General features: G+C 45.0%; 48 protein-coding genes, 6 pseudogenes, 1 riboswitch and 1 other annotated feature (1 of these 56 running past the window's edge). Of the genes and pseudogenes, 43 read left to right on the top strand and 11 right to left on the bottom strand.

All coding sequences use genetic code 11. The features are described from left to right. Positions 1 to 385 carry the 3' end of a replication-associated recombination protein A gene (locus tag CK1_RS09760; protein WP_015526083.1) on the top strand. The gene continues 938 nt to the left of window position 1, outside the view, so only the last 385 of its 1,323 coding nucleotides appear in the window; its start codon lies off the left edge, out of view; its stop codon occupies positions 383 to 385. A gap of 28 nt (positions 386 to 413) precedes the next feature. Here CK1_RS09760 and CK1_RS09755 read toward each other — a convergent pair. The 3 genes and pseudogenes from CK1_RS09755 to CK1_RS09745 form a co-directional block, all read right to left on the bottom strand. Next, positions 414 to 883, bottom strand: a pseudogene (locus tag CK1_RS09755) (DUF4364 family protein). Positions 884 to 939: 56 nt separating this feature from the next. Beyond that, positions 940 to 1,881 (bottom strand): tRNA modification radical SAM protein MnmL/YtqA, encoded by a 942-nt coding sequence (mnmL, locus tag CK1_RS09750; RefSeq protein WP_015526081.1) that lies wholly within the window; start codon positions 1,879 to 1,881, stop codon positions 940 to 942. Then, positions 1,881 to 2,570: a YesL family protein gene (locus CK1_RS09745; protein ID WP_015526080.1), complete on the bottom strand. Its 690-nt coding sequence runs from the start codon at positions 2,568 to 2,570 to the stop codon at positions 1,881 to 1,883. The genes mnmL and CK1_RS09745 overlap by 1 nt, the downstream gene beginning before the upstream one ends. A 239-nt stretch (positions 2,571 to 2,809) precedes the next feature. On the opposite strand from CK1_RS09745, the gene CK1_RS09740 reads away from it, so the two are divergent. Next, positions 2,810 to 3,127, top strand: coding sequence for a YerC/YecD family TrpR-related protein (locus tag CK1_RS09740; protein WP_015526079.1), 318 nt, complete (start codon positions 2,810 to 2,812; stop codon positions 3,125 to 3,127). 129 nt (positions 3,128 to 3,256) lie between these two features. On the opposite strand, the gene CK1_RS09735 is transcribed toward CK1_RS09740, so the two are convergent. Further along, complete coding sequence (locus CK1_RS09735) at positions 3,257 to 3,877, bottom strand: DUF1836 domain-containing protein (RefSeq protein ID WP_015526078.1); 621 nt, start codon at positions 3,875 to 3,877, stop codon at positions 3,257 to 3,259. Positions 3,878 to 4,022: 145 nt separating this feature from the next. Here CK1_RS09735 and pcrA point away from each other — a divergent pair. The 13 genes and pseudogenes from pcrA to CK1_RS09665 all read left to right on the top strand — a co-directional run bounded on the left by pcrA (position 4,023) and on the right by CK1_RS09665 (position 17,375). Beyond that, positions 4,023 to 6,265: pseudogene (gene pcrA / locus CK1_RS09730) on the top strand (DNA helicase PcrA). 101 nt (positions 6,266 to 6,366) lie between these two features. Continuing rightward, positions 6,367 to 6,657: riboswitch (cobalamin riboswitch) on the top strand. A gap of 101 nt (positions 6,658 to 6,758) precedes the next feature. Beyond that, complete coding sequence (locus CK1_RS09725; RefSeq protein ID WP_015526076.1) at positions 6,759 to 7,853, top strand: ABC transporter substrate-binding protein; 1,095 nt, start codon at positions 6,759 to 6,761, stop codon at positions 7,851 to 7,853. A gap of 14 nt (positions 7,854 to 7,867) precedes the next feature. Next, positions 7,868 to 8,953, top strand: coding sequence for a FecCD family ABC transporter permease (locus CK1_RS09720; protein ID WP_227574163.1), 1,086 nt, complete (start codon positions 7,868 to 7,870; stop codon positions 8,951 to 8,953). Then, a pseudogene (locus CK1_RS09715) lies at positions 8,953 to 9,707 on the top strand (ABC transporter ATP-binding protein). The gene CK1_RS09720 and the pseudogene CK1_RS09715 overlap by 1 nt, the downstream one beginning before the upstream one ends. A 95-nt stretch (positions 9,708 to 9,802) precedes the next feature. Continuing rightward, positions 9,803 to 10,030 carry a CGGC domain-containing protein gene (locus CK1_RS09705; RefSeq protein ID WP_015526074.1) on the top strand — a complete coding sequence of 76 codons (228 nt, stop codon included), beginning with the start codon at positions 9,803 to 9,805 and terminating at the stop codon, positions 10,028 to 10,030. A 283-nt stretch (positions 10,031 to 10,313) separates the two neighbouring features. Further along, entirely contained in the window at positions 10,314 to 10,544 is a 231-nt protein-coding gene (locus tag CK1_RS09700) for a hypothetical protein (protein ID WP_015526073.1), read from the top strand. Positions 10,545 to 10,708: 164 nt separating this feature from the next. Then, entirely contained in the window at positions 10,709 to 10,882 is a 174-nt protein-coding gene (locus CK1_RS18290) for a hypothetical protein (protein WP_015526072.1), read from the top strand. Continuing rightward, positions 10,879 to 12,333 (top strand): 23S rRNA (uracil(1939)-C(5))-methyltransferase RlmD, encoded by a 1,455-nt coding sequence (rlmD, locus tag CK1_RS09695; RefSeq protein ID WP_015526071.1) that lies wholly within the window; start codon positions 10,879 to 10,881, stop codon positions 12,331 to 12,333. The genes CK1_RS18290 and rlmD overlap by 4 nt, the downstream gene beginning before the upstream one ends. Positions 12,334 to 12,656: 323 nt before the next feature. Next, positions 12,657 to 13,651, top strand: a pseudogene (locus CK1_RS09685) (ROK family protein). Positions 13,652 to 14,075: 424 nt separating this feature from the next. Next, complete coding sequence (locus CK1_RS09680) at positions 14,076 to 15,104, top strand: zinc-dependent alcohol dehydrogenase (protein ID WP_044962122.1); 1,029 nt, start codon at positions 14,076 to 14,078, stop codon at positions 15,102 to 15,104. Between the two features lie 9 nt (positions 15,105 to 15,113). Continuing rightward, on the top strand, positions 15,114 to 15,506 hold the full coding sequence (locus tag CK1_RS09675; protein ID WP_008369413.1) for a VOC family protein: 393 nt from the start codon (positions 15,114 to 15,116) through the stop codon (positions 15,504 to 15,506). A gap of 18 nt (positions 15,507 to 15,524) precedes the next feature. Next, a complete protein-coding gene (locus CK1_RS09670; protein WP_015526067.1) occupies positions 15,525 to 16,889 on the top strand; it encodes an MFS transporter in 1,365 nt (454 codons plus the stop codon). A 9-nt stretch (positions 16,890 to 16,898) separates the two neighbouring features. Then, positions 16,899 to 17,375 (top strand): PfkB family carbohydrate kinase, encoded by a 477-nt coding sequence (locus tag CK1_RS09665; protein WP_353611239.1) that lies wholly within the window; start codon positions 16,899 to 16,901, stop codon positions 17,373 to 17,375. A 113-nt stretch (positions 17,376 to 17,488) separates the two neighbouring features. Here the strand turns inward: CK1_RS09665 and ilvN are convergent, their stop codons facing one another. From ilvN to CK1_RS09650, 3 genes are all read right to left on the bottom strand, one after another. Continuing rightward, entirely contained in the window at positions 17,489 to 18,001 is a 513-nt protein-coding gene (gene ilvN / locus CK1_RS09660; RefSeq protein ID WP_021652505.1) for an acetolactate synthase small subunit, read from the bottom strand. Between the two features lie 9 nt (positions 18,002 to 18,010). Further along, positions 18,011 to 19,729 (bottom strand): biosynthetic-type acetolactate synthase large subunit, encoded by a 1,719-nt coding sequence (gene ilvB / locus CK1_RS09655; protein ID WP_015526064.1) that lies wholly within the window; start codon positions 19,727 to 19,729, stop codon positions 18,011 to 18,013. A 100-nt stretch (positions 19,730 to 19,829) separates the two neighbouring features. Further along, positions 19,830 to 20,071 (bottom strand) — a binding site (T-box leader). 183 nt (positions 20,072 to 20,254) lie between these two features. Beyond that, the gene (locus tag CK1_RS09650) at positions 20,255 to 21,541 is read right to left on the bottom strand and encodes an HlyC/CorC family transporter (RefSeq protein WP_021652503.1); all 1,287 of its coding nucleotides are present in this window, start codon (positions 21,539 to 21,541) and stop codon (positions 20,255 to 20,257) included. Between the two features lie 232 nt (positions 21,542 to 21,773). Between CK1_RS09650 and CK1_RS09645 the strand changes: the two genes are divergently transcribed. The 6 genes from CK1_RS09645 to CK1_RS09625 all read left to right on the top strand — a co-directional run bounded on the left by CK1_RS09645 (position 21,774) and on the right by CK1_RS09625 (position 27,751). Next, positions 21,774 to 22,472: an ABC transporter ATP-binding protein gene (locus tag CK1_RS09645; RefSeq protein ID WP_015526062.1), complete on the top strand. Its 699-nt coding sequence runs from the start codon at positions 21,774 to 21,776 to the stop codon at positions 22,470 to 22,472. A gap of 9 nt (positions 22,473 to 22,481) precedes the next feature. After that, positions 22,482 to 23,678: an ABC transporter permease gene (locus CK1_RS18285; protein WP_015526061.1), complete on the top strand. Its 1,197-nt coding sequence runs from the start codon at positions 22,482 to 22,484 to the stop codon at positions 23,676 to 23,678. 38 nt (positions 23,679 to 23,716) lie between these two features. Next, on the top strand, positions 23,717 to 24,796 hold the full coding sequence (locus CK1_RS18280) for an ABC transporter permease family protein (protein ID WP_353611159.1): 1,080 nt from the start codon (positions 23,717 to 23,719) through the stop codon (positions 24,794 to 24,796). 265 nt (positions 24,797 to 25,061) lie between these two features. Next, positions 25,062 to 25,439 carry a diacylglycerol kinase family protein gene (locus CK1_RS09635; protein ID WP_015526060.1) on the top strand — a complete coding sequence of 126 codons (378 nt, stop codon included), beginning with the start codon at positions 25,062 to 25,064 and terminating at the stop codon, positions 25,437 to 25,439. 95 nt (positions 25,440 to 25,534) lie between these two features. Beyond that, positions 25,535 to 25,960 carry a hypothetical protein gene (locus tag CK1_RS09630; RefSeq protein WP_287082343.1) on the top strand — a complete coding sequence of 142 codons (426 nt, stop codon included), beginning with the start codon at positions 25,535 to 25,537 and terminating at the stop codon, positions 25,958 to 25,960. 69 nt (positions 25,961 to 26,029) lie between these two features. Continuing rightward, positions 26,030 to 27,751 carry an ABC1 kinase family protein gene (locus CK1_RS09625; RefSeq protein WP_306288859.1) on the top strand — a complete coding sequence of 574 codons (1,722 nt, stop codon included), beginning with the start codon at positions 26,030 to 26,032 and terminating at the stop codon, positions 27,749 to 27,751. Positions 27,752 to 27,773: 22 nt separating this feature from the next. On the opposite strand, the gene CK1_RS09620 is transcribed toward CK1_RS09625, so the two are convergent. After that, positions 27,774 to 28,601: an AraC family transcriptional regulator gene (locus CK1_RS09620; RefSeq protein ID WP_287082345.1), complete on the bottom strand. Its 828-nt coding sequence runs from the start codon at positions 28,599 to 28,601 to the stop codon at positions 27,774 to 27,776. A 707-nt stretch (positions 28,602 to 29,308) separates the two neighbouring features. On the opposite strand from CK1_RS09620, the gene CK1_RS09615 reads away from it, so the two are divergent. After that, the gene (locus CK1_RS09615; RefSeq protein WP_015526056.1) at positions 29,309 to 30,835 is read left to right on the top strand and encodes a glycoside hydrolase family 31 protein; all 1,527 of its coding nucleotides are present in this window, start codon (positions 29,309 to 29,311) and stop codon (positions 30,833 to 30,835) included. Positions 30,836 to 31,018: 183 nt separating this feature from the next. On the opposite strand, the gene CK1_RS09610 is transcribed toward CK1_RS09615, so the two are convergent. Next, complete coding sequence (locus tag CK1_RS09610; RefSeq protein WP_015526055.1) at positions 31,019 to 31,663, bottom strand: YesL family protein; 645 nt, start codon at positions 31,661 to 31,663, stop codon at positions 31,019 to 31,021. Between the two features lie 592 nt (positions 31,664 to 32,255). Here CK1_RS09610 and CK1_RS09605 point away from each other — a divergent pair. From CK1_RS09605 to larE, 13 genes and pseudogenes are all read left to right on the top strand, one after another. Next, complete coding sequence (locus CK1_RS09605; RefSeq protein ID WP_015526054.1) at positions 32,256 to 33,509, top strand: ABC transporter substrate-binding protein; 1,254 nt, start codon at positions 32,256 to 32,258, stop codon at positions 33,507 to 33,509. Between the two features lie 99 nt (positions 33,510 to 33,608). After that, entirely contained in the window at positions 33,609 to 34,511 is a 903-nt protein-coding gene (locus CK1_RS09600; protein WP_015526053.1) for a carbohydrate ABC transporter permease, read from the top strand. Positions 34,512 to 34,535: 24 nt separating this feature from the next. Further along, a complete protein-coding gene (locus tag CK1_RS09595) occupies positions 34,536 to 35,366 on the top strand; it encodes a carbohydrate ABC transporter permease (protein ID WP_353611238.1) in 831 nt (276 codons plus the stop codon). Between the two features lie 180 nt (positions 35,367 to 35,546). Continuing rightward, positions 35,547 to 37,766, top strand: coding sequence for an alpha-galactosidase (locus CK1_RS09590; RefSeq protein WP_015526050.1), 2,220 nt, complete (start codon positions 35,547 to 35,549; stop codon positions 37,764 to 37,766). Positions 37,767 to 37,915: 149 nt separating this feature from the next. Continuing rightward, complete coding sequence (locus tag CK1_RS09585; RefSeq protein ID WP_306288858.1) at positions 37,916 to 38,626, top strand: AraC family ligand binding domain-containing protein; 711 nt, start codon at positions 37,916 to 37,918, stop codon at positions 38,624 to 38,626. Beyond that, positions 38,623 to 38,835 carry a helix-turn-helix domain-containing protein gene (locus CK1_RS09580; protein WP_015526049.1) on the top strand — a complete coding sequence of 71 codons (213 nt, stop codon included), beginning with the start codon at positions 38,623 to 38,625 and terminating at the stop codon, positions 38,833 to 38,835. The genes CK1_RS09585 and CK1_RS09580 overlap by 4 nt, the downstream gene beginning before the upstream one ends. Before the next feature lie 310 nt (positions 38,836 to 39,145). Further along, complete coding sequence (locus CK1_RS09575; RefSeq protein ID WP_015526048.1) at positions 39,146 to 40,471, top strand: alpha-glucosidase/alpha-galactosidase; 1,326 nt, start codon at positions 39,146 to 39,148, stop codon at positions 40,469 to 40,471. A 152-nt stretch (positions 40,472 to 40,623) separates the two neighbouring features. Next, entirely contained in the window at positions 40,624 to 40,773 is a 150-nt protein-coding gene (locus tag CK1_RS09570; RefSeq protein ID WP_147603272.1) for a substrate-binding domain-containing protein, read from the top strand. Continuing rightward, on the top strand, positions 40,733 to 41,170 hold the full coding sequence (locus CK1_RS09565; RefSeq protein WP_502685131.1) for an L-arabinose isomerase family protein: 438 nt from the start codon (positions 40,733 to 40,735) through the stop codon (positions 41,168 to 41,170). Before CK1_RS09570 ends, CK1_RS09565 begins: the two co-directional genes overlap by 41 nt. Before the next feature lie 18 nt (positions 41,171 to 41,188). Then, positions 41,189 to 42,793: a xylulokinase gene (locus tag CK1_RS09560; protein ID WP_015526046.1), complete on the top strand. Its 1,605-nt coding sequence runs from the start codon at positions 41,189 to 41,191 to the stop codon at positions 42,791 to 42,793. A 105-nt stretch (positions 42,794 to 42,898) separates the two neighbouring features. After that, a complete protein-coding gene (locus CK1_RS09555; protein WP_015526045.1) occupies positions 42,899 to 43,204 on the top strand; it encodes an inorganic diphosphatase in 306 nt (101 codons plus the stop codon). A 390-nt stretch (positions 43,205 to 43,594) separates the two neighbouring features. Then, positions 43,595 to 44,394, top strand: a pseudogene (locus tag CK1_RS09550) (MBL fold metallo-hydrolase). Between the two features lie 301 nt (positions 44,395 to 44,695). Continuing rightward, a pseudogene (gene larE / locus CK1_RS09545) lies at positions 44,696 to 45,478 on the top strand (ATP-dependent sacrificial sulfur transferase LarE); the annotation flags it as partial. Positions 45,479 to 45,623: 145 nt separating this feature from the next. On the opposite strand, the gene CK1_RS09540 reads toward larE, so the two are convergent. Both CK1_RS09540 and CK1_RS09535 read right to left on the bottom strand, forming a co-directional pair. Next, a complete protein-coding gene (locus CK1_RS09540) occupies positions 45,624 to 47,588 on the bottom strand; it encodes an oleate hydratase (protein ID WP_015526041.1) in 1,965 nt (654 codons plus the stop codon). Between the two features lie 157 nt (positions 47,589 to 47,745). Further along, positions 47,746 to 48,330 carry a TetR/AcrR family transcriptional regulator gene (locus CK1_RS09535; RefSeq protein WP_015526040.1) on the bottom strand — a complete coding sequence of 195 codons (585 nt, stop codon included), beginning with the start codon at positions 48,328 to 48,330 and terminating at the stop codon, positions 47,746 to 47,748. Between the two features lie 141 nt (positions 48,331 to 48,471). Between CK1_RS09535 and CK1_RS09530 the strand changes: the two genes are divergently transcribed. The 8 genes from CK1_RS09530 to CK1_RS09500 all read left to right on the top strand — a co-directional run. After that, entirely contained in the window at positions 48,472 to 49,500 is a 1,029-nt protein-coding gene (locus CK1_RS09530) for a sugar ABC transporter substrate-binding protein (protein ID WP_015526039.1), read from the top strand. Further along, on the top strand, positions 49,478 to 50,386 hold the full coding sequence (locus CK1_RS18275) for a sensor histidine kinase (RefSeq protein ID WP_015526038.1): 909 nt from the start codon (positions 49,478 to 49,480) through the stop codon (positions 50,384 to 50,386). The genes CK1_RS09530 and CK1_RS18275 overlap by 23 nt, the downstream gene beginning before the upstream one ends. A gap of 61 nt (positions 50,387 to 50,447) precedes the next feature. Next, the gene (locus CK1_RS18270; RefSeq protein WP_353611158.1) at positions 50,448 to 50,984 is read left to right on the top strand and encodes a sensor histidine kinase; all 537 of its coding nucleotides are present in this window, start codon (positions 50,448 to 50,450) and stop codon (positions 50,982 to 50,984) included. Further along, positions 50,962 to 52,560: a response regulator transcription factor gene (locus CK1_RS09520; protein WP_015526037.1), complete on the top strand. Its 1,599-nt coding sequence runs from the start codon at positions 50,962 to 50,964 to the stop codon at positions 52,558 to 52,560. Before CK1_RS18270 ends, CK1_RS09520 begins: the two co-directional genes overlap by 23 nt. A gap of 41 nt (positions 52,561 to 52,601) precedes the next feature. After that, positions 52,602 to 53,645, top strand: a complete 1,044-nt coding sequence (locus CK1_RS09515; protein ID WP_242826998.1) for a sugar ABC transporter substrate-binding protein — start codon at positions 52,602 to 52,604, stop codon at positions 53,643 to 53,645. A 269-nt stretch (positions 53,646 to 53,914) separates the two neighbouring features. Continuing rightward, positions 53,915 to 54,982: a multiple monosaccharide ABC transporter substrate-binding protein gene (gene chvE / locus CK1_RS09510; protein ID WP_021976666.1), complete on the top strand. Its 1,068-nt coding sequence runs from the start codon at positions 53,915 to 53,917 to the stop codon at positions 54,980 to 54,982. Positions 54,983 to 55,067: 85 nt separating this feature from the next. Continuing rightward, positions 55,068 to 56,606 (top strand): multiple monosaccharide ABC transporter ATP-binding protein, encoded by a 1,539-nt coding sequence (mmsA, locus tag CK1_RS09505; RefSeq protein ID WP_044960730.1) that lies wholly within the window; start codon positions 55,068 to 55,070, stop codon positions 56,604 to 56,606. 48 nt (positions 56,607 to 56,654) lie between these two features. Beyond that, positions 56,655 to 57,671: ABC transporter permease subunit (locus CK1_RS09500; RefSeq protein ID WP_306288857.1), on the top strand; the 1,017-nt coding region annotated here is incomplete at its 3' end.

Raw genomic sequence — 57,671 nt, 5'->3', positions numbered from 1 at the left:
CCTCTGCGTGGCAACGGCAGCAGCACAGGCAGTGGAACGTGTGGGAATGCCGGAGTCCCAGATCATTCTTTCCCAGGCAGTTACATACATGGCCTGTGCACCCAAGAGCAATTCCGCAGTAAATGCCATACAGGAAGCCATGCGCTGCGTGAAGGCGAAGAAGACAACCGTTCCGGTGCATCTGCAGGATGCCCATTATGGTGGCCACGAAAGTCTGGGTCATGGTATCGGATATAAATATGCCCATGATTATCCGAACCATTATGTAAACCAACAGTATCTGCCATCAGAAATCGAAGGAGAACATTTTTACGAGCTCAGTGATATGGGATATGAAAAGAAACTGAAAGAGCATATGAAGAAGATCCACGAAGAAGCGAAATAAATGAATATAAGTAAAACGGAGGAGCTTCTCAGAGAAGCTCCTCCATTATTTTGTCATAAACATTCTGGTATTTATAAGGCCAGCTTTCACATACAGACTGTGCAGCAGCAAGATTTGGCACATTGATGCTGAGATCAACGATGCTGACGTCGCTTTCGATGATCCGCAGACGTACGGAGTAGCTGCCCTCTTTGGTGGGATAGTAATCTGCAGGAGTCAGGAGATGTTCTTCGATCTTGCAGTGGAGGGAATTGAGATATTCTTCCACTTCTTTCTTGATGTCAGAGGAAAGTTCTTTGGAAAAATATTTCAGAGTGTTTTTCCCTCGGAGGTCAGTCGATAGTAACTGCGGTTGGACTGTGAAGACATTTCCACCAGATCTGCCTCCACAAGTTCGGAAACTGCCTGCTGGAGCTGAAAATAATTGGTGTATTTCCGGTCCAGGATAAAATCGGTGATCTGGGAATTTGTGAGATCCCCATCGGAATTCTGCAGCATATATAAAATAATAAGCTTATAGGTTGTAAAAGGTGATGCCATAAGAATCCTCCTTTTTACTGGCTGCGGGAAAGGGCTTCGAGAGCTTTTCCCTGAAAACTTGCTCTTTCTTTCATCCGGTGATGAAGAAGGTTTAAAACTTCTCGTTTGCGGCTGGCCCATAAAGGTGCGATCAGCAGATCCTTCGGTCCGTCGCCGGTGACCCGGTGGATCACGATATCCGGTCTGAGATGTTCCAGACAGTCAATGACAAGGTTCAGATACTCGTCCCGTTCATAAGTGCGGAAAAGACCGGCTTCATGATCAGCGGCAAGATCTGTACCACGCAGTACATGAAGAAGCTGCAGCTTGATCCCCTGGATATCCATGGCGTTCAGATAAGCCATTGTTTCCAGGATATCCTTCCGGCTTTCGCCGGGAAGCCCCAGGATGGTGTGGACGATCACTTCGATGCCGCCTGCGCGGAGATTTTTTACTGCGGTATCAAAACAGGACAGTGGATAGCCGCGCCGTATATATCTGGCGGTATCTTCATGGATAGTCTGGAGTCCCAGCTCCACCCACACCGGTTTGATCTGGTTCAGGGAATAAAGAAGATCCAGTACATCATCTCCCAGACAGTCCGGTCTGGTACCAATGGACAGTGCCACGATATCCGGATGGGAGATGGCTTCTGTGAAGATCTTACGCAGGTGTTCCACAGGAGCGTATGTGTTTGTATATGCCTGAAAATAGGCGATATATTTATGAATCGGGCGTTTGGAAGAGAGACTTTTAATCTGTGTGTTGATCTGCTCTGTAATGGAAAGAGCGGCGTTTGCTGCAAAATCTCCGCTTCCGCCCTGGCTGCAGAAGATGCAGCCTTTTTTGCCCAGGGTGCCGTCACGGTTGGGACAGGACATGCCGCCGTTTAATGCAACCCGGTAGACCTTTTCGCCGTACCGTTCCCGGAGCATATAGTCCAGAGAGTGATAAGGCTTGTCGTTCCAGCGCTTCATTATGCCTCTTTCGGTTCGTTTTTCTCTTCGCCGTTTTCTTCGTTTTCATCTTTCGGTATATAGTTATCGAAGATCTTTACAAAGATCTTTGATTTCCAGTACGCCAGCGTGGAAAATCCCATCAGAATAAAAAGCATGATCAGGATGGATGTAAACCGTGCGTAGCTCACATAAGCAAAAAGCCACATCAGTAGGAGTGGGGACGCAGAGATCACAAGCATCAAAAGTGTCAGCGGAAGATGGCGGACGGACATCAGGAATGCATTTACAAAGGTATTCTTGACGGAATTAAAAAATTTGGAAAGGATCGGATAAATGTACAGAAGGATCATCGCATAGATCAGTGCAAATGCAATGAACAGACTGAAAAGTCCTTTGTACATAGCTCCGCTTCCGGCTCTGGCGATCCGAAGATCGATAAACAGAACAGCAGCGGTGAGGAGCATGATGATATTGATGATGGTCGCCTGTTTGAAGTTCTGTTTGAAGGAGTGGAAAAAGCTGCGGGCAATATAGGATTCCTCGTCTCTTGCCATCTTTAGTGTGACATAGTAGAGAGCTGTTATGGAGGCGCCTGCGGTGACAACCGGAATGCAGCAGAGGATGCACAGAAAATTCAGAAGAAGCAGGTCTGCTACGCGTCCCATGAACACGAAGAATTTGTTGTCCATGTTGAAAAAACGATTCATTTGATAAGTCTCCTTTTCTTTTGGATATTATTTTAAGTATACCCAATCACAGCAGAAAAAGCAAATCCCAAATGTTTTCCGGGGCAGTGGAAATGGGAAAATCATGTGTCCGCTATAGAAAGACAAAATAGCGAAATAGTTTATTAAATTTCCTTAAAAGGCTTGCTTATCACGATTTAGAGTGTTAAAATATCAGTATTGTATTAGACGAAATTTATGTATTTTAAAGGAGCGTAACAATGAGCAAAAAAATCAGGACGGAGGCTGTGGATCATCTTTTTGAAGCGATCCTGTGCCTGAAGGATAAGGAAGAGTGTTATACATTTTTTGAGGATGTGTGCACCATCAATGAGCTGCTTTCTTTATCTCAGCGCTTCGAGGTAGCCAAGATGCTTACTGATAAGCGTACATACCTTGATATTTCCGAGAAAACAGGAGCTTCCACAGCTACGATCAGCCGTGTGAACCGTTCCCTGAACTATGGAAATGATGGTTATGAGATGGTATTTGCACGTATGAAGAAGGATAACGGGGAGCAGGGCGGCGAAGCAGAATAAGGCTTACGTCCATACCGTGATGATAACGGATAATGCTGTAACGAAAAAGAGACAGGCGATCGTGCGTCTGTCTCTTTTTTTCGGTGCGCCCGGCGACGCACGTTTATGACCGGATGTGAGCTCCGGATATTATTTGTCTTTTTTTGAGGAATCCGTATCTTTTGAGGAATTCATGTGGTCGATCATGTTTTCGATGATCATTTTTTTCATGTATACGTCGAAGCTAAGAAGACAGATAAAGGAAAACTGGTGAAGGAATTCCTTATCCTCCGGGTCGGCGTCCTCAAAAATTTCTCCGGCACTTTTGAAACGGCGCATAAGATCCTTTTCCAGGTAACGGATCTGTGACTGCTCCATACTGAAAACCTCCTGGTAGATGTAAGTCATGTCCTTTTCTGTAACGGACTTGAAGTATTTCTCGGTGATCGGTCCCAGAAGGGTCTGGATATCACTGATGGAGAGGATATTCTTAAAATAGTAGATAAAGATCAGCATCAGCAGATGCTCCCGGGAATAGCGCTTCTTTTCCGGCGGGGGAAGGAGCTTGTTCTTTGCGTAATTGTTGATCATGGTCTTGGTCAGGATCTTGTCATCATGATGACGCTTGGTGGAAGCGAGATTATCTTCCATAAAGGTTGTGACCTGATCCATGTAAAGAGCAATATTGGGAATTTCATCGGGTTTTATATAATCAAGCTCAGCAATTTTTGCAAAAATGCTGTTCATCATTTCTTTTTCGTTTTCTGTCATCGCATTATCACCTCTGCTCCTTATTATATAGTTTTAAATACTACTTGTAAAGAAACTTTTTTTCAGAGAGGTGGGTTTACCGGAAAGTAAAGTCATGATAGTATATAAAGATACTGTTCATATGGAAAAAGAAATGGAGATCAAAATGAGTATACATGATGCTTTGGACACATTGAATCCTATGCAGCGGGAAGCTGCCGTACATACAGAGGGACCACTTCTGATCCTTGCAGGAGCCGGTTCCGGAAAAACAAGAGTGCTGACCCACAGGATCGCCTATTTAATGGAAGAAAAGGGTGTAAACCCATGGAATATCCTGGCGATCACCTTTACCAACAAGGCCGCCAGTGAGATGCGGGAACGTGTGAATAAAATTGCGGGAATGGGTGCGGAGAGCGTATGGGTCTCCACCTTCCATTCCGCCTGCGTGAGGATTCTGCGCAGACATATTGAGGTGCTGGGCTTTGGCAGTAATTTTACCATCTATGATGCCGACGACCAAAAAACAGTCATGAAGGAAATCTTCCGGAAGTTTGATATCAATACCAAGATTTACAAGGAACGAGGCGTTCTTGCTGAGATTTCCCATGCCAAGGATGAACTGATCACACCGGAAGAGATGGAGCTGAATGCAGGCGGCGATCCGGATGCACGGAAGATTGCCGGTATGTATAAGGAATATCAGTCTATCCTCAGGGGAAACAATGCGCTGGATTTTGATGACCTGATCGTGAAGACTGTGGAGCTTTTTCAGCATAATCCGGATATCCTGGACTATTATCAGGAACGTTTCAAATATATTATGGTGGATGAGTATCAGGATACCAATACTGCCCAGTTTAAATTCGTAAGTCTTCTTGCTGAGAAATACAAGAATCTCTGTGTGGTTGGTGATGATGATCAGTCCATCTATCGTTTTCGTGGAGCAAATATCGGGAACATCTTAGGATTTGAGAAGGTTTTTCCTGAGGCTAAGGTGGTGCGCCTGGAACAGAATTACCGTTCTACCCAGAACATCCTCAATGCAGCCAATGAGGTGATCGTCAACAACACAGAGCGTAAGGAAAAACGCCTCTGGACAGAAAATGAAGAGGGCGATAAAGTACATTTCCGTCAGTTCAACAACGGATTTGAGGAAGCGGAGTATGTTGCAGGAGAGATCATCCAGGGGCGCCGCAACGGGAAATTCCAGTACAAGGACTGTGCAGTACTTTATCGGACCAATGCCCAGTCACGTCTCTTTGAGGAGAAATTCCTCCTGGCAAATGTTCCTTATAAGATTGTCGGCGGCGTGAATTTTTATGCCCGCAAAGAGATCAAGGATCTGTTAAGCTATCTAAAGACCATTGACAATGCCAGTGATGATCTGGCTGTGCGTAGGATCTTAAATGTGCCAAAAAGAGGGATCGGACTCACCAGCATCGGCCGCGTCCAGGACTATGCGGATATGATGAACCTGAGCTTTTACGATGCGCTCCGCGTGGTGGAGGAAGTACCGTCCATTGGCAGGGCAGCAGGAAAGATCAATGATTTTGTATCCTTTATCCAAGGACTGAAAAGTAAGGCAGAGGCCTATACAGTCCGTGAAACCCTGGAAGAGGTCATTGAACTTACCGGTTATGTGAAGGAACTGGAGGCAGAGAAAACGGAGGAGGCTCAGGCGAGGATCGAAAATATCGACGAGCTGATCTCCAAGACAGAATCCTTCCAGGAAGCCATGGAGGAGGCCGGACAGCCGGCAACACTTTCTGCATTTCTGGAGGAGATCGCACTGGTGGCAGATATCGATTCTGTTGATCCGGATCAGGATTATGTGCTGCTGATGACTCTTCACAGTGCCAAGGGACTGGAGTTCCCAAATGTATTTATCGTGGGAATGGAGGACGGTGTTTTTCCGGGATATGCTTCCATCTGGTCCGGTGATCCGTCGGATATCGAGGAGGAGCGAAGGCTCTGTTATGTGGGGATCACCCGTGCCATGAAGGAACTGACTTTAACCTGTGCAAAACAGCGGATGATCCGTGGGGAGACTCAGTATAACCGTGTGTCACGTTTTGTAAGGGAGGTTCCACGGGAGCTGGTAGATCTTGGACATACCATTCAGGAGAAAAAGCCCAGAGTAGATGATATCGTATCTCCGAAAAGCGCCTATGCCCAGATGAAAATGAATTTCCAGGCAAAGAGCACCCTGCAGAAAAAAGATTTCACAGTGAAGAAGGCGGACAGCCTGGACTATGGTGAGGGAGACACGGTCCGTCATGTGAAATTCGGAGTCGGTATCGTAAAAAATATCGCAGACGGCGGCAGAGACTACGAAGTGACGGTAGACTTTGACAAAGTCGGCGTGAAAAAATGTTCGCCGGTTTTGCCAAGCTGAAAAAGATCTGAGAGGGATCTCTCCGGGCAGACTATTTCTGCAAAAAACTGTAAAAATCCGGCCTCAAGGTTGTAATTGGAAAACCGGTATGTTAGAATCAGTATCAGCGTAATTGAATTGCTGTGAAGTGAACAGTATCACCGGCACATATGCTGCCGGATACTGTGAGGAGGGAATCGGGTAAAAAGCCTGAGCGGTTGCGGCCACTGTATACAGAAGAAGGGATTTCACATGCCATTGCAGAAACTCATGTGAGAAGGCGAAATCCCGATGTCAGAGAGATTCTGGAGAAAATTCTGATACATCATTCATGATCGGCTAAAAGATGAATGGTGTATCAGTTTTTATTTTGCGGAGTTTTTTCTGAGTCTGTAAGTCAGGAAACCTGCTTGACAGTATGTAAGTGGGAGCTTCCGTACAAAGTGTTCCGTGCAGATTTTATGAAGCCCCATCTTTTCGGTTACCCATAGGCAACAGGAGATAAAACAGGCGAAAAGAGAGGAAATGAAAAACAAGTATGTATCCACAAGAATCATGGCAATGGTAATGGCAGCGGCAATGACCGTATCAGCAGCTCCGGCTGTTTATGCCGCAGAGAGAGCAGACTCCGAGACCATCAAGGAAGACAACCAGCCGGCAGCAGAAGACAGTACAGAGTCTGCAGACATCGAAGATTCTTCCGCAGAGGCAACCAAGACAGAATATCCTCTGACCATCACAACCTATGATTACGATGGAAACGAAATCGAAACCACTTATGAAAAAGCACCGGAAAAAGTCCTTGCTGTATATCAGGGAAGCATTGAGACTATGCTCGCACTTGGTCTGGAAGACCACCTGGTAGCTACCGCAGGTCTTGATAATGAAGTTCCGGAAGATCTCAAAGAAGCATTCTCAAAAACAAATTATCTTGACGAATTTACCCCATCCCTTGAAACTGTAACAATGCTGGAGCCGGACATGATCTTATCCTGGAGCTCTCTTTTCTCTGATAAGAATCTGGGAAATGTAACAGACTGGATCGACAAAGGCTGCAACACCTACTACAACACCAATACTCGTCCGGACGGCGACAGAACACTGGAAAATGAATTCACAGATATCTTAAATATCGGAAAGATCTTCGATGTACAGGACAAAGCACAGGCTATCGTTGATGATGCAAAAGCAGTGATCGACAAAACTCTTACTGCAACTGCAGATGTAAAAGACAAACCAAGCGTAATGGTATTGGAGCCTCTTGGAGATGACATCACAAACTATGGCGTAAAGAGCCTTGGCGGAGATATGGTAACACAGTTAGGCGCAACTCTTGCAAACCCGGATGCTTCCACCGTTGGAAAAGAGGATATCATCGCAGCCAACCCTGACGTGATCTTTGTGGTTTACATGCCATATGCAGGAGATGATCCGGAAACTGTTAAGAACAGCCAGCTTGCAGTGATCCAGGATGATGAGTCCCTGAAGAGCCTTGACGCAGTAAAGAACGGACGTGTTTACCCGATCATGCTCAGTGAGATGTATGCAAGTGCAACACGTACCCAGGACGGAATCGAAACTTTTGCAAAGGGATTATATCCGGACGTAAATCTTGACTGATCGGAGAAAATGCAGTGAAAGAAACAGCTTCACAGAGAAAAAAAGATAAGGTGCTCAGAACATCCATGTATGTGGCAGTTCTCATCGGACTTGCAGGATTCCTTATTTTTTCCATACTTGCAGCCATCACTTTTGGAAATGCGGATCTGTCACTGAAGGATGTATACAGCGTTATCGCTTATAAATTGTTTCATATAAAAAGTCTGTCCGCCTATGCGGAAGGCGCAGTTCATGATGTTGTGTGGCTGATCCGGCTGCCTAGAGTCCTTCTGGCTCTGGCAGTTGGAATGGCTCTTTCCGTGTGCGGCGTGGTGATGCAGGCTATCGTGCAGAACCCGCTGGCAGACCCGTATGTGCTGGGTATCTCATCTGGTGCATCTCTGGGTGCCACACTGGCCATCATGCTTGGAATCGGAAGCTTTCTTGGTGGAAACTCTGTGGGAATCACAGCTTTCATTGGCGCGATGATCACTTCTTTTGCGGTGATCGCCATTGCAAACATGGGTGGAAAGGCAACTTCCGCAAAACTGATCCTTGCGGGAATGGCGGTCAGCGCAGTCTGTTCTGCTTTTTCCAATTTTGTCATTTATATTACCAATGACAAAAATGCGGCAACAGAAGTTATGAAGTGGAGCATGGGAAGTCTTGCCGGAGCAAGCTGGACCAGAGTGGGTGTAATGCTTCCGGTCACGCTGGTGTGCGTGGCTGTTTTCTGGACGCAGTACCGGAACCTGAATCTGATGCTTCTGGGAGATGACGTATCCATTACCCTTGGAACAGATCTGCACAGACTGCGGACTTTTTATCTGATCGTTGCTTCTGTTATGATCGGATTTGCCGTGTACTGTGCCGGTGTGATCGGATTTGTGGGACTGGTGATCCCTCATGTGGTCCGGATCCTTTTTGGAACAGATCACAGAAAACTGCTCCCCTTAAGTGCGCTTCTTGGTGCATCGTTTCTGATCTGGTGCGATGTGGCATGTCGTGTGATCCTTAAAAATTCCGAGATGCCCATCGGTGTGCTGGTATCCATTATCGGTGCTCCCTGCTTTATTTATCTGCTTGTGCGGAAATCCTATGGATTCGGAGGTGCCCGGTAATGAAGATCACCACAGAAAATATTCAGGTTGGCTTTCACGCCAGACAGATCCTGAAGGGAATCTCCATGGAATCCCAGGATAAGGAACTGGTAGGAATCATCGGACCAAACGGAAGCGGAAAATCCACTTTGCTGAAATGCATTTACCGTATTCTGAAACCAGACGCAGGAGCCGTGTATCTGGACGGCGAGGAGCTTCATTCCATGAGTGTTCGAAGTTCTGCGAAAAAATGGCCGTGGTGGCACAGCACAATTATTATAATTTTGATTTTACGGTCCGCGAGGTGGTTCTTATGGGGCGTGCGCCTCATAAAAAGACTCTGGAACGGGACAATGCAAAAGATTACCAGATCGTGGATGAAGCGCTGAAAACCGTACAGATGGAGGCGTTTGCAGACCGTACCTTTTCCACTCTTTCCGGAGGAGAGCAGCAGAGGGTGATCCTGGCAAGAGCACTTGCCCAGCAGACCTCTGCACTGATTCTGGATGAGCCTACCAATCATCTGGACATTACCCACCAGATCATGCTGATGGAGCTGGTGAAAAAACTTAATGTAACCGTGATCTCCGCTATTCACGATCTGAATATTGCAGCAGCATACTGTGATAAGATCTATGTACTGAAGGACGGAGTTCTGGAAGGTTACGGAACGCCGGAAGAAGTCCTGACCCCGGAGCTGATCCGCAGGATCTATAAAGTAGAAGCGGAGATCGTTTACGACAGCCGCGGAAAGATGCATATTTTGTTTTTATGATTCTGGCTGTGAGGCGGGATGCATAGAGGGAAAAAGATGAAAAAGATCGGGATTTTGACATGCCTTAATTCCAATGATGTGTGTACCAGGGCAGGATGTCTGTCTGCATTTCGGGAAAGAAGAGATTTTTTTCCGGCTATCCGGAAGATACGATTCTGGCAGCTGTGATGACATGCAACGGATGCAAAGAAACCAATGCAAAAGAACCTGCTGAAGATGAGGGGATTTTGGAAAAGGCAGATCGGCTGGTCAGTGAAAAGATCAGCGTCATCCATGTCGGGGTATGCCGTCTGAATGAGGAAAAAAGGAATGTCCGCGGATAACACAGATCTGCGGTCTGATAGAAGAACGCGGGATCAAAGTGATCCGAGGAACCCATAAAGAATAAGAGAAAACCGCCGTATCTTTCCGGAAATGCCGGAAATACGGCGATTTTTTTATAGAATGTTTCTGCGAAAATTTGTGTAAGTTCTGGTAAAACCAGACATATGGTGGTATAATAAGAACATTAAAAAAGGCTCGGGTGCAGCGACCTCAAAAAACGCTGCGCCGCAGATTTACTGACAGAAAGTACAGCCGAACAGAAAGAAAGGATGGTGCAGTGTTATGAATTTAAATACAACAAAACTTGAAGAACTGCTCGCAACACTGAAGAAAAAAGAAGAAGAGAAAGATAAGAACACAGTCCTTTGGGTATTGGCGATCATCGGCGCAGTTGCAGCTGTTGCAGGAATCGCATTTGCAGTATATCGTTTCTTCGCTCCGGATTACCTGGAAGATTTTGAAGAAGATTTTGATGATGACTTCGATGATTATTTCGAGGATGAGGAAGAGTAAGAACTTTCACTGCAGAGGCTGTTTTGAACAGATCAGAATGGCTGTCTGTTATGTATGATATGAGAAGCGGATAATTGAAGCCCCGGCGCGATACCGGGGCTTGATTTTTGAAGACGGACCGTGAAACGCTGGCGTTCATGAGCAGACAGTAAAGAGGATCCTGAATGTTCGAACTATTGTCTGCTGGTTATAAAACAGAAAGAGGATTTATGAAAAAAGGTGAAATTTACGAAGGTATTATAGAAAAAGTGGAATTTCCAAACAAAGGTTTTGTTTGGGTTGATGACCAGAAAGTAATTGTAAAAACGGAATCCCGGGACAGAAAGTCCGGTTTATGATCAATAAAAAACGTTCCGGCCGGGCGGAAGGACGTCTTCTGGAGGTCCTGGAGAAATCTCCCCTGGAAACAAGAGAACCTGCCTGTCAGGAGTTTCCGTCATGCGGCGGCTGCATGTACCAGACCATGAGCTATGAGGCGCAGAAGGAGATGAAGGAGCGCCAGGTGAGAGAACTTCTGGATGGGGCAGTAAAAGAAAGTCTGGCTAAGATCGGGAAGAACGGTGATGGGACGGAAGAAGCTGAGGCTGCAGATCATTTATATCACTGGGATGGGATTTACGGCAGTCCTATTGAGTTCGGGTACCGCAATAAGATGGAGTTTTCCTTTGGGGATGAGTATAAGGATGGGCCGCTGTCCCTTGGACTTCACAAGAAGGGAAGCACTTACGATATCCTGAATACGGATGACTGTAAACTGGTCCATCCGGATATGACGAAGATCCTAGTCTGTGTGCGGGAGTTTTTCCTGGAGCGTAATGCCAGCTTCTATAAAAAGCTGCAGCATGTGGGGTATCTTCGACATCTTCTTCTTCGAAGAGGCGTCACAAGTGGTGAGATCCTGGTCCATGTGGTAACCACCACCCAGGAAGAATATGATCTGGAGCCTCTGAAAGAACAGCTTCTTGCACTTCCGCTGGAAGGGAAGATCGTGGGGATCATGCACATTTTAAATGATTCTTTATCCGACGTGGTACAGAGCGACGAGACGAAGATCCTTTATGGAAAGGATTATTTCTATGAAGAACTTCTTGGACTGAAATTTAAGATCAGCACCTTTTCCTTTTTCCAGCCAAATTCCCTGGCTGCAGAGATCCTGTATTCCAAGGTGCGGGAATATGTAGGAGATACCAGAGATAAGGTAGTGTTTGACCTTTACAGCGGAACAGGAACTATTGCACAGCTTGCAGCGTCTGTTGCCAGCGAGGTGATCGGTGTGGAGATCGTGGAAGATGCGGTAAAAGCCGCCAGAGAAAACGCTGCACTTAACGGCATTGATAACTGTCGTTTTATTGCCGGAGACGTGCTGAAGGTTCTGGACGAGGTGCCGGAGAAACCGGATATGATCATTCTTGATCCGCCCAGAGATGGCGTTCACCCCAAAGCCCTTCCAAAGATCCTGGCTTACGGCGTAGACCAGATCGTATACATTTCCTGCAAGGTTACAAGTCTTGTGAGAGACCTCCCGGCATTTTATGAGGCAGGATATGAGATGACCCACGCCTGTGCAGTGGATCAGTTCTGCCAGGGCGTTCATGTTGAGACGATTGTTCTTTTGTCCCAACATCGAGACAAGAGTACTCGTCTCGATGAACGCGGCAGTCGGCAAATCGAGATGCAAGCATCTCGGCTTGCCTCGTTGCTCGCGCAAAAACCAGATGACACGATAGAGAGCGACTTAGACTTAGATGAGTTGGATGCAACCAGTGCTGAGTTGAAGGCTCGTGATTAGATGGAATGGGTCAGATTGGTAAATGGTATTCGTAATATGGCAGAAGAGATTGTGTTAAAAGAATTGGTGTTCTAAAGCGTGGAAGGCTCCTTCGGGAGCTTTTTGCTGTTTATAAGATAAATTTTGTCGGAGATTTATTATAAAACATTGCTTTACAAGAAGAATAAAAAAGCATATAATTCTTTTATAATATATTTAATAAAAGAGGGTAAGAAAACGGAAAATAAAGATAAAAAAATATAACAAGAAAAAGAATAATTAATTATGTGCTGAACAATCATATTACATCCAAGGCGGGAATCGCAAAAGATTTAAATTTGAGTATGCCGACTGTGTTAGCAAATGTGAATGACTTGTTAGAAAAAATGGTGTTGGAAGAAACTGGGGAATATGCTTCGACCGGTGGACGAAAGGCAAAAAGTATAGGGATTAATAAGTCATACTGTCATGCAATGGGAATTTTGATTACAGCGAATCATATAGAAATGGTATTAGTAAATCTTGGAGATGAGATTATAAAAAAAGATCGCATCCGTTTAAAATTTACGGCAGAATTATCCTATTGTGCAGAAGTGGCACAAAAGGTCAAAACTTTTCTTGAAGGCGAATTAGCGAAGGATACGCTACTTGGGATTGGAGTGGCGATTCCAGGAATTATTGATCAGAAAGAACGGATCGTTTTAAAATCCCATGCTTTAGGTATAGAGAATTATAGTCTGCGCTTTTTAGAGCAGGCTTTGGAAATTCCAGTATATTTTGAAAACGATGCTAATGCTGCAATGCTTGCAGAAAAAAGCAAAAGTATCCAAATGCGATATATCTGTCTTTGAACCACACCTTAGGAGGCGCATTCTGCATAGATGGAAAGCTGTTTCGAGGGCAGAACCAGAAAGCAGGTGAGTTTGGTCACATGATACTCGTTCCCGGTGGAAGAAAGTGTTATTGTGGTAAAGCAGGATGTGCAGATGCATATTGTGCTGCAAGTGTACTGACACAAGATAACAGGCAGTCACTGGATGCATTTATGGAAAAAATTGAAAGTGGTGATGAAAAAAATTTGCAGACATGGAATGAGTATCTGGATCATCTTGCTGTTTTGATATCAAATCTGCGGATGGCATATGATATGGATATTATACTCGGAGGTGATGTGGGAGGTGTATTGTCAGATTATATGATACCACTGGGAGAAAAAGTGATGGCATATAATGGCTTTGAGCATGATGTTTCATACTTAAAAAATTGTTCGTATAAGAAAGAAGCGTCGGCTGTTGGAGCCGCGAAATACTTTTTTACAAAACATATGGCAGAATTGTAAATTTTTTGAACGCAGATAAGCAGTCCACCGCATCTGGTGCGCAGGGCATCAAGCGTTGGGTAAGGGGATGTTCACTCTGTTGGAGTTAAAAGCTCCCACTGACAGGTTGCAAAGTGAATGCAGATGTCCGCTTTATATGTGTGAAAAACGAGAAGTTGTGTAAAATTAGAAAAAGATATTATAGTAAAAAACGGAAAGAAAACAGTAACTACGGTTTCCTTTCCGTTTTTTTCGTGTTGATTGTGAAAAATACACAAAAAATGTATTTTAAAATTATGAAATATATAAAATTATGAAAAACATATTGACAAATCGTGTTTACAGGATAATAATGTAATTACTTTAATAAAACAATTTATAAAAGACCAAATAAAACAATATAAATAAGGAGGAAACAATTATGATAAAAAAGGAGAAAACAATTATGTTACAGCAGGTAATGACAAATCCAGGAGAAATTATTTTCAGAGAGGTTCCGGTTCCGGAGGTAAAGGAAAATCAGGTGTTGGTAAAGATTATGAATATTGGTGTTTGTGGATCAGATATTCATGTTTATCATGGAAAACATCCGTTTACAAAATATCCGGTAACACAGGGACATGAGGTTTCCGGTGAGATTACAGAACTTGGAAAAAATGTCACAGAGTTTCATGTGGGACAGAAGGTGACGATAGAGCCGCAGGTATATTGTGGACATTGCTATCCATGTCGTCATGGAAAGTATAATCTCTGTGAGGAATTAAAAGTAATGGGATTTCAGACGACAGGAACAGCATCTGAGTATTTTGCAGTGGATGCATCTAAAGTAACACCGATTCCAGAAGATATGTCCTATGAAGAAGGAGCTATGATCGAACCTCTTGCTGTGGCAGTCCATGGTGTAAAACAGATGGGCGATGTGGCTGGCATGAATATTGCAGTCCTTGGAGCAGGACCGATTGGAAATCTCGTGGCACAGGCAGCAAAAGGAATGGGGGCAGCGAAAGTGATGATCACAGATATCAGTGATCTTAGACTGGCAAAGGCAAAAGAATGTGGAATTGATGTGTGTGTGAATACCCAAAATAAAGACTTCGGTGAGGCAATGATCGAAGCATTTGGACCGGATAAGGCAGATGTGATCTACGACTGTGCCGGAAACAATATCACAATGGGACAGGCAATTAAATATGCAAGAAAAGGAAGCACGATCGTACTGGTGGCTGTTTTTGCAGGAATGGCAGAAGTAGATCTTGCAGTGGCAAATGACCACGAACTTGACATTAAGAGCACGATGATGTACCGCCATGATGATTACATAGATGGAATCAGACTGGTAAATGAGGGCAAAGTTCATTTGAAACCGCTCATCTCAAAGACATTTGCTTTTAAAGATTATCTGAAGGCGTACCAGTATATTGATGATAACCGCGAGACAACGATGAAAGTAATTATCAATGTCAGTGAAAAGTAAGGAGTTCGTATGGAAAATAAATATGGAATTGTCGGAGTTGCCCATGTCGGGCTTCCGACAAACGATTTGCAGAAAACAGTTGAGTTTTATAAGAGTCTTGGATTTGAAGTAATTATGCAGTCTTATAATGAAAAAGCAGGGGAAAAAGTGGCATTTTTACAGATAAAAAATTACTGTATAGAGACTTTTGAAAATGGGCAGGCGGCAATGTCAGACGGTGCATATCAACATGTTGCACTTGATGTGGAAGACATTGAAAGTATGTATCAGAAAATCTGCAATGAAAAATACACAATTATTACAGACGGAATCGAAGAACTGCCATTTTGGGAAAATGGTGTGAAGTTTTTTATGATCAAGGGACCAAATGAGGAAAGAATAGAGTTCTGTCAGAAACTCTGATAAAAATAGGAGGGACATATGGGAAGCGAAAACAAAAATGGAAAAGTACCGCTGATCAGTAAGATTGCATATGGGTTTGGTGATGTCGGATGTAATTTCAGCTGGATGTTCGTCAGTAATTTTCTGATGATATTTTATACAGACGTGTTCGGAATCAGTATGGCGGCTGTGTCAGCACTTATGCTTTTTTCAAGATTTTGGGATGCGATCAATGATCCAATCGTCGGGGGACTTACGGATAAAACAAAATCGAGATGGGGACGGTACCGTCCATGGCTGTTAGTAGCGGCACCAATTACAGCGATTCTTCTTGTTATGACATTCTGGGCAAGACCCGACTGGCCGCAGAATGGAAAGATCATTTATATGGTAATTACATATTGTCTGCTGGTTTTGGGGTATACCTGTGTGAATATTCCATATGGAACCTTGTGTGGTGCTATGACACAGGATATTGATGAACGTGCAAAAATAAATACATCCCGTTCGGTTGCAGCGATGATTGCAATTGGTGTGTTAAATATTATCACAGTTCCACTGCTCAGCAAATTCGGCAGTCACAGTGCAAAGACAGGATATCTGACGGTGGCGGTCATATATGGATGTATTTTTACAGCCTGTCATTTCTTCTGCTTTGCGAAGACGAAAGAGGCAGTGATTACTCCGGAAAAAGAAAAAATTTCTGTAAAGATACAGTTGAAAGCAGTTATGCAGAACAGACCATATCTTCTTGCATTGGCAGGACAGATATTATTTGGATTTACATTGTATGGTAGAAACGCAGATATTCTGTATTATTTTACATATGTGGAAGGGAATGCCTCCTACTACACAACTTATTCGATGTGCATTATTATTCCTTCTATCATCGGGGCAGCCTGTTTTCAACCATTATTCCGCAAGTTGAATAACAAAGGAAGAACAGCATCTCTCTTTGCTTTATTTACAGGAATTTCCATGTTGTTTATGTTTTTCTTCAATGCCAAAGAATCACCAGCTATTTTTTATGCATTATCTGGTCTCACACAGTTTTTCTTCTCTGGATTTAATACCGCAATCTATGCAATTATTCCAGACTGTGTGGAATATGGGGAGTGGAAAACAGGACTTAGAAATGACGGTTTTCAGTATGCATTTATTTCACTTGGAAATAAAATCGGAATGGCAGTTGGAACAGCACTTTTAGCAGGATTACTTGGAAAATATGGTTATATTGCAAATCAGACACAAAATGCAATTGTACTTTCAATTATGAAACATGCATTTACGACGATTCCGGGTGTACTGTGGATTGTGACTGCGGTTGTATTATTTTTCTACCGGTTAAATAAAAAACGTTATAACGAGATTGTAGAGGAACTAAAAAATGGAAGAAAAAGTTGATATCGTGGCATTGGGAGAGTTGCTTCCTATGATCCAAATTATCGCTCGTCTCTTTGGAAGAGCAAAGAGTATGCAGTGAAAAAAATGAGATCTGTCATAGAATTGGTAGATGTCATGAAGGTATCGGATGAAGAGAGTATTCTGTTGACAGAGGCGAAAAGTTATGAGCAGGCTGCAGATCAACTCCTTGCCATGGGACCAAAGCTGGTTGCCATTACATTGGGAGAACAGGGCGTTCTTATGGCAACAAAAAGCAGAAAAGAAATCATCAAAGCATTTCAGACACATGCGGTCGACACGACTGGGTCAGGTGATTCATTCTGGGGAGGCGTATTATGCAGTATCCTTTCTATGAATAAGAATGTTGAAAAAATGGAATGGGAAGAAATCAAAAAAGTGTGCTGTTTTGGGAAATGCAGTTGCTGGATTGTGTGTGCAAAAGAGAGGCGGAATCCCTGCGATTCCGACGAAAGAGGCAGTGCTTGAATTTATGCAGAAATAATGAATGTATATGAACAAACTCGGGGCTGTAAAAATCACGATTTATTAATCGTTAAAGCATCAGCCCCGTGTTTTTCTGTCGGAGTATTATTCCGCTTTTATCTTTCCATCATACTGATCGATTCAATTCCAACACTTCCGCCGCGGACAACTTCGATATGCTTGAACTCTTCTTTGATAAGCTTGATGACCGCGTCATTTTTGGTTGCGGTCTGGACGAATTCCAGAAGGAGGCTGTCTTTTCCATAGTCGATGACACGTGCCTTGAAAGTCTCAGCAATCTGGAAAAGTTCTACTTTATCTTCCGGGGAGCAGCCCTTTACCTTGATGTAAAGGATCTCCTTCATTCGAACGAACACGTCTGTAAAATCAATAACCTTGATCACCTCGATCATACGGTTCAGCTGTTTTTTGATCTGCTCAAAAGTCTCATCATCGCTGACTGTGGCGATGGTCATTCTGGAAACTGTGGGGTCCTCGGTGGTTCCAACAGTAAGACTGTCCAGGTTATAGGACTTTCCGGAGAAAAGACCGGAAATCTTGGAAAGAACACCGACCTGGTTTTCAACGTAGAGAGAGATCCATCTTTTTTTCATTCCTTTATCCATCATTCATTCCTCCTAACAATCCATGATCAGATCAGCCAGGGTGCCGCCCGGCTTGACCATCGGGTAAACCATTTCCTCCGGATCAATGATAAATTCGATGATCGTAGGAGTTTTTGTATTCTTTTTAGCCTCTTCGAAAGCAGCCGCGATCTGATCCTTCTCAGTTACGCGGATACCCTTTGCCCCATAGCTCTCTGCGAGACGGATGAAATCCGGTGTGTATTCCGGATATTCCTGACCGTCTGTGCGGCGGGAGAGTGCACCGGCCTTCAGATTTGTCATGGCGTAACGTTTTCCGTAGAAAAGCTTCTGCCACTGGCGGACCATTCCGAGATATTCATTATTAAAGATACAGCAGATGATCGGAAGCTCCTCCAGAACTGCGGTAGCCAGCTCCTGAATGTTCATCTGCATGCCGCCGTCACCGGAAACGGAGATGACCGGTGTATCCGGATTACCGATCTTGGCACCGATGGCACCTGGAAGGCCGTAACCCATGGTTCCAAGTCCGCCGGACATGATCAGCTGACGGTTCTCGGTGATGTCTGCATACTGGCTCACCAGCATCTGATGCTGACCTACATCGGTAACAAGAATGGCCTTGTCAAACTGGCGGTTGATTTCGCCGATGATATCCAGCGGTCCCATAATACCACGGTCTTTCATGGTAAGAGGATGCTCTTCCTTCCATTCCTGGATCTGCTTCAGCCATTTGCCGGTATTACAGTCCTGTACATATTCATTCATTTTTGTTATTGCCTCTTTTGCATCGGCAACGATGGGGATGTCTACATGGATATTTCTGGAAATGGAAGCGGTGTCAATATCGATGTGGACGATCTGTGCATGTGGGGCAAATTCATGGAGCTTGCCTGTGATACGGTCGTTAAAACGGGTTCCAATGGAAAACAGAAGATCGCATTCATTCACTGCCATATTTGCGGCATAAGCGCCGTGCATACCGAGATTTCCGATAAACAGAGGGTTCTTTGTGGAAATGGCGCCACGTCCCATGACGGTTGTGACAACCGGGATCTGAGTTTTCTCAACAACCTGGGTAAAAATCTCCTGCGCGCGGGAAATGATCACACCGCCGCCAGCAAGAAACAGAGGTTTTTTGGCCTTCTGCAGCATTTTGAGGGCACGCTTTAGCTGTCCGATATGCACGCTGGTGTTAGGCTTGTAGCCACGGATATTGACGGTCTTCGGATACTCAGCACTTCCCAGCTCGGCCATTACATCCTTTGGAAGGTCGATGAGAACCGGGCCTGGGCGTCCGGTGCGTGCGATATAGAAGGCTTCCTTGATGATACGTCCAAGATCCTCACGGTTGCGGACGGTAACACCGTATTTTGTGATGCTTCTGGTGATCCCGACAATATCAACCTCCTGGAACGCATCGTTTCCGATGAGGTGACGGGCAACCTGTCCGGTAAAGCATACAAGCGGAACGCTGTCATAGTTGGCAGTTGCAAGACCTGTAACAAGGTTGGTAGCTCCGGGACCGCTGGTAACGAGACATACGCCAACCTTTCCGGTAGTTCTGGCATAGGCATCTGCTTCGTGTACAAGGGCCTGCTCGTGACGTGGCAGGATGATGTCAATGCCGCTCTGTTTATATAATTCATCGCTGATATCGATGGTGCAGGCACCAGGATAGCCGAACAGAACATCAACGCCTTCTTCTTTTAAGGCTTTTACAAGCAATTTGTTTCCGGAAATCTGTTTCATGAATTGGTTCCCTCCTTTGATGATGTGAAAAGTTAAGCAGATAAGGGCTGCCGCGAGAAATTTTTCCAATAAAAAAGTCCCGGCATATCGGATAAAATATGCTCAGGACGGATGATTCCGCGGTACCACCTGTTTTCAGAGGTAAAACTCTGCTCTCTGCCAGTACAAAATTATACTGCCTCCCTGTAACGTGGGAATGACGATGAAGCCTACTGCATGAAGATCCATGGTTCAGTCCACTGCTCGAGGGCTACTTCCACAGTTCAGTCACGAAGATTCTCACCGGCCATCTTCTCTCTGTGCATCCGGAGACTGTGTACTACTCCCTGTCATTGCATTTAGTAAATATGGATAAAAATTTTCTATCATTATAATATAAAATATCGGAACTGTCAATCAAAAATCCTGATGGCTCAACGGGTGAGCCGGGGATTACGATAACAGTTCCGATATGGATGATATTAAGTATTAAATATTTTTTCAGTACATCAGCTGTTTATTGTTACGGAGCTGGAGCCTGCTTACTCAGGATTCGGTATTATCCAGTGTTTCAGGATCTTTTTCCGGAAGGTAGACATGCACTTTCTCGATACGGTTTTTATCCAGCTTTTCTACGATCAGACGGATTCCGTCCTCTGTGATCACTTCGTCACCGGCAACAGGCAGACGATCCAGATGTTCGATGATAAATCCACCCAGGGAATCATAATCCTCGGAATCCAGTTCCGTATCCAGATGATCATTTACGTCATCCAGATGCATGGAACCTTCGATGATATATTCCCGGTCGGAAATCTTCTGGACAAGCTCGTCCTCCTTCTCATCGTATTCATCATGGATCTCACCCACGATCTCCTCCAGGATATCCTCCAGTGTGATCAGTCCGGCCATATCACCGTATTCATCCAGTACAATGGCAATGTTGAAGGTGGAGTCCTTCATTTCCACAAGAAGATCGGAAATGCTTTTTGTTTCGTAAGTGAAATGTGGCTTTCGGAGGAAATGATCGATAACAAATTCCTCATTTTTGTCGTAAAGAAGAAGATCCTTCATGTTGATGATTCCCACAATGTTGTTCTGGCTGTCCTTATAAACCGGCAGACGTGTGAACTTATCCTCGCGGAAAATATCGATCAGCTCATCATAGGTGGATTCCACATCCGCAAAGGTAACATGTACTCTTGGAACCATGATATCCTTGGCTGTGGCATCTCCAAGATCAAACACATTGTAGATCATTTCTTTTTCGTCGGATTCAATGACACCGTCCTCATGGCTGACGTCCACGATAGTACGAAGCTCCTCCTCGGTCATGGCCTTGCTGGCTGCATCCGGATCCACACGCATCAGGCGCATCACACCTCTTGAAAAGAGATTGATGATGAAGATCACCGGTGTCATGATGGTCATAAGAAATTTAAAGACCGGGATATAGCGGAGGGTGATCTTTTCAGAGTTAATGGTTGCGTAGTTCTTGGGGGTGATCTCACCGAAGATCAGGATCAGAACCGTCAGGATCACCGTCACGATGCTGACCATATAGCCGCCAAAGCTGTATGCAAGTGTGGTTGCAAGGGAAGAAGCTGAAATGTTCACAATGTTGTTTCCGATGAGAATCGCACTGAGAAGCTTGGGCGTCTGGTTCTCCAGGATATCGAGAGCCATGGCTGCACGCTTGTTTCCCTCGTCTGCAAGAGAGCGGAGACGGATCTTGTTTACCGACATCAGCGCGGTTTCGTTAGATGAGAAAAAGGCTGACAATGCCAGCAGAATAAGTAATATGATTATCTGGTAAGTGTCGCTGGGGTCCACTTTCAATATTCACTCCTTTAAAAATAAGATTATTTGGTTAAAAATATACAGATACTCCCACATTATATACGTTTTACTGGATTTTGGCAAGAGCCGGACCGGTACAGCGCATATAGATATATGGAAAAAATACGAAAATAAGTCTGCTTCTTGACAAAAGAGTAAGTTCAGACTAACATATATGTGTATTCATATATAAAGAAGAACTGTATAGGAATGGAAGGAGCGGTTTATGTTTCTGGAGATAAAAGGAATCAAAAAATCCTTCGGGGCAGGAGAGAGCCATGTAGATGTTCTGAAGGGGATCGATCTTGAGATTGAAAAGGGAGAATTTTGTGTGCTTCTGGGGCCGTCCGGTTCCGGGAAATCCACGCTGCTAAACATTATTGGCGGCATTGACGGAGCAGATGCAGGAAGCATTACCATTCAGGGAGAACAGCTGGAGGATATGAATGAAAAGAAGCTTTCCCTCTACCGCAGAAAACATCTGGGATATATTTTTCAGATGTATAATCTGATTCCCAATCTGACTGTGAGGGAGAATATTGAAGTTGGTGCTTATTTAAGTGACAGACCGCTGGATGTGGATGAACTGCTGGAGACACTGGGACTTTATGAACATCAGCGGAAGCTTCCGAACCAGCTTTCGGGAGGTCAGCAGCAGAGAACTGCTATTGGACGTGCCATTGTAAAAAATCCGGATATCCTGCTTTGTGATGAGCCTACCGGCGCTCTGGACTACAACACCTCCAAGGAAATCCTGAAGCTGATCGAAACAGTCAATCACAAATACGGAAATACTATAGTCATGGTTACTCATAACGATGCCATCAAGGATATGGCAGACCGTGTGGTAAAGCTTCGTGACGGGATGATCCGCAGAAACTATCAGAATGAGCAGAAGATTCCGGCTGCTGACCTGGAATGGTAAGGGGGCATTATGAAGAATCCTTTACGTAAACGTATCCCCAGGGAACTGAAGGGGGAATTTGGAAAATATCTGGTGGTTTTCCTGCTGATGGTACTGACCATCGGGTTTGTGTCTGGCTTTCTGGTAGCCGATGGAAGCATGCTGAAGGCTTATAATGAGAGCTTTGATAAATATAACATCGAAAACGGAAATTTCCGTACTGCGGAAAAGATTTACAGTTCTCAGTGGAAGGATATTGAAGCTGCCGGTGTTAAGCTTTATGAGAACTACTATATAGAAGAAGATCTGGATAACGGAAGCACCATGCGTTTTTTTAAAAACCGTGAGAAGGTGAATAAGGTCTGCCTGATGAAGGGAGAAATGCCGTCAGGGCAGGGCGAGATCGCCATTGACCGTATGTATGCGGATAACAACAGTCTTAAGGTAGGAGATACCCTGATCAGAGGTGAAAAATCCTGGAAGATCACAGGCCTGGTGGCACTTTCGGATTACAGTGCCCTGTTTCAGAATAATAATGATTCCATGTTTGATTCTGTAAAGTTTGGTGTGGCGATCGTAGCCCCGGAGGAATTTGAAAACCTGGATCAGGAAAAGCTCCGGTACAATTATGCATGGATATATGATCATCAGCCAAAGAACGAAAAAGAGGAGAAGAAGGTTTCCGAAAATCTCATGGAAGACATTGGCAAAGTGGTAGCTCTGGAAACCTTTGTCCCACGTTATCTTAACCAGGCGATCATTTTCACCGGTGATGATATGGGCGGAGACAGGGCAATGGTCATCACGCTTCTTTATATTGTGATCGTGATCATGGCTTTTGTGTTTGGAATTACCATCAGCAATACGATCCGAAAGGAAGCCGGTGTTATCGGTACGTTACGTGCATCCGGTTATACCAGACGGGAGCTGATCCTTCATTATATGACGCTTCCGGTTCTGGTCACGCTGGCTGGTGCCCTGATCGGAAATATTCTTGGATATACCGTATTTAAGGGTGTATGTGCAGACATGTATTACGGGAGCTATAGTCTGCCGACTTATGTGACCGTATGGAATGCAGATGCCTTTCTTCTGACAACCGTAGTTCCGGTCATCATTATGATACTGATCGATCATGCGGTGCTCAGGTACCGCCTGCAGCTTTCGCCTCTGAAGCTCCTGCGAAGGGATTTTTCTGGTAAAAACAGAAACGTGCAGTGTATTTAAGCCCGAAGATAGGAATTTTTTCCAGGTTTCGCCTCCGGGTGATCTTTCAGAATGTCAGCAGTTATCTGGTGCTGTTTGTGGGAGTTGTTTTCGCAAATCTGCTGCTGTTTTTCGGAATGCTTCTTCCGTCTGCGCTGGATCATTATCAGCTTGAGATCCAGGAAAATATGCTGGCGAAATATCAGTACATGCTTTCGGTTCCGGCAAGTGCCTATTCTGGGAATAAAGAGGATGCCATGAATTCTCTTCTGGAATATTATACGGATATCAGAACGGACAATAAAGATGCGGAAAAATTTTCTGCGTATTCTTTGAATACCATGCCTGGTAAATATAAAAGTGAGGAGATCGCTTTTTACGGTGTGGAGCCTGACAGCCGGTATATCCAGGCGGATCTTTCGGGAGACGGTGTTTATATTTCCAGTGCCTATGCGGACAAATTCCGGATCAAGGAGGGCGATACCATAACTTTGAAGGAAAAATACGAGAAGGATGAGTATTCCTTTAAAGTAGATGGAATCTATGATTATGCGGCAAGCCTTTGTGTATTTATGGAAAGAGATAAACTGAATGAGGCGTTTGATCTTGGAGATGATTATTTTGGAGGATATTTCTCTGATACAGAGATCAGGGATATCCCTTCAAAATATATCGGCTCTGTCATTGATCTGGAGGCTCTTACAAAAATATCCAGGCAGCTGGATGTCTCCATGGGAGATATGATGGGAATGATGTATGGATTTTCCGTGATCATTTTCCTGGTGGTGATCTATCTGCTTTCCAAGGTCATCATCGAAAAAAATGCCCAGTCGATTTCCATGACCAAGATCCTGGGCTATACAAATGGTGAGATCAGCCGTTTGTATATACTTTCCACATCACTTGTGGTGGTGTTCTGCCTGCTGTTAAGCCTTCCGGTTGAACGGCAGATCATGGAAGTGCTGTTCCGCGAGATGATGCTTTCCAGTATTTCGGGATGGATCACCATGTGGGTGGATCCCATGATCTATGTGAAAATGACAGCGATCGGAATCGCAGCCTATGCAGTGGTAGCAGTGCTGGAATTCCGGAGAATCCGTCAAGTGCCCATGGATGAAGCACTGAAAAATGTGGAATAATATGTGACATCTGTATATATATCCGGAAAAATAATTCAGAATATCCGGAAATTTTACAGAATATGCAACAGGAACAGGAGTATGTGTGGTTTAACTGAATGCGGATGCTTTTATCCGCTTGAACAGTTGTCTGTGAATAACCACATATACTCCTTAAATATTCATAAATTTTCCGGAATACTGGAAATATTACTACAAACTTGTTATAATAATCCCATACTTCCCGTTGGAGGGAATAATTCAAACAGGAAATCAGGTGAGGAACATGGCAGGCAGAAAGAAGGATCCGCTGTATAAAAGCTTCGGATATGCGTTTCAGGGGATTTTTACCTGCATCCGCAAGGAAAGAAATATGAAGATCCACTGTATGGTGGCAGCGCTTGTGGTGATCGCAGGACTGATCCTTGGGATTTCCGTGACAGAGTGGTGCATCTGCCTGGGGCTGTTCGGAATGGTGATGGCGCTGGAGCTGGTGAATACGGCAGTGGAAGCTGTTGTGGATCTGGTCACAGAGGAACGTCACCCATTGGCAAAGATCGCCAAGGACACAGCGGCCGGAGCAGTACTGATCGCAGCGATCATGGCAGCGATCGTCGGACTGATCATTTTTGTTCCCAAGGGACTTGTTTTTCTGGGAATATGACAGGAACAGAAAACTTTTGTTTCAGGATAGGGTCTGGTGTCGGACTGTGGTGTGATGGTCCGGCAACTGCCGGTTTCAGGAAAGGAGAAAATATTATGGAATTAGGTGAAGGACTGAAGAAAATTTTATTGGTGGGTATTGGTACAGCAGCAGTGACAGCAGAGAAATCCAAAGAAATCCTGGATGAACTGGTAAAAAAGGGTGAGCTTACGGTTGAACAGGGTAAGGTTCTTAATCAGGAGCTGAAGCATAACATCAAATCAACGGTTAAGACAGCTGCTGATTCTGTAAAGGAATCTGCAGCCAGAAAGAATGATCAGGAAGAACTGAAGGCAACGATTTCCAGGCTGACACCGGAGCAGCTGGCTGCTGTGAAGGCGCAGATCGAGCGCATGCAGGCCGAGGCTGCTGAGGAGAAAGCCGAGACAGCAGAAGAACTGGCAGAGGAAGCTGTACAGGAAGCTTCTGCGGAAACAGAAAATGCAGAAGATACCGGGAGCGAAGAACAGGCAGCAGAGTAACCGACTGCGGATCGCAAATATCCGCTTGACTAAACGACAACGCAGACGAAGCAGTAAATGGAGAAGTTTATGGGCAGAGAAGAAAAGGAGAAAAAAGAGAAAGGCGGATATGGAGAGCGGCTGAGAGAGATTACAGCCGTTCTGAAAAAACATGCCATTACCCGTGGTGTTTCTCCTGAGAAGCTCCGGCTCATACTGGAAGATCTGGGCCCAACTTATATTAAGTTGGGTCAGATCATGTCTCTTCGTTCTGATATTCTGCCGAAACGCTACTGTGACGAGCTGATGAAGCTCTGCTCAGAGGTACCGCCGATGCCTTTTTCCCAGGTGATCGAGGTACTGGAAGAGTCCATGGGCTGTCCGTGGCAGGCAGAATTTCAGCATATTGAGCAGAAACCTCTGGGAGCAGCATCGATTGCCCAGGTGCATCGGGCCACGCTGAAAACAGGTGAAGAGGTTGTGATCAAGGTTCAGCGAAAAGGAATCTATGAGACCATGGCCAGGGATATCGGCCTGATGCATAAAGCAGTGCGCCTGATGCCGCCGGTGAGCATTAAGGGCATGGTGGATCTGAACATGGTTTTAAGTGAACTGTGGACTGTGACTCAGGAGGAGATGAATTTCCTGACAGAAGCTGCAAATATGGCGGAATTTGCAAAAAAGAACAAAGATGTGGCTTTTGTGAAAGTGCCGATTCTCTACCGTGAGTACATTTCGCCGCATATTCTTGTGATGGAATATATTGACGGTTTTGCGGTCAATGACAAGGCTGCGCTTCTGGCCAATGGTTATGATCTTAATGAGGTCGGAACGAAATATGTGGATAATTTCATCAAACAGGTGATGGAGGATGGCTTTTTCCATGCGGATCCCCATCCGGGAAACGTGCGGATCCAGGCTGGAAAGATCGTCTGGATCGATATGGGAATGATGGGGCGGCTTACAGAGCACGATCGTCAGCTGATCGCAGAAGCTATTGAAGGGGTTGCCATGAACAACATCGGCAAGATTCAGGATGCGGTCCTGGCTCTTGGGGAGTTTAAAGGCAAACCGGATTCCAGCAAGCTTTATGAGGATATCCGCGGACTTATGGAGAAATACGGTACTGCGGATATGGGGAACATTGATGTGGCTGAAGTGATGGTGGACCTGATGGAGGTCATGAAAGAAAATAAGATCATGATGCCTCACGGACTGACTATGCTTGCAAGGGGGCTGACTCATGTGGAGGGGGTTCTGGCTGAGATCTGCCCGGATATCAATATGACACAGATTGCTGCGGCAAGGCTCAAGGAGCAGCTGTTCAGCAATGGGAACTGGAAGCGTGAGATCAAAAAAGAAGGAAAAAATCTTGCCTGGTCCCTGAAACGTGCAGTGGATATTCCTTCTCTGGCGGCGGATTTCCTTCAGGGCTGTATGAAGGGGCAGACAAAGATCAATCTGGATCTTCATGCCTCGGATGATCTGGCGTGGCTTTTGCGGCGGCTGGTGCGGAATATTGTGATGGGGCTGTGGGTGATGGCACTTCTGATCAGTTCCAGTATTATCTGTACCACAGATATGAAGCCGAAGTTGTGGGGGATTCCGGCGTTGGGCGCCTTTGGTTATGTGTTTGCTTTTATTATTGTTTTGTATGTGTTTATCAAGCATTTCTTTTCAGGAAAAAATAAAAGACGGAGATCATTTGCAGAGTCTGTGGGATGGTTTCCGTCTTTTTTTGCTGTTATGGAATTGTTTCGGTCAGCTGTTATAACTGCGATTAGGAGCTATCATCTTCCGACCGGCTGGTAAAGGACGGAGTGCGGGTGTCTGGTCAGGTGTAGATGGTTCCGCTGTAGGCTTTGCGGAATTCCTTTGGGGTGTAGCCGGTTCCCTGGCGGAAGTAGTTGCAGAAGGAGGGAGCGTCCCGGAAGCCGCAGGAGAGAGCTGCTTCTGTGATGGTGCAGGAGGAGGAGCAGAGAAGCTGGGCTGCTATCTGGAGGCGGTGTTTCAGGAGATATTGTTTTGGGGAGGTGTTTTCATGTTCCATGAAGATTCGGTAAAGATAGGAACGGTCGATTCCTACGTAGTGTGCCACGTCTGAGATCTGGATGGGGTAGGCATAGTTGTTTCTGATGTATTCGGAGGCTTTCTGAAAGTACAGGTTTGAGATGTCGGTCCTGCTTTCGGAGGGCTTTTTTTGCATGTTGGATAGTATCAGGAGGAGGTTTCCTGTGGAGGCAAGGTCGTTTCCGTTGTTTTCGGAAAAGGTGTCAAGTAGGCTTTGCATGTGGGTGAGGAGGCTGTTTTGCCGGGAGGGTGTTTCCGGGGTGAAGATGGGGGTGTCGGAAAATACGGTTTGTTTCAGGATTTCTTTGCAGGCGGAGCCGTCAAAGCCTGCCCAGGCATAGCTCCAGGGGTCGGAGGTGTCGGCGCGGTAGTAGATGGAGTCCATGGGACGGATGAGAAAAGCATCACCTGCTTTCAGATGGTAGGTGTGGCCGCTGCACTGGTATATGCCTTTGCCGTGGAAGATCACGTGGAGGAGGTAGTGTGGGCGCATGGCTGGGCCGAAGGAGTGGTTCGGGCCGCAGTCTTCCTGGCCGCAGAAGTAGACGGATAGGGTGTGCTGGGTTTGGGTTTCTTTGGAATCGTTTTTCATTTGGGTGGGCCTCCTGTTTTTGGGTTATTCAACAAAAACGCAATTTTGGGTCACAAAATGGGATGGAATGTTGTATGAGGTGATTATACAATATTGGGTGTGGGAAGGGCAAGGATGGATATGGATATACGGACGCCCGCGAGGTGTGTGCTGCCTGTCGGCGGGGCTTCGTCGGGGGCTGACTTCTAAGCCGCTGAAAATCTGCTAAAAGCGCTTTAAAAATTCTCGAACTCGCGTCTGAAGCCGCTCAGACAGCGAGAATTTTTGAAGCAACGCAGATTTCCAGCGGCTAAGAATCAGCACCCCTCCTGCAGAGTCCGCCGACAGGCAGCACAAACCTCACGGGCTGGTATTTCAGGGCGGAAGGGATAGAGTGGCGGTGGTGGGTGGGATTACAGGCGAGACGGGAAGCGGCTGGAGAAAATGTGGTTGACGGAGCGGGATGAATACATCGGCGGAGCGTAGCATTATCAATACCGTAGAATACATCGCCGTGCCAATACATTAACACATTCCCACAGCGTACGACAATATAGTGTGCCTGGAAAGGGGGAGCGCGAGGGGGAAAAGCGGGCTTCGCAACTTTGAGTGCTTTCCCCCTCGCAGATTTCCTACTCTTTGAAAAGCGGATAAATTCACACTAATACCCCAAAAAATAACCTCAACATTAAAAAAATAGATTTACATATAAAAGGAGGAGCCTTAACATGAAAACAACTATATTAAAAAACGAATTCTGGTACGGTGGTGCAGTCTATGAAGGCTACCGCCAGCCCGTAGGTGCAGACGACATTGTGGACTGGGATTTCCGCGAAAACCCAACCCACAATCAGATCATGCCTTTATTCCTTTCCTCGAAAGGCCGCTATATCTGGAGCGATGCAGGTTTTCACATTTCTTTCAGAAATGGTGAGATCCTGGCGGAAGGTCCGGAACCTATCATTCTGAAAGATGGCTTCAATGATCTGCGAGGTGCATACCTGGCAGCCATGAAAGCGCATTTTCCATTTCATGAGATCAAACTTTCAGACAGGTTTTTCAAAGTACCGGTATACAATTCCTGGATCGAACTTACCTATTATCAGACCCAGAAGAATATCCTGAAATATGCAAAAGGTATTCTGGAAAATGGTTTTCCATCCGGTGTTCTGATGATCGATGATGGCTGGTCTCCTTATTATGGAAGGTGGCAGTTCAGGGGGGATAATTTCAAGGATGCGAAGGCGATGCTCAAAGAATTGCATGAGATGGGATTTTCTGTGATGCTGTGGATCTGTCCGTTTATTACTCCGGATACGTTGGAGTTCCGGGAGGCTAGGGATAAGCATTTTCTGATTGAAACTCCGGAGGGAAAACCTCGTATCCTGGAGTGGTGGAATGGGTATTCTGCAGCTTTGGATCTGACGAATCCGGATGCGATGAAGTGGCTGAAGGATCAGCTGGATGTTCTGACGGATATGGGTGTGGATGGCTTTAAACTGGACGCGGGTGATCCTTGTTATTATCATGCGGGTGATAAACTGTTCCGTGATGTTTCTACGGATGAGTTGTCCAGGCTTTGGGCTGAGTTTGGAGAGCAGTTTGCGTTTAATGAGCTGAGAGTGTGTTTCCGGGCCGGGGGTTATTCTCTGATGCAGAGACTTTGTGATAAGCAGACGAAGTGGGATGAGAGTGGTATTGCGGGATTGATCCCGGATACGTTGCTCCAGGGGCTTACTGGGCATCCTTTTGGCAGTCCGGATATGATTGGCGGGGGTGAGTATACCTGCTTTTTGAATGGGAATGAGAATGCGTGTACGCCGGAGATGTTTGTGCGGTATGCACAGATCGCGGCTTTGATGCCGGTGATGCAGTTTTCGGCTTCTCCGTGGAGGGTGCTGCCTGAGGCGGATTTTCAGAAGGTTAAGGCTGCGCTGGCGCTCAGAGAGAAATGTCTGCCGGAGATTTTCAAGGCTGTAGAGTGTGCGAAAGTTACTGGTGAGCCGATTGCCCGTTCTATGGAGTTTGTTTTCCCTGGACAGGGTATGGAGAGGGTGATGGATCAGTTTATGGTTGGTGATGCGCTTTTGGTGGCGCCTGTTTGGAAGCAGGGGGAGGTTGTCAGAAGTGTGACTTTGCCTGAGGGGCAGTGGAGGTGTGTTAGCCTTGGAGAGACTGAGGGTGATGTACTGAATGGTGGCCGGAATGTGGTTCTTGGTGAGAATGATGGGCTGGTTGTTTTGAGGAGAGTGTAGGACAACGCACAACAATTGCGTGCCCGGAAAGGGGAGCGCGAGGGGGAAAAACGGGCTTCGCAACTCTGAGTGCTTTCCCCCTCGCAGATTTCCTCCGCTTTGAAAAGCGAAAATACTATATCTAAAAATACTATATCTAAAAATACTATATCTAAATAAATAACAATTTTCCCAAGCTTTTCATCACAAAAGCGAAATATCCTCCTCCGGAGGAAGCAGCTTCTTAAAAAATCGATACAACAGCATCGAATTTATAAAAGCTACAAGTCCAAATCCAAAGAAAAACCAGCAGCATGCGTAAAGTGGCTGCAGCTTTGCATCGAGATATGTCATATACAATGGAAAGATCGTGATCACCGCAATGGCGATCGTTGTGGGGAAATGCATAAATGCTAGCAGAAATGCATTTCTGCAAAGTGCCCCCAGTGTATTGGCAAAGGTTGCGATCACTGGGAATATGTATAAAGTAAAAATTATCAGCAAAGTCAGAACCCCCACAGAAAGATAAAACAGCATATGTGCAGCGCTTCCTTCTGCATGGAGCAGAAAGCGGATATTCAGGATGAGCATGGTTCCGGCAGCAAGGATCAGCAGCCATATGATCAGTGACTGTTTGAAGTTTTCCTTAAAAGCTCTGAAAAATGTTTTCGTTGTGCCGTTGTTATTCCCTTTTACTGTACGCATCATGCAGTGATAAAGGGCAGTTAGTGACGGCCCAATGGTGATCACGGGGATGCAGCAGAGAATAAAAAGAAGATTGGCGATCACGATGTCACCCAGCTTGTTGAGAAATACATGGACGACATTATCTTCATTTAAAAGATTCATAACGAAATACCTCCTTATATAGAAATGTAGAAATGAAAACAGACCATATGGGAAAAGTCCGATACAGCTAATCTTAGCATAGTTTTTGATTGTGTGTAAAGAGAGGGGACGCAGATAAGTATCAGCACGGTTTATGGGACTGTATAAAAAACATGGAACTTTGCGTGCACATGTGAAAATGATGGCACGCATGGAATTATGTTAGGAAAGGAAAATTGTGTTTTTTGGAAAATGACATTTATACATGTGCTGAGTTAGTAAAAACATACAAAAACAGATATGTAAAAATGTTGGTTTTGCTACAAGGAAATAAATGGGTGCCAAAATATGCTCATAAATAGTGAAAAATATGAAAATATATGTAATAAATGAAAGAAAACATGTAAAAATGACGAATAATTAACTAAGTATGAACAAAAAAATGGATAAAATGAATAAAAAGTAACATTTTTCCATATTGAAATGACAATAATCCATTTATTATTTTTCCATGTGCAATTATGATAATATCAACGGTCAGAGACGTGGAAAAATATAAAAACTGACCAAAGAAAGAGGGAAAATAAGAAAGATTTAAAAGGAGGAAGAAGTTATGAATTTCAAAAGAGTAGCAGCATTATTGTTAGCAGGTGCCATGGTAATGACAGCAGTTCCGGTATATGCAAAAGGTGACGATGTTACACTTTCCGTATCCATCTGGGACACCAACCAGGAGCCGGGAATCAAAGAAATTCTCGCAGACTTCACAGAGAAGACAGGAATCAAGACAGAGATCTCCGTTGTTAAATGGGATGAGTACTGGACAATGCTCGAGGCCGGTGCACAGGGTGGTTCCCTTCCGGACGTATTCTGGATGCACTCCAACGAGAGTCAGAGATACATGTCCAACGATATGCTTCTTGATCTGACCGATAAGATCAAAGACAGCGATCTGATCGATCCGGAGAACTATCCGGAGGATATCTGGGGACTGTATACATACGATGATAAATATTATGCAGTACCGAAGGATATAGATACAATCGCTCTCTGGTACAACAAGACATTATTTGACGAGGCAGGACTTGATTATCCGACAGCTGACTGGACATGGGATGATGTTACAGAGGCAGCTAAGAAGCTTACTAAGGATGATGGTTCCCAGTACGGTCTCGGAATGAGAAATGATAACAACCAGGCCGGATACTACAACCTGATCTATGATAACGGCGGATACATCATCAACGATGACAAGACAAAATCCGGCTGGGATGATGAGAAGACGATCGCAGCTATGCAGACACTGGAAGGATGGATCAAGGATGGCGTGATCCCGTCTCTTGAGACAATGTCCGAGAACAACGAGGACGTACTTTTCGAGGCTGGCAAGATCGCTATGACATGCCAGGGCTCCTGGATGCTTGCAGCATTTAAAGAGAACGAGTACACAGCAGCGAACTGTGATTGTGTAGAGCTTCCTAAGAACGCTGAGACAGGCAGAAGAGCTTCCTCATATAACGGACTTGGATGGGCAGCATCTGCTTCCGGTGAGCACACAGACGAAGCTTGGCAGCTGATCGAGTACCTCGGATCCAAAGAGGCTCAGGAGAAACAGGCTGAGCTTGGTGTTACAATGAGTGCATACAAAGATACATCTGATGCATGGGCTAAATCCGCAGACTTCAACCTTCAGGCTTATCTGAACATGATGGATGACATGGAGATCCGTCCATACTCCAAATCTACTGTAACATGGGAGAACGAGGACAACGAGATCCTTAAGGGCGTATACACAGGCGACATCACAATGGAAGAGGCTTGCAAGCAGATGGCTGATCAGATGAACGAGAAGCTGGCTGAGGAGTAAGCATTAAGAAACACCGATAATTAAGTGCAGTAATGAGAGGGGCCGCCGCACTCAGGTGCAGCGGCCTCATACATAGAAGGAATAGAAGGAGTGATTCTTATGGCTAAAACTACCAAGTCACAGGCGCGGACAAAGAGAGAGCGCAGTGAGTTCCTCTGGGGCTGGCTGTTTATTCTCCCAACAACCATCGGACTGATCGTATTGAACATCATTCCGATCTTCCAGACTATTTACCAGAGCTTTTTCAAAACAGGAGATTTTGGTAAAGGAAATATCTTTATCGGTTTACAGAACTATCAGAAGGTTTTTGCAGATAAAGAGATCTGGCAGGCACTGATCAACACATTCAAATATGCGATCGTGGAGGTTCCTTTTTCCATTGTCATCGCACTTGTTCTTGCAGTACTTCTTAACAGAAAGATGAAGGGCCGTTCTGTTTACAGAACCATCATCTTCCTTCCGATGGTAGCAGCTCCGGCAGCGGTAGCCATGGTATGGAGATGGCTGTTCAACTCTGATTATGGTCTTATCAATAACGTTTTCCATGTTCATGTAAACTGGGTTTCTGATCCGAAAATTGCAGTATTTTCCGTTGCGATCATCGGTGTATGGTCTATCATCGGTTACAATATGGTTCTTTTTCTGGCAGGACTTCAGGAAATTCCGAGAGATTATTATGAAGCGGCAGAGATTGACGGAGCTACAGGTGTGAATGCATTCTTCAGCATTACGATTCCGCTTCTGTCGCCAACTATTTTCTTTGTACTTGTTACCCGTGTAATTGGATCCCTGCAGGTATTCGACCTGATCTATATGGTTATTGACAAGTCAAACCCGGCACTTACCAAGACTCAGTCACTGGTTTATCTGTTCTATAAATATGCATTTATCAATAAGAACATGGGATACGGCGCTACGATCGTAGTAGTACTTCTTATTATCACCATGATCTTGACAGTATTCCAGATGATCGGTCAGAAGAAATGGGTATTCTACAACTAAAAAGGGGGATTAACCATGGATAGTATGGAAACAAAAAAGAAATTAACCACTATTTTAATACATGTCATACTGATCATTGTGTCCATAACGATGCTTGTGCCATTTATCTGGATGATCCTGACAGCTTTTAAAACTGTAACGGAAGCAACATCTGTAGATCCTTTCACCATTTTCCCGAAAATATGGAGAAAAGACGCATTTATTTCTGTTATCAATAACATGAACTTCCTGCTTCTGTACAAGAATACACTGCTTCTGATCTTCTTCCGAGTAGTGTGTGCGGTTCTTACAGCAACTATGGCAGGCTATGCATTTGGACGACTGAACTTCAAGGGCCGTGATCTCTGCTTCAGTCTTGTACTGTTCCAGATGATGGTTCCGGTACAGATCTTCATCATCCCGCAGTACCTGATGGTCAGCAAGATGGGTATGCTGAATACGATCTTTGCCCTTGTATTCCCGGGTATTGTCACTGCGTTCGGTACCTTCCTTCTGAGACAGGGATACATGGGACTGCCGAAGGATCTGGAGGAGGCTGCCAGACTTGATGGATGTAACATCGGTCAGACCTTCCTTTACATCATGGCACCACTTACAAGATCCAGTATGGTTGCACTTGGAATTTTCACAGCTGTATTCGCATTCAAAGATCTGATGTGGCCGATGATCGTTAATACAGATAAGGATATGCTGGTACTTTCTTCCGCACTTGCAAAGATGCAGGGCCAGTACGTATCCAAATTCCCGGAACTGATGGCTGCATCTCTGATCGCCTGCATTCCGATGATCGTGCTCTACATGATCTTCCAGAAACAGTTTATCGAAGGTATTGCTACCAGCGGTGGAAAACTGTAATCAGAAATATTACATAAGGTAATACAAGACCGCTGACAATGTATATAACTGAGGATTTGGTTATTGAGATTGTCAGCGGTATTTTTATCGAAGCAAATGCCAAAATGCACAGTTATTTGATGATTCTTAAGGAAAGAGGCGGATATTTTTATCCGCAGTAAACGAAAAAAGGAGAAAATTATGCCGATCAAATTTCACGAGGGATCAAAGACATTCCACATTTATAACAAACATTTAAGCTACATCACCTGTATCATGGAAAATGGCCAGATGGAGAATCTGTACTATGGAAAAGCTATCCGCGATAAAGAGGATTTCAGTTATCTTCACGAGGAGATCATGCGTTCCCTGATGGCTGTATGCGTTCCGGAACCGGGACTTCTTTCCATGCAGTATACCAAACAGGAGTATCCTGTTTACGGAACCGGTGATTACAGAAATCCTGCCCTTACTGTTCGTCAGGAGAACGGAAGCGAGATCGTAGATTTCAAATATGTTTCTCATGAGATTTACGGCGGCAAGAAGAAGCTTGCCGGTCTTCCGGCAACCTACACAGAGAACGAGGAAGAGGCAACATCTCTGGACATTACACTTCATGATTCTGTGATGGACACAGACCTTGTTCTTACATATTCCGTATATGAGGATTACCCGGTGGTCACCAGAAGTGCACGCCTTGTTCAGAAAGGGGATCAGAAGATCCGTCTTGAGAACGTGATGAGTGCAGCAGTGGAGTTCCCGGATATGGATTATGAGATGATCCATCTTTCCGGTGCGTGGGCACGTGAGCGCTATGTAAAAACACGCAAACTTGAGATGGGTACACAGGCTGTACAGAGTCTTGCAGGAACCGGCTCCAGCTCTGAGCAGAATCCGTTTATCGCGCTGAAGCGTCCTCATACAACAGAAGATACAGGCGAGGTTTTCGGCTTCAGCTTTGTGTACAGCGGCAACTTCCTTGCACAGGTTGAGGTTTCCACCTACGAGATGACACGAGTTATGATGGGAATCAATCCACAGGGATTTTCCTGGGAGCTTTCCAGAGATGAGGAATTCCAGACTCCGGAGGTTGTTATGGTATACAGCGATAAGGGCTTAAACGGAATGAGCCAGGCTTACCACAGACTGTACCGTGACCGCCTGATGCGCGGAAAATGGAGAAATCATGCACGCCCGATCCTTCTTAATAACTGGGAGGCAACCTATTTTGATTTTGATGAGGAAAAAATCCTCAATATTGCAAAAAAAGCCAAAGAGGTTGGGGTAGAGCTTTTCGTTCTGGATGACGGATGGTTCGGAACCAGAAACGATGATTACCAGGGCCTTGGCGACTGGTTTGTAAATAAGAATAAGCTTCCAAACGGAATTTCCGGACTTTCCCGCAAGATCGAGGAGATGGGACTGAAATTCGGTCTCTGGGTAGAGCTTGAGATGGTAAACAAGAACAGCGACTGCTACAGAGCACATCCGGACTGGCTCATCGGAGCACCGGACCGTTTTGAGTCCCACTCAAGACATCAGCACGTTCTTGATTTTTCCAGACCTGAGGTTGTGGATTTTATTTATGATTCCATCTCCAAGGTTATCGAGGAATCTTCCATTTCCTACATTAAATGGGATATGAACCGCTACATGTCCGAGCCTTTCAGCCGCGGCGCATCTGCAGCAGATCAGGGCAAGACTATGCATAAATATATCCTTGGTGTATATGAGCTGTATACAAGACTGACAGAGAGATTCCCTGACATTCTCTTTGAATCCTGCGCAAGCGGCGGAGCAAGATTTGATCCGGGAATGCTGTATTTTGCACCGCAGACATGGACCAGTGATGATACCGATGCAGCAGAGAGAGAAAAGATCCAGTACGGTACCTCCTTTGTTTATCCGATCGTCAGCATGGGATCTCATGTATCAGCAGTACCGAATCATCAGCTGCACCGTACCACACCGCTTTCCACGAGAGCAAATGTGGCATATTTCGGAACCTTTGGCTATGAGCTGGATCTGAACCTTTTAAGTGCCAAAGAGATCGAAGAGGTAAAGGCACAGGTGGAATTCATGAAGGAACATCGTGACCTGATCCAGGTGGAGGGTGATTTCTACCGTATCTTAAGCCCGTTCGAAGGAAATGATACTGCATGGATGGTTGTTTCCAGAGACAAAAAGCAGGCAGTTGCCGGATACTATGAAAGACTGAACAAGGTCAATGCTTCCTGGATGCGTCTGCGCTTCAAGGGTCTTGACGAGGATCAGCTTTACAAAGTAAAATGGGAAGATAAGTGCCTGAAAGCTTACGGAAATGAGCTGATGTATGCAGGAATCCCGGTTGATCGTGACTACTGCAATAAGACAAACGGTGATTTCCATTCTGTATTGTATACAATTGAAGCAGAGGACTGATTTCTGTAAATGATGGAATAAAAATTATCTGCAGAAAAACATCCGCCTGACCAGAAAAATAACAGGCCGCCGGATATGGCGGCCTGTTATTGGGTGGCGAAGCAGCTCACAGGCGGAAACATAATATATGACATCAGGGAGGTGACAAGTTGCTTCATACAGTTGGTTTTACAAGCTCGGACAGCTTTAAATGTCTGGAGAATTTAAAGAAAGGTGCGGTGGATCTCTGTCTTACTTATTGTGGATGGGAAAAATGCGATCCGGGACATCGATTTGGACCAAATAACAGGATCTCTCATGTACTTCATATCGTGGAATCCGGAAGCGGAGTTTTTGAGATGGATGGCCATCAGTATCATCTGACAGGTGGAGAAGCATTTCTGATCCCATCCAGTGTGGAGGCCTGGTATGAGGCAGACATGGACAATCCCTGGACATATCGCTGGGTAGGATTTGAGGGAATGACTGCGGAGGAAGTGATCCATGTAAGCGGCTTCAGCCGGGAAAATCCGGTCCGAAGGATCCACTGTATGGAAAATGCTGCAAAATATATTGATGCAATGGTCCAGACCAACAAGCTCGTTTTTGAAAATGAGCTGAAACGGAACGGACTTCTGCTGCTTCTTTTTTCTGACCTGATCACAGATAACCGGGATGCATGTCTGAGAGAAGGCAAGCTTCTTCCATCCCACAGATATCCCAATTCCGTTTATGTGGAGCAGGCAGTGGATTACATTGCAGCCAACTTTGACAAGCGTCTGAAGATCAATGAGCTGGCAGACCGCATTGGTGTCAACCGGAGCTATCTTACCAGCTCGTTTAAAAAAGCCTCGGATGCTCGCCGCAGGAATATCTTATGAATCTTCGCATCGAGAAGGCAAAGACTCTTCTGAAAAACGGAGATATTCAGGTCAGTGAAGTAGCTGCAAAAGTAGGGTATGGAGATCCGCTGGCTTTTTCCAAGGTATTCAAGGCAAGAACAGGAAGAAGTCCGAGAGAATACAAGGAAGAAAAGAGAAAACTTGTAGTGAAGGGGAAAAAAGGGGATTATACGGAATCTGAGGACTGATTCTGTGATATATTTCACGAAGAAAAAACTCTCTGTCTGTGCCAGAATATATAAAATTCTGGTATCGGGCAGAGAGTTTTTTATGTCATAAGAAATGTTATAGAAAATTACTTCCAGGTATCTCATGCAACAAAACAACAATTATTAACATCAAAGTACATATTTTAAACAAGTTTCTGGTAGTATGATAAGATCACAAAGAAAACGAAGCGGGACTGCACCGCAGAAATAGCAGAAAATCAGGAATTTTAAAGAAAAATATAACAATTCCGGATAAGAGATCCAACAAAGAAAGCAGGAGGAAACGAACATGATCAAAATTACATTCATGGGAGCTGGAAGCACGGTTTTCGCAAGAAATGTACTTGGCGACTGTATGTGCACACCGGCACTTCGCGAGAGCGAGATCGCACTTTATGATATCGACGAGAAGAGACTGGAGGATTCCAGGATTATCTTAAGTGCCATCAACCACAACGTAAATGAGGATCGCGCAGTGATCAAAACATATCTCGGTGCTGAGAACCGTAAAGATGCACTTCGTGATGCAGACTTCGTAGTCAATGCCATTCAGGTAGGCGGCTATGAGCCATGTACAGTAACAGACTTTGAAATCCCGAAGAAATACGGCATCAAACAGACTATCGCAGATACCCTGGGAATTGGTGGTATCATGCGTGCACTTCGTACCATTCCGGTTCTGGAAGAGTTCGCACGGGATATGGAAGAGGTCTGCCCGAACACTCTGTTCCTGAACTACTCCAACCCTATGGCAATGCTCACCGGCTATATGCAGCGTTTCACAAAGATCCGCACCGTAGGTCTCTGCCACAGCGTTCAGGTCTGCTCCCAGAAACTTCTTGAGGGAATGGGAATGGAAGACAAGCTTGAGGGACGTACCGAGCTGATCGCAGGTATCAACCACATGGCATGGCTTCTTGAGATCCATGACAAAGACGGAAACGACCTGTACCCGGAGATCCGCAGAATCGCCGAGGAGAAGAATACCTCCGGCGAGAAGCATGAGGATATGGTACGTTACGAGTACATCCGTCATCTTGGATACTACTGCACAGAGTCCAGTGAGCACAATGCAGAGTATAATCCGTTCTTCATTAAATCCAAATATCCGGAGATGATCGAGGAGTTCAATATTCCGCTTGACGAATATCCGAGAAGATGTATCAAACAGATCGAGGGCTGGGAAAAAGAGCGCGAGGATATCCTCAAGGATGGCAAGATTGGCCATGAGAGAAGTAAAGAGTATGCTTCTTATATCATGGAGGCTGTTGTTACAAACACACCGTACAAGATCGGTGGAAATGTTCTTAACAACGGTTATATCGATAACCTTCCGTCGGATGCTTGCGTAGAGGTTCCATGCTATATCGACGGAACCGGTGTACATCCGGTAAAAGTGGGCAAGCTTCCTACACAGCTGGCAGCTATGAATTCATCCAATGTCAGCCCGCAGCTCCTTGCTATTGAGGCAGCAGTGACCAAAGACCGCCAGAAAATCTATCAGGCAGCCATGATGGACCCGCACACAGGTGCAGAGCTGAACATCAAAGACATCCAGGCAATGTGTGATGAGCTGATCGAGGCACACGGGGATTATATGAAGATGTACCGCTAAGGCAGGAAATGATCGGAAAGCAGCAAAAACTTTGAAATAAATATGCAAGGCGGCATATAAAGGCCGGAACACCAGAATGGGGAGGGTGTTCCGGCCTTTCTTTATATGGAACTTTTGATAAATAATAAAAACAACAGATCGCTGTCCAGGTCATGGAAGAACTGGAACGTCAGGGCAAACAGATCCCGGAAGATGTTGCGGTAACCGGCTATGATAATTCACTATATGCAAGACAGGGACAGGGCATTACCACTATCACCCATCCCCAGGAAAAACTGGGAGATCGATGCTTATCCGGTTAATGAGATCGCAGAATATGTTCAGGATGTAAGCCAGGGAGATATTGATGTTCTGGTAGAAGAATATTATAATAAATATGACATGATTCTGGATGGACGTGACCCTGAGGAATTTAAGAAGCATGTAGCAGTCCAGGCAGGGATCGAGATCGGTTTTGAGCGCTTCCTCGAGGAGAAAAAATATCAGGCTATCGTAACACACTTTGGTGATCTGGGCTCCCTGGAACAGCTTCCGGGACTTGCGATCCAGCGACTGATGGAAAAAGGCTATGGCTTCGGTGGCGAGGGTGACTGGAAAACAGCAGCTATGGGTATTGAAGCGGTTTATATTGATGGCGATACAACGATCCGGAATCTGCAGAATGAGCTGAGATGGAACAGCATGTATTTCAGCAAATAATATGGGAGGTTTTTTACAATGGGAGTAAATGAGGCAAAAACAGCAATTCTTGAGAATCGCACGGCTCTTGGTATTGAGTTTGGTTCCACAAGGATCAAGGCAGTTCTGGTGGACGATAAGAACCAGCCCATCGCATCCGGAGCCTATGAATGGGAGAATCAGTATGTGGATGGTATCTGGACATACAGCCTGGAGGAGATCTGGAAAGGTCTCCAGGGCAGTTACCAGGATATGGCAGAAGATGTTCAGAAAAAATATGGAGTGGAGCTTACAAGCGTAGGTGCGTTTGGTGTCAGTGCCATGATGCATGGCTATATGCCGTTTAATAAAGAGGGAGAGCTGATGGTTCCGTTCCGTACCTGGAGAAACAACATCACAGGAGAAGCCTCTGAGAAGCTGGCAGAGCTTTTCCATTACAATATCCCTCAGAGATGGAGCATCGCACACCTGTATCAGGCGATCCTTAACGGTGAGGAGCATGTAAAAGATATCGATTATATCACCACTCTGGAAGCCTATGTGCATTGGAAACTCACCGGAAAAAGAGTTCTTGGTATCGGTGATGCGGCAGGTATGTTCCCAATCGACAGTGAAACGAAGGACTATAACGAGGAGATGGTTCAGAAGTTCGATGAACTGGTTGCACCTTATGGTTTCCCATGGAAGCTTCGCGATATTATGCCGAAAGCTCTGGTGGCAGGTCAGGATGCAGGAGTTCTTACTGAGGAAGGCGCAAAGCTTCTGGATGTAAGTGGAAAGCTGAAAGCTGGAATCCCGATGTGTCCGCCTGAGGGAGACGCAGGAACCGGTATGGTTGCCACAAACAGTGTCCGCCGGCGTACCGGAAATGTTTCCGCAGGAACTTCCGTATTTGCCATGATCGTCTTGGAGAAGGCACTTTCCAAACCGTATAAAGAAATCGACATGGTTACCACTCCGGCAGGAGACCCGGTTGCCATGGCACATTCCAACAACTGTACTTCGGATCTGAACGCATGGGTAAATGTGTTTAAGGAATTTGCAGAAGCTATGGGCATGGAAGTAGATATGAACAAACTGTTCGGAACTCTTTATAACAAAGCCATGGAAGGCGACCCGGACTGTGGCGGACTTCTTTCCTACTGCTATTTCTCCGGCGAGCATATGACCGGCTTTGAAGAGGGACGTCCACTGTTTGTACGTTCTCCTGAGAGCAAATTTACACTGGCAAACTTTATGCGAAATAATCTTTACACCTGCCTCGGCGCCATGCGTGTAGGTCTGGATATCCTTCTGAATCAGGAGCATGTAAAGATCGATAAGCTTCTGGGCCACGGCGGTCTCTTTAAGACAAAGGGTGTCGGCCAGCAGATCCTTGCAGATGCGGTAGATGCACCGGTATCCGTAATGTCTACAGCAGGAGAAGGCGGAGCCTGGGGAATCGCACTTCTGGCTTCCTATTTGCTCAACAAGAGAGAAGGCGAAGACCTTGCGGATTTCCTGGATGAAGATGTCTTCAAAGGAAACGAAGGCAGTACACTGGCGCCGGAAGCAGAAGGTGTGAAAGGATTCAACGCATTTATGGATCGATATATGAAGGGTCTTGGCATTGAGCGTGCGGCTGTAGAGTCTGAGATATGGTAAAGAGCAAAAAATCTGTTGATTTCCGGCATGCGCTCAAAGAGGAATATAAATGAAGCATATGGATCATATGAATAAAAAAAGACTCCGGGGCAGATCGTACATATCATGATCGACCGCCCAATGAACAGTTATCATCCGGAACACAAAGAGCTTTTTTACCCGGTAAATTACGGTTACATCAAAGGAATCATCGCTCCGGACGGAGAGGAACAGGACGTCTATGTTTTGTGTATCGATCACCCGGTAAAAGAATTTACAGGAAAAGTGATTGCCATCATCCATCGTCTCAATGATGTGGAAGACAAATGGGTGGCAGTGCCGGAAGATATGACTATGACAGCACAGGAGATCATGGAACAGGTTCAGTTTCAGGAGCAGTATTTTGAGACAGAGATAGAGATGCTGGAATAACAAAAATATAAAACAGGAGCAGACATGGTACGCCATGTGACTGCTCCTGTTTTTGTACAGGATCCATATATTATATATTTCTGTTATCTGCGATGCAGATAAACTGGATGACAGAGGATGCAAGGGAGCACCGGACTGGATTCTGTGAAAACAGAAATATATGAAGATTTGTGGATGGATTTTTCTGCTATGAAAATGAATGGATCTTATTGAAAATATTTCTTCATAATGTTATCATTGGACACGAAAAACACAGAAAAAATAAGAAAAAAATTAAACGGTTGTATATGTGTCTGTAATATGACCAGAGACAGCCGGTCAGAGTGTCAGAGAGCAGAATGGTGGGTGGCTGAATGTTTGATGACCAGGGCTATACAGGAGGAGAACAGAATGAAATTAACCATGCTTGGAACAGGTAACGCACTGGTAACAGAGTGCTACAATACATGTTTTGTGCTCAGCGATGAGTACGGCCATTTTCTGGTTGACGGAGGCGGCGGAAATACGGTGCTTTCCCAGCTGAAGAAGGCTGGCGTTGATCTGATGGATGTTCATGAGATCTTTGTTACACATAAGCACGTAGACCATATCATGGGGATCGTGTGGGTGATCCGCATCATTTGCCAGAACATGAAAAAAGGCACTTATCAGGGCGAGGCAAACATCTATGCTCATGATGAAGTGATCGGACTTCTCAAAGACATGGCATTTAAGCTTCTGAATAAGAAGGAGACACAGTACATCGGTGACAGACTTCATCTGATCGAGGTAAAAGACGGCGAGAAAAAACAATTCTTAATAAGAAAGTGACCTTCTTTGATATCGGTTCCACCAAGGCGAAACAGTTCGGTTTCCAGATGATCTACGACGGCGGTAAGGTGCTTACCTGCTGCGGAGACGAGCCATACAATGAATGTGAAGAGAAATACGCAAAAGGAAGCGACTGGATGTTCCACGAAGCATTCTGCCTGTATGGACAGCGTGATATCTTCAATCCATATGAGAAGCATCACTCCACAGTTAAGGATGCCAGTGAGCTGGCTGAGAACCTTGGAGTTAAGAATCTTGTCCTGTATCACACAGAGGATAAGAACATTAAGAAACGTAAAGAGCTTTACGGAGCAGAAGGCAGAGAGTATTATCACGGAAATTTGTTTGTTCCGGATGATCTTGATGTGATCGAAATGTAATAACTGTAAAAAGAAAGACTGGAAGTATGGCATATGCTGTATTTCCGGTCTTATTATGTTTGGAAACAGAGAGGATACTAATAAATTTCATAGTACATCTGTCAGGTAGAAAAATACTTGTATGGCAAAAAGGTATCGTTTACAATAAAGAATACACACATAGCATTGCAAGAGCATGTCAATAAGAACAGATCTGAAAATTACAGATTCGGATCCGGCAAAAATAAGATTTTACAAATTACGAGGTGACAGAACATATGCCAGCAATAGATAACATCACACTTGAAAAAAATACAGAAAACTCCAGGAAATCCTCCGTTCTCTGGGAAGTGTAGCCGTAGCTTTTTCCGGTGGAGTGGACTCCACATTTTTGCTGAAAGCTGCACAGGAAACACTTGGTGACAAAGCTATGGCCATTACCGCATGTCCATGCTCTTTCACCGACAGAGAACTGAAAGAAACGCAAGATTTCTGCCAGGAAAATCACATTTGCCAGGAGATATGCAAGATCAACGAATTCGACATCCCGGGATTCCGTCAGAATCCGCCGGACCGCTGCTATATCTGTAAAAAAGCCATCTTTACCAGACTTTGGGAAGCTGCAAAGGCGCGCCATATGAACATGATCGTGGAAGGTTCCAACATGGATGATCTGGGCGACTACCGTCCGGGAAAAAGGGCTATCCAGGAGCTTGGGGTCCGCAGTCCGCTCCAGGAAGCAGGCCTCTATAAAGAAGAGATCCGGGAGCTGTCAAAAGACATGAATCTTCCAACCTGGAACAAGCCATCCTTTGCCTGTCTTGCTTCCAGATTTGTATACGGTGAGACCATTACCGAGGAGAAGCTTCACATGGTAGATCAGGCCGAGCAGTTTCTGATGGATCTGGGATTTCATCAGTTCCGTGTTCGCATCCACGGTACCATGGCAAGGATCGAGGTTCCGGAAGAAGAGATCCTGAAAATTGCAGATAATGAAACAAGAACAAAGATCACAGAGAAATTCCGCACATTGGGATTTTCTTACGTGACTCTGGATCTTCAGGGCTTCCGTTCCGGAAGTATGAATGAAACACTGGGAAAATAAGTATCAGAAAATAAAATAATCCCCCGGAAATACCGCGCGAGAAGTATTTCCGGGGGATTGTTGCACGAATAGAACCGGAGGCTCTGTTACTGTGTTCAAATCTTAATTTTCGGATTGAGAATATCTGTCTGGCAGGCTGTATATCTTACATATAATCCTTCAGCACATCATGATCCCGCAGTACCTTCTCAACCACAGTACCCTTCACAACATTAAGAAGTGGTTTCTTCAGTGCATTCAGCGGCCCTGGCAGCTGGATCTCCAGCGGGGATTTTCCGTCCATCAGTTTCACACTGCTGTCCAGAAGCTCACGGATATCGTAAACGCTTCCCCATACTTCCGGAACCCCACGGTCTACACCGAAAAGTCCGTATACAGCCTCCATTGCAGTACGTACGGAATATTCTGTTGTGAATACGGTATCACGAGGAGTTTCCGCAAACTGGCCCAGGAATGCAAAGTTTACACAGCCATCCGGGATAACATCCGGGCGGTCACCTTTGGTACGCGGCATGAAGAAGGCGGTGATGTACGGCATCATGGTCGGAACGCAGACAGCGCTGTTTTCTGCCATATCGTCGATCTGATCTACCGGAACACCCAGGTGGTACAGCCACTCGGCGGTAATTTCCTTACCGGTACAATCCTTCATCGGTTTCTTGATATAATCACCGGGAACATCTGTGAACAGTCCGTAAACCCATACACAGACCTTCTTCGGATCCTGCTCTTTAAACTGTCCCTGACGGTTGATGGTCCAGCTTAAGAGCCATTTGGAATCCTGGCAGCTTACGATACCACCGGTAACAACCTTGCCGGTACGTGGGTCACGCTGGCAGATATTGGTGATATAAGGGATAATACGGTCATCCAAAGTGGTGACAGTAGCGGATTCCCAGTTTGTTCTGGAAATGTCTGAGCAGAACTTTTCCGGATGTCCGAAGGATGGATCCTGAGCTGCGATATTTTTCCACAGAGACCATACACCACTAGTACGGACCTCTGCATCACCGTTTGGTGCATGGTTCTGGTCGCCGTAGATCGTGCCCTCTGTACAGCTTCCGTTAGTGACGAAAACATAATCATTTTCTGTAAGAAGGATGCCCTGCTCCACATCTTTTACCTTGCACTCGATAGCAGTGGCGATCTTTTTGCCATCTTTAAAATTAAAGATCACGTTTGTGACCTCAGTATTAAACTGGAAGTCAACACCTGCATCCTCCAGATATTTTTTCATGGGAAGAATCAGGGATTCGTACTGGTTGTACTTGGTGAATTTCAGGGCGCTGAAATCCGGAAGACCTGCAATGTGGTGGATAAAACGCTGGAAGTAAAGCTTCATCTCCAGAGCACTGTGCCAGTTTTCAAATGCGAACATGGTCCTCCAGTACAGCCAGAAGGTGGAATCAAACACTTCATCATCAAATACATCTTCGATGGTTTTATCGTAAAGATCCTCATCCTTTGTCATAAACAGCTTCATGATCTCCATGCAGCCCTTCTGGCTCAGGTTAAATTTTCCGTCGGTATGGGCATCCTGTCCACGGTTGACGGTTGCACGGCAGAGAGAATAGTTCGGGTCGTGCTTGTTCAGCCAGTAGAACTCGTCCAGAACAGAAGCACCCGGTTTTTCAAGAGAAGGAATACTGCGGAAAAGATCCCACAGGCACTCGAAATGGTTTTCCATCTCACGACCGCCACGCATGATATAGCCTCTGGACAGATCAAAGATTCCATCGCAGGCACCTCCGGCAATATCCATGGCTTCCAGGATGTGGATATGATCACCTGGCATCTGTGCGTCTCTTACCAGGAAGCATGCAGCAGCTAGGGAAGCAAGACCGCTTCCTACAATGTAGGCATGCTTGTTGTCCACACCTTCCGGTTTTTCCGGACGGGCAAAGGCTTCGTAGTTACCGTTGGAATAATAAATCCCTTTGCTGTTTTTGTCATGCTTTCCACGCTCGGTGTTGCGGTAGTTTGCAGTAGTTTCTTTCACATGGAGGTTTTCCTCTTCGTTGATCTCTCTTGTTTTTTTCATCAGCATGGCTGCGCCGGCTCCGGCTGCCGCAAGTGCTGCAAGTCCCATGAATCCTTTTTTATCTGACATATGACATCCACCTTTCGTAAATGAGATACCTGTTTGTATCGGATTAACTGTTCTTTGTTGCTGTTGAGGCTATGATAGCCCATCCGGAAAAAAGATTCTATTTACAAAATACCGAAAGTGTTCAGTTTTTTATCATTATGTCTGTTTTGATAAGTTTTTATTCTGTATGCATTTCTGCTGTTTTGTTTCTGGCGGCAAAATTGCGGATGGCGTTGTCGATGCTTCCGTACAGTGCGGTTGCGGTATCATCTGCGATTTCGCGATAATCTTCGCGCATGCCGTTTTTGATCCAGTCCAGCATGATCCCTACAAAGCTGTATTTATATAGATCTGCGATAAAAATTTTCTGTTCATCCGTGATGGGGATATCTTTTGATTTTTCTGTTACCACGCCCATAAGAAGATCGCAGGTAAGCTGGAACAGATAATTCTCAATCTGTTCCCGCCCCACGCAGCGGTATACATTTAAGATAAACGGCTTGTTTTCCATCACGGCATCAAAGATCTGCAGAAGCCCTTCGTGCCAGGTGGAAGAGGTTTTTTTGCCCTGAAGGGCAATTCTGGCATCTTCCAGACAGCACCACTCCACAAGATCATAGATATCTTTGAAATGATAGTAAAAAGTCATGCGGCTGATCCCGCAGTCCGTAGTCAGGTCGTTGATGGTGATCTTATCTAAAGGCTTCTTAAGAAGCAGATGTTTCAGGGATTCTTCCAGGGCAAGCTTGGTTGCGTTTGTCATGTCTTGCGGCCTCCTTTGGCAAGGTTATAGTTATTAATATAACATGAAAGTGCACAGAAAATCCATGTTAAACAGTGACTTTTCTGTGAAATTATGATAAACTGGATCTGGAATATTTTGCGGAACAGAACGGAGTGTACTATGAAGAAAAAATCAGTTTGTATCCTGCTGATCTTTGCTGCCGTGATAGTACTTACTTATGTGACAGGAGAATCCTATTACAGAGGAATCAGTGAAAAAGCAGGGTTGGATAAACAGGAAGAGAAAATATATAAATACCAGTACGACATGATCGTGGACAGCCCCGATTCCCAGTTCTGGCAGGCAGTATATGACAGTGCGAAGAAAAAAGCAGCTCAGAATAATGTACTGCTTGAGATCATGGGGCCGGACAGAGGAACATCCTATGATAAACTTGATTATATGAATATGAGCATTGCGGCCAAGGCGGATGGTATTATCCTGCAGTATAATGGAGAAGCCGGTCTGGAAGAAGCAATCAATACTGCAGTAAGAAACGGAATACCGGTGGTTACAGTCATGAGTGATGCGGTGCACAGCCGCCGCCAGAGCTTTGTGGGAGTCAGCGATTATCAGCTTGGCATGGCTTACGGGGAAATTGTTGCCAAATACGTGGATGAGAACACGAAGAAGATCCTGATCCTGCAGAAACGGGATATTGATGATATGAACGAAAGTCAGATATACACTCAGATCAGCAATGCGGTGAAGATGGCAGCTGGGTCTGAGGATATTGAGATCAAGGGAAGGAATCTTCTGTCAACAGGAACCTTTGAAACAGAGGAGGCAGTTACTGATATTTTTCAGCAGAAGCGGAATGTTCCGGATATCCTTGTGTGTATGGATGAGGAGACAACGGAGTGTGCAAGACAGGCAATTCTGGATTTCAACCTTGCAGGAAAAGTGAAGATCATTGGTTATTATACATCTGAGGATATTCTGGCGGCAGTTGAAAAAGGTGTTATTTCAGTTACCTGTGATGTGGACACGACCCAGCTGGGACAGTACAGTGTGGAGGCAGTTACCAGCTATATAGAAGATGGAAGAACCAATTCTTTCTACAACGTAGACATTAATTTTCTTGACAGAACAGCAGTGAAGAAGATGAGGAGGGAGGCAGTCACAGATGAAAAAGATCCGTTGGAGTGACTTTTCTCTTGTAAGCAAGATCATGATCGAGGTTGGCGTGCTGGCAGTTTTACTGTTCAGCATCAACATGTTGTTTTATGCGCGGATCAACAACTCCATGCAGGAGATGGATGATGTGTATGCCAGCAATGCCCAGATCACAGAGCTTGGGCAGGTTTTTGACGATGTGCAGGACAGTATGTACCAGTATCTGAAGGTAAAAAACTCTCAGGCACTGATGGATTATTATCAGAATGAGGCGAAATACAGGCAGGAGCTGGAGAAGTTAAATGAACGGAATATTGATGATTCCGTAAAACTTCTGGAGAAGAAGATACGTAAGATGTCGGAATCATATCTTTCCTGTACCGCAGGAACTGTAGCTGCCAAGAGAGGCAGGAATGTGGAGAAATATAAGCAGGAATATGATGAAAGTCTGGAGCTTTACAGTTATATCCAGAGTTCTATGGATGAGCTGAACAAGCAGCTTTTTAAAGAAAATTCCCAGACTTATGCAGCTCTCCGGGCGGTTATGAGATATCTGGAGATCAGTAATATGATGATCATGCTTCTGGTGGTGATCTGTGGAATGTTCCTTCTGATCATGGCAACAAGGGAGATGTTCCTGCCGCTGACTAATATGGCAGAAACTGCACAGCTGGTAGGTCAGGGGAATTTTAATGTAAAGATGCCCCCAGCAGATTCCAGGGATGAGCTTGGAACGGTAACAAGAGCCTTTAATACCATGGTGGATAATCTTGGTCTTTACATTGCCAGGACAAAGGCCAGCATGGAAAAAGAACAGCAGATGATAGAGAGGGAGCTTTTGATGGAAACACATCTCAAGGAGGCACAGCTTAAGTATCTCCAGTCTCAGATTAATCCGCATTTCCTTTTAATTCCCTGAATGCAGGAGTACAGCTTGCAATGATGGAGGATGCAGAAAAACCAGTATCTTTGTGGAAAAGATGGCAGATTTTTTTCGCTACAATGTAAAGAAGGGTGAGGAAGATGCCACACTGGAGGAAGAACTGGAGGCTGTGGACAATTACATTTATATTCTGAATGTACGGTTTGCCGGGGACATCCATTTTTCAAAAAAAGTGGAATGTGATGTGGAAAATGTACGTGTTCCCAGTATGATCCTGCAGCCGGTTGTGGAAAACGCAGTCAATCATGGAATCCGGAATATAGATTGGGAAGGACATATTGATCTCAGTGTGGAGAGATGGAACGACCATATTGAGATCAGTGTTCGGGATAACGGACTGGGCATGACCGGAGAACAGATACAAAGAGTACTGTCAAAAAAAGTCCACAGCAGTTCAGGCGAGGGTGATTCCACGGGAATCGGAATGAATAATGTGATCAGCCGTCTGGAACTGTATTATGAGCGGGACGGATTAATGGAAATATACAGTGAAGGTGAAGGAATGGGAACAGAGGTAGTGATCAATATTCCTCTGGAGAGGAGCGAAAAAAATGTACAGAATCCTGATTGCTGATGATGAGGGGATCATGCTGGAATCCCTGAAAAATATTATAAGTTCCAACTATGGAAATGAATGTGAGATCCATACAGCCAAGACAGGCCGTGTGGTTGTGGAGGAGGCGGAGAAATATCCGCCGGATATCTGCTTTATGGACATTCAGATGCCGGGCTTAAGTGGAATCCAGGCAATCCGGGAAATTCAGAAATTTAACAGATCTGTGGTCTTTGTGATCATTACAGCCTATGATAAATTTAATTATGCCAAGGAAGCGGTAAATCTTGGAGTTATGGAATTTCTTACCAAGCCGGTAAACAAAAAGGTGATTCTGGAAATATGCTCCAAAGCTATGGAAAAGGTAGATTCTACAAGACAGAAGCGAAGCGATGATCTCCGTATCCGTGAAAAGCTGGAGACAGTTGTGCCCATGATTGAGAGCGGATATATCAATAATATTCTTCTGCAGGATGATTTTCAGACATATCAGGATAATTACAGGGAGCTTCTGGATATCCGGGAAGAATATGGATATATGATCGTGGCTGAATTCGGGGATTCCACGGAAAATGGCGTTCTTACCAATGCGGTGGGGGCCAGTGTGAAGGCAAACAAATTTTATTCCACATTCCGGGAAATCGCTCAGGGATTTTTTGAATGTCTGGTAGGACCCATTATGGGAAACCGTATTGTACTGCTTGTTCCATACCGTAATTCCAGGGAGTCCTATGAGGAACGTGTGGAGGTTGTAACAAGAACCAGAAACATGGTACATAAGCTGGAAAGCAGGATCGACAGTAAATTTCGCTGTGGTATCGGCCGGGTGAAGGAGATGGGAAGCACCATGAAAGAATCCTTCAAGGAGGCCATGATCGCACTTCGGGAAAGCACCAGCCATGTTATACATATTGAGGATGTTCCGGCTGCACAGAAATATGACGGCGAATATCCAAGAGATTTGGAACGTCGCTATGAAAAGCGGGTGATGGATAAGGATGTGGCAGGAGCTTTAAGCTGTGCCGAGGAATTTATCCGGTGGATGGAGAAGCAGCCGGGAGTAGATCTGGAGGACATGCGCATCAAGATCCTGGAGCTTGTGATGGGAGTGGAAAAAAAGGCCTTTTTTGCAGGTACCGTGAAATATGCGATCAGCTGCCGCAGAAATTATATTCATGAGATCCAGGAATATACAGATATAGAAGGAATGAAAAAATGGTTCCTGGGCAAAACATCAGAAATCTGCAGTAACATGGAAAGTGCAAGGGAAAAAGAAGCGGTTTCTATTATCGAAAAAGCAAAGTCCTATATTCGGGACAATTACAAAAAAGATATTTCACTGGATGAGGTGTCACGGGAGGTGGATATCAGCCCTTATTATTTCAGCAAGCTTTTTAAGCAGGAGACCGGAGGAAATTTTATCGAGTATCTTACAGAAGTGCGGCTTCGGAATGCAAGAGAACTTCTCAAGGATTCAGGGCTTTCCATCAAGGAGATCTGTGCGGAATCCGGATACAGCGACCCCAATTATTTCAGCAGGATATTCAAGAAATACGAAGGCGTGACACCAAGTGAATTCAGAGAGAAGTTGAGGTAGACAATATGAGCGGGGGGAAAATGATTAGGAAGCTGTTGATCTTGCTGTGTCTGTTGACATTGATGCTGAATGGCTGCGCTTCCGAAAAAACAAAGCAGACAGCTGCACAGGAAAACGATACAGAGGAAGACAGTGGTGAAAAGAAAATTCAGATCGGTCTTACAGTGGATTCTTTTGTTATTGAGAGGTGGATTCGTGACAGGGATGTATTCGTGGCAACAGCAAGGGAGCTGGGAGCGGAAGTGAATGTTCAGGATGCGGGAGCAGATACAAAAGAGCAGATCAGCCAGATTGACTATTTTATCAAGAAGCATATGGACGTGATCGTGATCATTGCCAGAGACTGCAAAGCATTATCTGAGGCTGTGGAGCGTGCCCACAATGCAGGAATCAGGGTGATCTCCTATGACCGCATGGTAAATGATGCGGATACAGACATGTATATTTCCTTTGATAACCGGAAAGTCGGAGAGATCATGGCACAGTCCATGATGGAAGCGATCCCTGATGGCGGAAAGATTTTTATGATCCAGGGCTCTGCTTCAGATAACAATGTGGACATGGTAAAAGAGGGATTTGAAGACACTCTGAAAAACAGTGATCTGAAGGTAGTTTACGAAGCCAACTGTGAGGGCTGGATCGCAGAGCTGGCAGCAGATTATGTGGAGGAAGCACTGGAAGAGTATCCTGATGTAAAGGGAATCATGTGCGGAAATGATGATATTGCCAGCCAGGTGATACAGATTCTTGCGGAAAACCAGCTTGCCGGACAGGTGATCGTGGTAGGCCAGGATGGTGATCTGGCTGCATGTCAGCGTATTGTGGAAGGAACCCAGTACATGACAGCATTTAAATCTATCGAAGATCTGGCACGCCAGGCAGCTGAATATGCGGTGAAGATGGCAGAAGAGGGAAAGATTCCGTCAGATGTGACAGATACCATGAGCGATGGAAGCTATGATATCCCGGCGAAGGTGCTGGAACCGGTTGCCGTTACAAGGGATAATATTGATGAGGTGATCATTGACGGCGGTTTCCACAGACGAGATGAAGTATATCTCAATATAGATTACGATACAGAGTAATGCAGAACAGATTGCATACCGGCATATATGTGGCAGTGAAATTCTGCAAGTAATGTGGCAGTGTATCCATATGCGCAATAATACACAATTATGACAAAAATCAATAGCAGATTTTTGGTGCAAAAATGTCTTGCCTGATGCAGGGCATTTTTCTTTTGCAAAAAAATGTCTCTGTCCTTGCCAACTATGTCCAGACAGTCCTGTGTTATAGTAACATCATCAAAGGAAACGTGATTCCAAAAACAAATAATGAAACGGAGGATTTTACAATGAAAAGAAAAATGGTATCTGCACTTCTTTGCGCAACAATGGTAGCTGGTATGGTGGTAGTTCCGGCAGCAACAGCACAGGCAGCAGACAAGAAACTGATCGGTGTTACCATGCCGACCAAGGATCTCCAGAGATGGAACCAGGATGGCGATAACATGAAGAAAGAGCTGGAGGCAGCAGGATATGAGGTAGACCTTCAGTATGCATCCAATGATGTAAGCACACAGGTTTCCCAGCTTGAGAACCAGGTAGCAAACGGATGTGACCTTCTGGTTGTGGCATCCATCGATGGAAGCAGCCTTGGCGAGCCTCTGAAACAGGCCAAAGAAAAAGGAATTCCGGTTATCTCTTATGACCGTCTTCTTATGAATTCCGATGCAGTAACCTATTATGCAACATTTGATAACTACAAAGTAGGTCAGAAACAGGGCGAGTACCTGGTAGATGCACTGGATCTTGACAATCAGGACGGACCATTCAATATTGAGCTGTTCACAGGAGATCCTGGCGATAACAACTGTAACTTCTTCTTCGGTGGTGCAATGGATGTTCTCCAGAAATACATCGATGACGGTAAGCTGGTAGTAAAATCCGGTCAGACAGAGTTCGAGCAGGTTGCTACAGCTAACTGGGACAGTGCAAAAGCACAGGATAGAATGGATACTATCATCGCAGGTAACTACTCTGACGGAACAAACCTTGACGCAGTTCTCTGCTCCAACGATTCCACAGCCCTTGGTGTTGAGAATGCACTGGCAGCTTCCTACACAGGAGAATATCCGATCATTACTGGTCAGGACTGTGACACACCAAACGTTAAGAACCTTGTAGCCGGAAAACAGGCAATGTCTGTATTCAAAGATACAAGAGCTCTTGCATCTGCAGTAGTAAAAATGGTTGACTCCATCATGAAAGGTGAGGAGCCGGAAGTGAACGATACAAAATCCTATGATAACGGAACCGGTGTCATCCCGACATATCTTTGCGATCCGGTTGTTGTTACAACAGATAACTACAAAGAGATCCTGATCGACTCCGGATACTACACAGAGGATCAGATCAAATAATCAGAATTTTTAAGAAAGAAATTTATCACATGCAGGCGGGGAATATAACCGCCTGCATGAACAGTGGAAAGGGAGGGAAATTGAGTTGGCTAAGATACTTCTGGAAATGAAAAATATCACCAAAACTTTCCCAGGTGTAAAGGCACTGGATAATGTTAATCTCCAGGTCGAGGAAGGCGAGATCCACGCACTGGTAGGTGAAAACGGTGCCGGTAAATCTACATTGATGAATGTATTAAGTGGTATTTATCCGTACGGTTCGTATGAAGGAAATATTATTTATGATGGTGAGATCTGTAAGTTTAACACTATCAAAGACAGTGAACATAAAGGAATTGTAATCATCCACCAGGAACTTGCTCTGATCCCGTACATGACCATCGGGGAGAACATGTATCTGGGTAATGAAAGAGGCAAAAGCTTTTCCATCAACTGGAATGAAACTTATGGAGAAGCAGATAAATATTTGAAAATAGTAGGACTGGAGGAATCCTCCAGAACTTTGATCAAGGATATTGGTGTAGGTAAGCAGCAGTTGGTTGAGATCGCAAAGGCACTTGCAAAGAATGCAAAGCTGCTCATTCTGGATGAGCCTACCGCATCACTGAATGAAGATGACTCCAAAGCTCTTCTGGATCTTCTTCTGAAATTCAAGAAGCAGGGAATGACCTCTATCATCATTTCCCATAAATTAAATGAAATCTCCTATGTAGCAGATAAGATCACAGTTATCCGAGATGGATCTACCATTGAAACACTGGATAAAAAGAAAGACGATTTTTCTGAGCAGAGGATCATTCAGGGAATGGTTGGACGTGAGATGACAGATCGGTTCCCGAAACGTCCAAATGTAAAGATCGGCGATGTTTCCATGGAGATTAAAAACTGGAATGTTTATCATCCGCTGTATACAGAACGTAAGGTGGTAAATAACGTATCCTTTAAAGTACATAAAGGAGAGGTTGTCGGTATTTCAGGACTGATGGGAGCAGGACGTACAGAACTGGCTATGAGTATTTTTGGCAAGAGCTATGGAACTAAAATTTCTGGACAGGTGTTCATGAACGGAAAAGAAGTGAAGCTGAATACAGTTCAGGAAGCCATCGACAACAAGCTTGCTTATGTTACAGAGGATCGAAAAGGAAACGGGCTGATCCTTTCCAAGTCCATAAAGATGAACACTACGCTTGCAAACATGTCTGGTATCAGTAATGGAAAAGTGATCGATACGGATAAAGAATACGCAGTTGCTGAGGAATACAGGAAGAAACTGAAAACCAAGTGTCCGACAGTTGAGCAGAATGTCGGAAACCTGAGCGGTGGTAATCAGCAGAAGGTCCTTCTTGCAAAATGGATGTTTGCAGAGCCGGATATTCTGATCTTGGATGAACCTACAAGAGGTATTGACGTAGGAGCCAAATATGAAATCTACTGTATCATCAATGACCTGGTCGCAGCAGGAAAATCTGTGATCATGATCTCTTCTGAGCTTCCGGAAGTGCTTGGAATGTCAGACAGAATCTATATCATGAACGAGGGCAGATTCGTAGGAGAGGTAAGTGGTGAGGAAGCTACATCTGAGCTGATCATGTCCAGGATCGTGAAGTCAGGTAAAGGAGAGTAAGAAGATGGAGAAAAAGATTAGTTTTTCAGAAATATTAAAAAATATACCATGGTCATTGTTCTGGTATTTGTTGTGATCATGTTTTCTGTGAACACAAAGGGCGTTATGCTTCTTCCGCAGAATGTAAATAACCTGGTAGCCCAGAATGCATATGTATTTATTCTTGCAACCGGTATGCTGTTCTGTATTTTAACAGGTGGTAACATCGATCTGTCAGTTGGTTCTGTTGTATGCTTTGTTGCTGCTGTCGGTGGTAAGATGATGGTTCTCAACAGTATGAACCCGTATCTCACTATGATCGTGATGCTTCTTGTGGGTATTGCCATTGGTGCATGGCAGGGATTCTGGATCGCTTATGTACGAATTCCTCCATTTATTGTTACTCTGGCAGGTATGCTTGCTTTTCGTGGCCTTTCCAACGTAGTTCTGGAAGGACAGACCCTGGCCCCGATGCCGGATGCTTATCTGGCTCTGTTCAATAACTATATTCCGGACTTCCTTGGTGGAGGTGAAGGATTTAACAGAACATGTTTCGTAGTTGGCATTATTGTCTGCATCGTCTATGTTGCACTTGTTATGAAAAACCGTGCAGACCGTGCAAAAAAAGGCTACAGTGTTGAGTCTTTCGGTGGTGTTGCAGTGAAGATGGTTCTGATCTGTGTAGTTGTTCTTGCATTCATGTTCAGACTTGCTCAGTACAAAGGTATCCCGAATTCTCTTCTCTGGGTTGCAGTGATCATCGCGATCTATACATACATTGCTTCCAAGACTACAACAGGCCGTTATTTCTACGCAGTTGGTGGTAATGAGAAGGCAACAAAGCTTTCCGGTATTGATACGAACAAAGTTTATTTCCTTGCTTACTTGAACATGGGTCTTCTGGCTGCTATCGCAGGTATGGTGACAATGGCCAGATTGAATTCTTCCAACCCGCAGGCTGGTACAAACTTTGAGATGGATGCGATCGGTGCTTGTTTTATTGGTGGTGCTTCTGCTTATGGTGGTACCGGTACAGTTCCTGGTGTTATCATTGGTGCACTTCTGATGGGTGTTCTGAATCTTGGT

This window comes from Ruminococcus sp. SR1/5 (genome assembly GCF_000209835.1).
Taxonomy (GTDB): Bacteria; Bacillota; Clostridia; order Lachnospirales; family Lachnospiraceae; genus Blautia_A; species Blautia_A fusiformis.
This window is presented reverse-complemented; position numbering and strand designations above follow the sequence as displayed.

Coding starts and splice junctions, on each gene's coding strand:
- CK1_RS18275 (WP_015526038.1), top strand. CDS start 49,478: ATGAAAAAGATCCGTTGGAGTGACTTTTCTCTTGTAAGCAAGATCATG.
- CK1_RS09625 (WP_306288859.1), top strand. CDS start 26,030: ATGGGCAGAGAAGAAAAGGAGAAAAAAGAGAAAGGCGGATATGGAGAG.
- CK1_RS09595 (WP_353611238.1), top strand. CDS start 34,536: ATGGAAACAAAAAAGAAATTAACCACTATTTTAATACATGTCATACTG.
- CK1_RS09635 (WP_015526060.1), top strand. CDS start 25,062: ATGGCAGGCAGAAAGAAGGATCCGCTGTATAAAAGCTTCGGATATGCG.
- CK1_RS09590 (WP_015526050.1), top strand. CDS start 35,547: ATGCCGATCAAATTTCACGAGGGATCAAAGACATTCCACATTTATAAC.
- rlmD (WP_015526071.1), top strand. CDS start 10,879: ATGATCAATAAAAAACGTTCCGGCCGGGCGGAAGGACGTCTTCTGGAG.
- ilvB (WP_015526064.1), bottom strand. CDS start 19,729: ATGAAACAGATTTCCGGAAACAAATTGCTTGTAAAAGCCTTAAAAGAA.
- CK1_RS09630 (WP_287082343.1), top strand. CDS start 25,535: ATGGAATTAGGTGAAGGACTGAAGAAAATTTTATTGGTGGGTATTGGT.
- CK1_RS18270 (WP_353611158.1), top strand. CDS start 50,448: ATGGCAGATTTTTTTCGCTACAATGTAAAGAAGGGTGAGGAAGATGCC.
- CK1_RS09740 (WP_015526079.1), top strand. CDS start 2,810: ATGAGCAAAAAAATCAGGACGGAGGCTGTGGATCATCTTTTTGAAGCG.
- CK1_RS09530 (WP_015526039.1), top strand. CDS start 48,472: ATGAAGAAAAAATCAGTTTGTATCCTGCTGATCTTTGCTGCCGTGATA.
- CK1_RS09745 (WP_015526080.1), bottom strand. CDS start 2,570: ATGAATCGTTTTTTCAACATGGACAACAAATTCTTCGTGTTCATGGGA.
- mnmL (WP_015526081.1), bottom strand. CDS start 1,881: ATGAAGCGCTGGAACGACAAGCCTTATCACTCTCTGGACTATATGCTC.
- CK1_RS09670 (WP_015526067.1), top strand. CDS start 15,525: ATGGGAAGCGAAAACAAAAATGGAAAAGTACCGCTGATCAGTAAGATT.
- CK1_RS09725 (WP_015526076.1), top strand. CDS start 6,759: ATGAAAAACAAGTATGTATCCACAAGAATCATGGCAATGGTAATGGCA.
- CK1_RS09570 (WP_147603272.1), top strand. CDS start 40,624: ATGGAAGAACTGGAACGTCAGGGCAAACAGATCCCGGAAGATGTTGCG.
- CK1_RS09675 (WP_008369413.1), top strand. CDS start 15,114: ATGGAAAATAAATATGGAATTGTCGGAGTTGCCCATGTCGGGCTTCCG.
- CK1_RS09535 (WP_015526040.1), bottom strand. CDS start 48,330: ATGACAAACGCAACCAAGCTTGCCCTGGAAGAATCCCTGAAACATCTG.
- CK1_RS09605 (WP_015526054.1), top strand. CDS start 32,256: ATGAATTTCAAAAGAGTAGCAGCATTATTGTTAGCAGGTGCCATGGTA.
- CK1_RS09575 (WP_015526048.1), top strand. CDS start 39,146: ATGATCAAAATTACATTCATGGGAGCTGGAAGCACGGTTTTCGCAAGA.
- CK1_RS09620 (WP_287082345.1), bottom strand. CDS start 28,601: ATGAAAAACGATTCCAAAGAAACCCAAACCCAGCACACCCTATCCGTC.
- CK1_RS18285 (WP_015526061.1), top strand. CDS start 22,482: ATGAAGAATCCTTTACGTAAACGTATCCCCAGGGAACTGAAGGGGGAA.
- CK1_RS09580 (WP_015526049.1), top strand. CDS start 38,623: ATGAATCTTCGCATCGAGAAGGCAAAGACTCTTCTGAAAAACGGAGAT.
- CK1_RS09560 (WP_015526046.1), top strand. CDS start 41,189: ATGGGAGTAAATGAGGCAAAAACAGCAATTCTTGAGAATCGCACGGCT.
- CK1_RS09735 (WP_015526078.1), bottom strand. CDS start 3,877: ATGACAGAAAACGAAAAAGAAATGATGAACAGCATTTTTGCAAAAATT.
- CK1_RS09705 (WP_015526074.1), top strand. CDS start 9,803: ATGTCTGTCTGCATTTCGGGAAAGAAGAGATTTTTTTCCGGCTATCCG.
- CK1_RS09600 (WP_015526053.1), top strand. CDS start 33,609: ATGGCTAAAACTACCAAGTCACAGGCGCGGACAAAGAGAGAGCGCAGT.
- CK1_RS09700 (WP_015526073.1), top strand. CDS start 10,314: ATGAATTTAAATACAACAAAACTTGAAGAACTGCTCGCAACACTGAAG.
- CK1_RS09555 (WP_015526045.1), top strand. CDS start 42,899: ATGATCGACCGCCCAATGAACAGTTATCATCCGGAACACAAAGAGCTT.
- CK1_RS09645 (WP_015526062.1), top strand. CDS start 21,774: ATGTTTCTGGAGATAAAAGGAATCAAAAAATCCTTCGGGGCAGGAGAG.
- CK1_RS09540 (WP_015526041.1), bottom strand. CDS start 47,588: ATGTCAGATAAAAAAGGATTCATGGGACTTGCAGCACTTGCGGCAGCC.
- ilvN (WP_021652505.1), bottom strand. CDS start 18,001: ATGATGGATAAAGGAATGAAAAAAAGATGGATCTCTCTCTACGTTGAA.
- CK1_RS09615 (WP_015526056.1), top strand. CDS start 29,309: ATGAAAACAACTATATTAAAAAACGAATTCTGGTACGGTGGTGCAGTC.
- chvE (WP_021976666.1), top strand. CDS start 53,915: ATGAAAAGAAAAATGGTATCTGCACTTCTTTGCGCAACAATGGTAGCT.
- CK1_RS18290 (WP_015526072.1), top strand. CDS start 10,709: ATGTTCGAACTATTGTCTGCTGGTTATAAAACAGAAAGAGGATTTATG.
- CK1_RS09610 (WP_015526055.1), bottom strand. CDS start 31,663: ATGAATCTTTTAAATGAAGATAATGTCGTCCATGTATTTCTCAACAAG.
- CK1_RS09680 (WP_044962122.1), top strand. CDS start 14,076: ATGTTACAGCAGGTAATGACAAATCCAGGAGAAATTATTTTCAGAGAG.
- CK1_RS09520 (WP_015526037.1), top strand. CDS start 50,962: ATGTACAGAATCCTGATTGCTGATGATGAGGGGATCATGCTGGAATCC.